Origin of the sequence: Nonomuraea sp. NPDC001831 (assembly GCF_042892035.1) — a bacterium.
In the GTDB taxonomy this organism is placed as follows: domain Bacteria; phylum Actinomycetota; class Actinomycetes; order Streptosporangiales; family Streptosporangiaceae; genus Nonomuraea.
The window spans coordinates 945,327-1,000,173 of the sequence record NZ_JBIATU010000002.1; the positions used below are offsets into that span (position 1 = coordinate 945,327).

The window sequence follows — 54,847 nt, forward strand, 5'->3', positions numbered from 1 at the left end:
AGCGTGCTCGCCGGGCATCCCGCGGTCCTGTCCGCGGCCCTGGTGCCCATCCCCGACGACCTCTTCGGCGAGCTGCCCAAGGCGTTCCTCCAGCTCCGCCCCGGTCACGCCGCCGACGCCCGCACAGCCGCCGCCGTCATCGCCCACGCCAGGGAACGCCTGGCCCGCTTCAAGGTCCCGGCGTACGTGGAGTTCGTGGAGTCGTTCACGCTCACCCCGTCCGCCCGCATCGAGAAGCGTCACCTGCTCCGCCCCGGCCGCGACCAGCGCGCTGCCCCCGCCATCCCCACGGAGGACCCGGCATGATCGACGTGACCGTACGCGACGAGGTGGCCCTGATCACCCTCGCCCGCCCCGAGAAGCTGAACGCCCTGACCGCGGGCATGCGCAAGGACCTGGCCGCGGCCGTCCGCGAGCACGGCCGCACCGCCAGGGGCGTCGTGGTGACCGGCGCCGGCCGGGCGTTCTCGGCGGGCGAGGACATCGCCGAGGCGGCGGGCCGGCCGCTGGAGGCGGAGGTCGAGCTGTTCCACGACATGACCAGGGCCGTGCTGGAGACCCGGGTGCCGGTGGTGGCCGCGGTCAACGGCCTGGCCGTCGGCGGCGCCGCCGAGTGGACGCTCTGCTTCGACACCCGCATCGGCACGCCGGCCGCCGAGTACTTCTTCCCCGAGAACCACCTCGGCCTGTCGATCTCGAACGCCGCGAGCCACCTGCTGCTCGGGCTGGCCGGCGGCCGGGCGCTGCGGCTGGTGCTGGACTCGGCCCGGCTGAGCGCCGCCGACGCGCTGGCGGCCGGGCTGCTGGACGAGCTCGTGCCCGCCGAGGAGCTGGTGGAGGCGGCGATCGCGCGGGTGCGCCACTGGACCCGGCCGGGCACTGCCACCGCCGTGCACCTGGAGCTGCTGCGCCCGCCGCTGGCCGAGGTCGAGCGCGCCTTCGAGGCCGAGACCGTGGCCGCCCGGCAGGTGGAGCAGGCGGGCCTGGCCCAGGCCGGCATGACCCGCTTCCTGACCCGCCGAACCCCCTGACCCGCCGGCTCTGTCGTCTGCCGGCCCCTGCCCGCGGCCCTCGCCTTCGGGCCGGGGGGCGGTCAGGCGATGACGATGGCGGCGATGATCAGGGCGATCGCGACCACGAGGACGGCGATCGAGTCGTAGGACCAGGTGACCTTGACCGGTGCCGCCGGGGCCGCCGGGTCCGCGCGGCGGTGGGCGGCCTCGGCGCGGTCGCGGATCTGGTCGCCCACGAAGTCGGCGTGGGTCTTGCCGGTGAACGCCTCGGCGGCGGCCTGCTCGGCCTTGCTGACCGTGGCCTCGACCCGGAACCGGCCACCCCGCTGGGGCTTGGGCACCCCGCGCCGCTGCGCCTTGGACCGCTCTCTGGCGCTGCTCATGGGTGTCCACAACCGCAGCACCCGCTCGTCGCCGCCCTCGCCGCCGTAACGGACGGCGATGGAGTGGGTGACCGTCACCTCGCCCACGGACGCCCACGGCAGGAACGTCGTGCGCAGCGGGTTGCGGGCCAGCAGCCCCTCCTCGCCGACCACGGTGGCGGGCCGGACCGCGATGGCGTAGACGAGCGCCGTCATCGCCCCGAGCACGGCCAGCGCCACCATGGACGGCTTGCCGTTGTAGTGGGCCGTCAGGTCCCACACGTTGAACGCCACGAAGACCAGCCAGGCGCAGCCCAGCACGAACCCGGTCTTGGACCGGTAGGTGTGTTTCACGGCTGCCACTTGATCTGCGCGAACCCCGGCTTGATCACGCCGTTGATCAGCGCCAGCCGCTCGTCGAACGGGAGGAAGGCCGACTTCATCGCGTTGACCGTGAACCACTGCAGGTCGTCCCAGCCGTAGCCGAACGCCTCGACCAGCTTGGCGAACTCGGCGGACACGCTCGTCGAGCTCATCAGCCGGTTGTCGGTGTTGACGGTGACCCGGAAGTGCAGCCTGCGCAGCAGCCCGATGGGGTGCTCGGCGATCGAGTCGGCGGCCCCGGTCTGGAGGTTGGACGTGGGGCACATCTCCAGCGGGATGCGCTTGTCGCGCACGTACGCCGCCAGCCGCCCCAGCTTGGCCGACCCGTCGCCGGCCACGGTGATGTCGTCGATGATCCGGACGCCGTGGCCCAGCCGGTCGGCGCCGCACCACTGGATGGCCTGCCAGATCGACGGCAGCCCGAACGCCTCGCCGGCGTGGATCGTGAAGTGCGCGTTCTCCCGCTGGAGGTATTCGAAGGCGTCGAGGTGCCGGGTGGGCGGGTAGCCGGCCTCGGCCCCGGCGATGTCGAACCCCACGACGCCGACGTCGCGGTAGCGCACGGCCAGCTCGGCGATCTCCATCGAGCGCGCCATGTGGCGCATCGCGGTCAGCAGCGTGCCGACCCGGATGCCGCGCCCCTGCGAACCCAGCGTGAACCCTTCGAGCACCGCCTCCACCACCTGGTCGAGGCTCAGCCCCATGGTGGTGTGCTGCTCGGGCGCGAAGCGCACCTCGGCGTAGACCACGCCGTCGTCGGCGAGGTCGCGGGCGCACTCGGCGGCCACCCGGACCAGGGACTCGCGGGTCTGCATGACCGCGACCGTGTGGTCGAAGGTCTCCAGGTAGCGCTCCAGCGAGCCGGAGTCGGCGGCCTCCTCGAACCAGAGGCGCAGATTGTCGGGGTCGGTGGAGGGCAGCCGCCCGTAGTCGATCTCCCGTGCCAGCTCGACGATCGTCTCGGCGCGCAGCCCGCCGTCGAGGTGATCGTGCAGCAACACCTTGGGAGCCTGCCGGATCTTGTCAAGCGTGGGGCTCATCTGGCCATGATATGAGCACACTCCTCCGCCGCCGCACACGTCGCGCCCGCCTGTGGACAACCCTCCCGGCACACCCGTGAGGCGCGGCAGTGAGGCGCGCCCAGTCAGTCGCGCCCGGCCGGTCGCGGCCGGTCAGTCGCGGCCGGCGCTCTCCGGCGTGAAGGCGGGCAGGCACACGGCGACGTACTCGGCGCCGTCGGGGCCCACGCTGTAGCGCACCTTCTCCCCCGGCGACGTCACCACCGACTGGCCGGCGCCGACCTCGACCGTGCCGCCGTCGTGCTCGACGAGCAGGCTGCCGCGCAGGACCACGGTGTACTCGGTGAACGACGGGGTCTGGGCGGGCTCGGCCCAGCCGGGCGGGGCGGTCATGTGGGCGATCGAGACCTGCTCGTCGCCGCTGTTGACGCGCCCCACGTGCTCATCGATGATCTTGCCGCCGGGGACGGGGATGCGGGTCGGGCCCTCGATCTTTCTCACCACGGGCTTCAGTGTGCCACGTCGAGCACCAGCCGGCTCGGCGCGGACTGCTCCTTCACCCGGAAGCCGGCCCGGCGGGCCAGCGCCAGGCCGACGCCCACGCGCCCCTCGAAGTCGCCGGTCCTGACGACGTGGGAGACGTTCCTGAGCCCGGCCCGGTAGACGGGCCCGCCCTTCCAGGTGGGGTAGCCGTCGTCGTCGTGGGCGTTGGCGGGGAAGAGGGTGAGCTGCAGATACGCGCCGCCCTGGACGCCCATGGGCTCGCCGGAGCCGTCCTGGAGGAATTCGTCGACCCATTTCACCTTGTATCCGGGGATGTCGCCCTTGAGGTCGATCACCACCCGGTCGTAGCCGTCGTGGGTCGCGTACCGGACGCCGGTCACCACGGCCGGGTCGAGGCCGTCGCGCTCGACGTCCACCTCGGCGGTGCTGGTGGGGACGTCCGAGGGGGCGCTGCGCGGCGTGGCGGTGCCGGGACCGGTGTCCGCGGGGGTGTCCAGCCGGGCGGTCTGCGAGGAGGTGCCGCACGCGGTCAGGACGGCGAGGCAGGCGAGCGGGACGGCGAGCCGAAGGCGCGACGACCGGTCGCCGGCCGGGGATGACGGGCGCATGCCCGGTAGATGCCCAGCCCACGGGCCTGCAAGCGGCTCGGCGGCGGATCGGCCCGGGTTTCCCCGGCACTTCCGCGGAGCCGGGACTGCCTCTACGCTGATCAACCTCCAAGGAGTCATACAAGTGAGCAAATCCCACGACTTATCGGCATTTCTGGCGTCTTATGGGCCTTCTTTCGCTCGCACGGCCTACCTGCTGACGGGCGATGCGGACAAGGCGCGCGAGCTGGCCACCGCGGCCCTCGTCGCGTCCTGCCGCCGGTGGTCCGCGATCCACTACCACCGCCCGGCCGACGCGGTGCTGCGCGACCTCTACGGGCGGTTCCTGGGCGCGACGGGCGCGCCCTGGCCGCTCCCGGAGGGCCATCTCCTCGCCGGGCTCGCCCCGCGGACCCGCGCGGCCGTCGTCGTCACCTTCCACGACGGGCTCAGCCTGCCGCACGCGGCCCAGGTCACCGGCCTGTGGACCGGCGCGCTGGACGACGAGCTGCGACGGGCCCGCACCCAGCTCCGCGCCACCCACCCAACCCTGTTCGAGAACCCGGCAAACCCGCCCGAGGACCCCACGGCCCCGCCCGAGAACCGCACGGACCCGCCCGCGGACCCGGCGGACCCGTCCCAGGACCCGGCGGACCCGACCAGGGGTCAGGCGGAGCCGGCCGGGGGCCGCCGGGGCGACCGGCCGGGGAACGGCGCGACGTCCGCCTCTCCCTGGACGCTCGGCCCCGCTCCCGAACCCACCTCCCCCTGGACACTCGGCCCCGCTGCCGAGCCGCCCGCCCCGACGGCGGGCATCCACGACGCCGCCCCCGGGGATCCGGCCCTGCGGGCCGCCCTGCTCGGGCTGGCCGCCGGGATGCCGCGCGCCGACGTCGCCGGCCTCGCCGAGACCGTCCTGCGCCGGGTCACGGCGCGGCGCAGGGTCCGGGCGTCGGTGTGGACGCTCGCCTCCCTCGGCCTGGTCGCCGCGATGGTCACGGCGATCGTCGCGGGGCTGTCCGCGGTGGCCGACCGCATGGACGAGGCGACGGACCGCTCCCCCTTCGCTCCCGGGACGCGGGCCCCCGCCCAGGAGATCCGCGACCCGCTGCCCGCCGCGCTCCCCGACCCGGTCCGCTTCGCCTACACGGGTTACTGCCGCGACGCCGAGGCCGACGTCCACGACCCGCAACCCTGTGGCCAATGGGTGCTGACGACCAGGTCGGGCGCGGAGTGGCGGCTGCCGGACGCGCGGGCCGGCTACGACCCGGCCACCGGCGAGTCCATGCCGCTGGCCCTCAGCCAGGACGGACACCGGCTCGTCTACCAGAACCCGCAGGGCCGTTACCTGGTCCACGACCTGCCCACGGGCGTGGTCAAGCGCATCGACGCCACGGCCGGGGACGGCGAGGCGCACATCAGCTCGTCCCGGGACGGCCGCTACTTCGCGTTGTCCTTCGGCGACGCGGACGACAGCGCGGTGCTCGACTTCCGCACGGGCGCGACCCGCACGGTACGCGGCGCGGACGTCGAGATCCTGGCCGTCCACGACGACGGCACCCGCGTGGTCGCCGAACGCCGGGACACCGGCAGCGTCCCCGGCCACGCCTCCGTGAGCACGCTGCGGCTGGACGGGGCAGGCACCCGTACGAAGGGCTTCCGGATCGACCCCGCCCTCATCGAGCACGGCGCCGCGCTCGCCCCGGACGGCCGCTCCCTGGCCCTGGTGACGGCCGACGACCGGCTGGTCACCATGGACGCCCGCACCGGCCGCGTCACCGGCCCCCGCCCCCGCCTGGACGCCGACGGCCTCGAAGTGATCAGGGTGGAGCGCTGGCTGAGCCGCGACAAGGTCCTCGTGCGCCTGTGGGACGAGGAGGACGTCTACCTGGTCCAGGTGGACGTCCGCACCGGCGAGAGCGCCGACCTCGGCGACTCGGCGACGGAGTGGATCGACTACTCCGACCCGCTCGGCGCCCTGGAGAAATGAGGAACCTGGAGAAACGAGGAAGAGGGCCCCGCCCCCCGGCGGAACCCTCTTCCCGATCACAGGCGGGTCAGACGGCCTCGAAGACCTTCGCGTCCGCCGCCTCGACCGCGGCGGCCTTGCGCGAGCGCAGCCCGGTGGCCGAGATCACCAGCCCGACCAGGGCCAGCACCAGCGCGACCACGATCGCCGAGCGCAACGCGCCGATCGACAGCGTCTCGCCGCCGGAGGTCAGCACGGCGGTCACCACGGCCAGCACGATCGCGCCGCCGACCTGGCCGGAGGTGTTGAGCAGCCCGGAGGCCAGGCCCTGCTCGTCGTCGTCCACGCCGTTGGTGGCCTGGATGTTCAGCGAGGGGAAGGACAGGGCGAACGCGATGCCCAGCAGGACCATGCCGGGGAGCACCATGCCGCCCAGGCTCGGCGTCTCGTCGATGCCCAGGAAGATCGCGTAACCGCCGGCCAGGGCCGCGGCGCCGATGACGATCAGCTTGCCGGTGCCGAACCTGTCGGCGAAGTCGCCCATCTTGGTCGAGCTGACCGCGACGAGCAGGCCGGCGGGCAGGAACGCCAGGGCGGTGCCGAGCGCCGACCAGTGGAGCAGGTTCTGGAAGTACTGCATGGCCACGAACTGGAAGGCCACGTACGAGCCCATCAGGATGAGCAGCCCCAGGTTGGCCCGGACGATGTGCCCCGAGCGCAGGATGCCGAGCCGCACCAGCGGGTGCTTCATCCGCAGCTCGGTGAAGACGAACAGGCCGAGCAGCACCGCGACGGCCACCAGCGAGCCGATCGTCTGGAACGAGGCCCAACCGGCCTCGGGAGCCTGCACGACGGTGAAGACCAGCAGCAGCATCGAGGCGGTGATCAGCACGGCGCCGACGAGGTCGTGGCCGCCCTCGGCCCGCTCCTCCCGGCCCTTCGGCAGCACCGCCAACGCGGCGACCAGCGCGATGACCGCGACCGGCACCGGCATGAGGAGCGTCCACCGCCAGCCGATCTCGGTCAGCAGGCCGGAGAGCACGAGGCCGAGCGAGTAGCCGCTCGCGCCGCAGGCGGTGAAGATGCTCAACGCCTTGTTGCGCTCCGGGCCCTCGGGAAACGTGGTGGTGATGATCGACAAAGCGGCGGGCGCGGTGAACGCGGCGGCCACACCCTTGACGAACCGGGCGGCGATCAGCAGGCCCCCGTCGTCCACGACACCACCCAGCAACGACGCGACGGCGAAGACGCCCAGAGCGACCAGGAAAACCCTGCGCCGCCCGAGCAGGTCGGCGGTCCTGCCCCCGAGCAACAGAAGACCGCCGTAGCCGAGCACGTAGCCGCTGACCACCCACTGCAGGGAAGACGTGCTGAGGCCCAGATCGTGCTGGATGGCCGGCAGGGCGACACCGACCATGGAGACGTCAAGGGCGTCAAGGAAGATCACTGCACAGAGCACGGCGAGCGCGCCCCAACGGGATGAGGAAGAGGACATGGGTCAGAACAATACATGCACCAGCATCTAATGCAAGCGCATTTAATGCCGTTGCATGAATCTTCTCGAGATGGTAACCTCCGCGACATGGACGAGGAGTTCGTGGTCGAGACCTGGCATTACGTCCTGGCCAAACACGCGAAGGCCATGTGCGCGCTGGAACGGGAGCTGGGCGAGCGGCACGGGCTCGGGCCCAGCGAGTTCGAGGTGCTCGACCGGATCGTCCACCACGACAGGAAGCTGCGCATCCAGGAGCTCTGCGAAGAGGTCCACCTGAGCCAGAGCGCCCTGTCCAGGGTCGTGGCCAGGCTGGAGAAGAGCGGGCTCGTCACCCGCGGCACGTGCGACTCCGACCGCCGGGGCGTGTTCGTCTGCATCACCGACGAGGGGCGCGCCCGCTACACCGAGGCGCTGCCCACGCAGCGCGCCGTGCTCGCGGGCGTCTTCACCGACGTGCCCGAGGTCCCCGCCGTCACCACCTAGCCGGTACGCGGCCGGGGAGAAGCGGCGGCGGCCGTCCCCGGGCAGGGGTCCGGCCGCCGCGCAGAAGTGCTTCCGGTGGTCAGCCGATGCGGTCGATGACCAGGGGCAGCAGCTCGCGCCCCGACTCGGCGACCTCGTAGCCGCCGTCCAGCGCGTCCAGCGCCCGCTCGAACCTGGCCGTCTCGTCGGCGTGCAGCGTCAGCAGCGGCTGGCCCTCGCGCACCAGGTCGCCGGGCTTGGCGTGCAGCACGATCCCGGCCCCGAACGACACCGGGTCCTCCTTGCGCGCCCGTCCGGCGCCGAGCCGCCAGGCGGCCAGCCCCACGGCGTACGCGTCGAGGTGGGCCAGCACGCCGGACGACGGCGCCGCCACCGTCATGCTCTCGGCCGCCCGCGGCAGGACCGCGTCGGGGTTGCCGCCCTGGGCGGAGATCATCCGCCGCCACGCGTCCATGGCCGAACCGTCGCGCAGCGCGTCGGCCGGGTCCTTGCCGGAGACCCCAGCCGCCGCCAGCATCTCGCGCGCCAGCCGTACGGTCAGCTCGACCACGTCGGACGGCCCGCCGCCGGCCAGCACCTCGATCGACTCCTCGACCTCCAGCGCGTTGCCCACCGCCCGGCCGAGCGGCCGGTCCATGGCCGTCAGCAGGGCGACCGTGCGCACGCCCGCGTCGCTCCCGAGCGCGACCATGGTCTCGGCCAGCTCGCGGGCGCTCTCGGTCGTCTTCATGAACGCCCCGGAGCCCACCTTCACGTCGAGCACCAGCGAGCCGGTGCCCTCGGCGATCTTCTTCGACATGATCGACGAGGCGATCAGCGGGATCGACTCGACCGTGCCGGTGACGTCGCGCAGCGCGTAGAGCTTCTTGTCGGCCGGGGCCAGCCCGGAGCCCGCCGCGCAGACCACCGCGCCCGCCGTGCGCAGGACGTGGAGCATCTGGTCGTTGGAGAGCGAGGCCAGCCAGCCCGGGATGGACTCCAGCTTGTCCAGGGTGCCGCCGGTGTGCCCGAGCCCGCGCCCGGACAGCTGCGGCACGTACGCCCCGCACGCGGCCACCAGGGGCGCCAGCGGCAGCGTGATCTTGTCGCCGACGCCGCCCGTGGAGTGCTTGTCGGCCGTGGGCCGGTCGAGCATCGACCAGTCCATGCGCTCGCCCGACCGGATCATGGCCTGCGTCCAGTCGGCGATCTCGCGCCGGTTCATGCCGTTGAGCAGGATGGCCATGGCCAGGGCGGACATCTGCTCGTCGGCCACGTCACCGCGGGTGTAGGCGGCGATCACCCAGTCGATCTGGGCGGTGGTGAGCTCGCCGCCGTCGCGCTTGGCGCGGATGACCTCGATGGCGTCCATGGTCACGAGCTCCTGCTGAGGTCGTCGGGGCCGAACGCGTACGGCAGGATCTGCGCCATGCGCTTGGGGCCGTCGACGGTCTCGACCAGCAGGTTCTCCCCGCCGAACTCGTACAGGAGCTGACGGCAGCGCCCGCACGGCATGAGCAGCTCGCCGTGGCCGTCCACGCAGGTGAAGGCCACCAGCCGGCCGCCGCCCGACATCTGCAGCGCCGACACCAGGCCGCACTCGGCGCACAGGCCGAGCCCGTACGAGGCGTTCTCGACGTTGCAGCCGGTGACGATCCGGCCGTCGTCGACGACCGCCGCCGCCCCCACCGGGAACTTGGAGTACGGCGCGTAGGCGTTGCGCATGGCCGTCGCGGCCTCGGCGCGCAGGCCGTCCCAATCGATGTTCAATGTTGATCCCCCCGACGGAAGCGTACGCCGTCGGCCTTCGGCATCCGCAGACGCTGCGAGGCGACCAGGAGCACGAGCAGCGTGAGCACGTGTGGCGTGATGAAGACGAACTCGCCCGGCAGCGTCTCCACGGTCCGCCAGAGCCAGAACAGCAGGAGCGCGCCCACCGCCGCGGCGGCGATCACGGTGTAGTCCTTGACGCCCCTGGCCACGATCTCGGCCGGCTGGCTCGGCGCGACCAGCCTGCGGATCTGCAGCGCGAGGTAGACCACCAGCAGCAGCGCGCCGAACAGGAAGAACGTGGTGACCGCGTTGGTCTCGCCGGAGCTGCGCAGCTGCAGGCCGCTGGCGTAGCCGAACAGGGACGAGCCGGCCGCGAGCCCGCCGGGCCGCCAGTTGCCGAAGATCATGGCCGCCAGGCCGATGAAGCCGCGTCCCTGGGTCTGGCCCTCGACGTACTTGTTGGAGACGAACACCAGGAACACGCCGCCGAGCCCGGCGAACGCGCCGGAGATGACGACCGCCAGGTACTTGATCCGGTAGACGTTCACGCCCAGCGACTCGGCCGCCCACGGGTTCTCCCCCGCCGACCGCAGCCGCAGCCCGAACGACGTGCGCCAGAGCACCAGGTACGTCACCGGCAGCAGCAGCACGGCCAGGATGACCAGCGCGTTCACGTCGTGGGTGAGCCCGCGCAGGATGCCGGCCAGGTCGGAGAGCAGGAACCAGTGGGTGCTCTCCAGCTTGCCGAGCAGGTCGGGACCGGACGACAACACGGGCAGGCTCACCTCGGGCGCACCCGAGCTGATCGCCGGCGAGGTGGTGATGCCGGCGCCCTTCGCGCTGGCCGAGGTGCCCTCGCCGTAGAGGACCTCGGACAGGAAGCGGGTGATGCCGGGGCCGAGCAGGTTGATGGCGACGCCGCTGATGATGTGGTCGACGCCGAACGTGACGGTCGCGATCGCGTGGATCAGCCCGCCGAGCGCGCCGCCGAGCAGCCCGGCGACCAGCGCGGCCACGGCGCCCCACTGGTATCCGGCCCAGCCGGCGAACCAGGTGCCGAGCACCATCATGCCTTCGAGGCCGATGTTGACCACGCCGGCCCGCTCGGCCCACAGGCCGCCCAGACCGGCCAGGCCGATCGGCACCGCGAGCAGCAGCGCCGCGTTGAACGTGCCGGAGGAGGTCAGGTCGTCCTGGCCGGAGATGATCCGCACCAGCGACAGCAGCAGGATGAGCGCGGCGACGCCGAGCAGCGCCAGATGGTATTTGCCGACCCTGCTCATGCTGCCACCTCAACCGGTCTGTTCGTGTCGAGCTGCCGGGCGGCCCGCTGCTCCTCGAGCCGCATGGCGATGCGGTTGGTCACCTCGTTCGCGATGACCACCAGCAGGACGATGACGCCCTGGATGATCGTGATGACCGACGACGGCACGTCCGCGATCTGCAGCGCGCCCTGCGCCCGGTCGAGGAAGGCGAACAGCAGCGCGGCGATCGCGATGCCGACGGGCTTGTTCCTGCCCAGCAGCGCCACCGCGATGCCGAGGAAGCCGAGACCGGCGGTGAAGTTGGAGTTGAAGGCGCCCTTGTCGCCGAGGATCTCGGGCAGGCCGATGAGCCCCGCGATCGCGCCGGACAGCACCATGGCCGCGATGACCATCTTCTTCGGGTTGACGCCCGAGGCGAAGGCGGCCGGGCCGTTGAGCCCGCTGGCCTTGACGTTGAAGCCGAAGCGGGTGCGCTCCAGCACGACCCAGACCACCACGCCGAGCACGGCGGCCACGAGCAGGAAGCCCCACACGCCGCCGCCGCGGGTGGGCGCCGGCAGCCCGAACCAGTCGAAGACGAAGTTCAGGTTGGGGAACATGGCCGACTCGGGCAGCTGCGGCGTGGTCGTGGTGAGCTGGCCGGCGGCCCGCTCACCCGTGAACGGGCCGCGGACCAGGTAGGAGGAGAGGGCGATCGCGATGTAGTTGAGCATGATCGTGGAGATGACCTCGTTGACGCCGCGGGTCACCTTCATGATCGCGGGGATCAGCGCGTACGCGCCGCCCACGACCGCCGCGACGACGATGATCACCAGGATCTGGATCGGCTTCGGCGCGGTGAACGTCGAGCCGATGAAGGCCGCGCAGATGGCCGCGATCCGGTACTGGCCCTCGACGCCGATGTTGAAGAGGTTCATGCGGAAGCCGACCGCCACCGCGAGACCCGCGATGAACAGCGGCACCGCCCTGTTGAGGAAGGTCGCGATGCTGTTGGACACCACGCGCTCGGTCGACCCGAAGTCGAAGAAGGCGGCGAACGCGTCGATCGGGCTGGCGCCCGCCGCGATGATCGCCACGCTGGAGATCGCGATCGCCAGGACGATGGCGACGACGGCGCCTGCGACGGTGAGCAGCGCCCGGTTGAGCCCGGCGGGCATCACGTCTCCTCAGTGCCGGCGATGGCGCCGGTCATGTAACCGCCAAGCCGCTCGGGCGTGACGTCGGAAGGATCGAGTTCGGCCACGAGCCGGCCGCGCAGGATGACCCTGAGCGTGTCGGACAGGCCGATCAGCTCGTCGAGGTCGGCCGAGATCAGCAGCACGGCCAGGCCGGCGGCCCGCGCGTTGCGCAGGTGGTCCCAGATGGCGGCCTGGGCGCCGACGTCCACGCCGCGGGTGGGGTGGGCGGCGATGAGGAACGAGGGCTCGCCGCTCATCTCGCGTCCGACGATCAGCTTCTGCTGGTTGCCGCCGGACAGGGCCAGGGCCAGGGTGTCCACGCTGGGGGTGCGCACGTCGTACTCCTTGACGATGCGCTCGGTGTCGGCCTTGGAGGCGCGGCGGTCGACCCAGATGCCGCGGCGCGCCGGGGGTCTGGTCTGGTGGCCGAGCACCCGGTTCTCCCACAGGGACGCCTCCAGCAGCAGGCCCTGCCGGTGGCGGTCCTCGGGGATGTAGCCGATGCCGGCCTCCCTGCGCTTCAGCGTGGACCAGGCGCTGACGTCCACGCCGCCGAGGGTGATCGTGCCGTGGGCGGGACGCATGCCCATGATCGCCTCGATCAGCTCCGACTGCCCGTTGCCCTCGACGCCGGCGACGCCCAGGATCTGGCCCGCGTGGATGTCGAAGGAGACGTCGTCGAGGATCAGGCGCTTGCCCTCTTCGCGCAGCTTGTCGACGTACAGGTCGGCGGAGGTGCCCCGGGGGACGGGACGGAAGCCGTCGGCCTCCATCGTCAGCCGCGACACGCTCAGCGTGACGCTCTCGCGCACGGTGGACTCGCGGGTCTCCGGTGTGGGCAGCTCGCTGCCGACCATCAGCTCGGCGAGCCGGCGGGCGGTCACCTCGGCGGGGTTGACGCTGGCGACGGTGGTGCCGCGGCGGATCACGGTGATCGCGTCGGCGATGTTCAGCACCTCGTCGAGCTTGTGCGAGATGAAGATGACGGTCAGGCCCTCGGCCTTGAGCTCGCGCAGGTTCTCGAACAGCTCCTCGACCTCCTGCGGCACGAGGACCGCCGTCGGCTCGTCGAGGATGAGGATGCGGGCGCCGCGGTAGAGGACCTTGAGGATCTCCACCCGCTGGCGGTCGCCGACGCCGAGGTCCTCCACCAGCGCGTCGGGGTCGACGCGCAGGCCGTGGCTGCTGGCCAGCTCGGCGATGCGGGCCCGCGCCCTGCCGCTGTCGAGCAGGCCGGCCCTGGTGGGCTCGGCGCCGAGGACGATGTTCTCCAGCACGGTGAAGTTGTCGGCCAGCATGAAGTGCTGGTGGACCATGCCGATGCCGACGTCGATGGCGTCGCTGGGGGTGCGGAAGCTGACCTCCCGGCCGTTGACCCTGATCGTGCCCTCGTCCGGCTTCTGCATGCCGTAGAGGATCTTCATCAGGGTCGACTTGCCCGCGCCGTTCTCCCCGACGATCGCGTGGACCGTGCCGGGTTCGACGGTGATGCGGATGTCGTGGTTGGCGACGACGCCGGGGAAACGCTTGGTGATGCCCTCCAGCTCTACGGCGGGTTGCACCGCGGCGAGGGTGTCCGAGCTCATTTCGCCTCTCCTAGAGCATGGGGGGCGGACGGGGCGGATAGCCAGAAGGCCCGAAGTGGGGACTCCGGGCCCTCGGTCGTCCGTTCCTACCCAGATTACGGCTTGGACGGAACCGTGATTTTGCCGTCGACGATGTCCTTCTTGGCAGCGTCGAGCTTGTCCTTGATGTCGTCGATCTCGCCACCGGTGGTGGACAGGCCCACACCGTCGACCTTGAGGTCGTAGACGGTGTTGCTGCCGCCCTTGGCGCCGCCCTGGAAGGCCTTGACGAACTCGAAGACGCCGACGTCGACGCGCTTGAGCATCGAGGTCATGATGACCGACTGGAGGTCGGTCTCCTTGACCGTCTGGCGCTGGTCGGAGTCGACGCCGATGGCCTTCTTCTTGGCCGCGGCCGCCGCCTGGAACACGCCGAGGCCGGAGTCGCCGGCGGCGTGGTAGACGATGTCCGCGCCGTCCTGGTACATCTTCTCGGCCGCGACCTTGCCCTTGTCGGGGGCCTTGAAGCCGGAGAAGTCACCGTCGGGGGTGAGGTACTTGATGTCGATCTTGATGTCCGGCTTGACCGACTTGGCGCCCATCACGAAGCCCGCCTGGAACTTCTTGATCAGGTCGTTCTCGACGCCGCCCACGAAGCCGACGTGGCCGGCCTTCGACTTGGTCGCCGCGGCGACGCCCGCCAGGTAGGAGCCCTGCTCCTCGGCGAACAGCAGGCCGGTGACGTTCGGGGCGTTGGAGGCCGAGTCGACGATGGCGAACTGCACGTCGGGGTACTCGGCGGCGGTCTTCTTGACGTCGTCGCCGTAGGCGAAGCCGACGGCGACGATCGGGTTGTAGCCCGCGTCCGCGAGCTGGCGCAGCAGGTCGCCGCGGTTGGAGCCGTCGGCCGCCGGGCTGAGCTCCTTGATGTCGGCGTTCAGCTCCGTCTTGGCCTTCTCCAGGCCGGCGTAGGCGGCGTCGTTGAACGACTTGTCGCCGCGGCCGCCGACGTCGAACGTCAGGCCGACCTTCAGGCCGCCCTTGGGGGCCTCGCTGCCCGCGCCGGAGCTCGGCTGCGTGCTCGCCGAGGTGCCGCCACCATCGCCGCCGCCGCAGGCCGCGGCCGCCATGAGCATGACGCCGGCTACCGAGCCGACGGCAATCCTGCTGAATCGCTTGCCGAGCAAGGCGACTCCTTCCATTTCCTCCGCCGTCGAACTTCATCGCAGGCGCGAAGAAACGTACGGCACCTGCACGGAAGATAGTTGCTTGACCAGGGCAGACCAAACCGGCACACAGGGTCGCAACCGCTCCGTTATCGACATCAAGCGCGTCCGTGACCTGAATCTGGGTTCAGGCACTTGGGACGGCCTTCGGAAAGTTTTGCCCAAGTTTGGTATGGAAGGGGCCCTTGCCGAGCGGTCGATCATGGCAGAGATTCCGATCAACGGTGGAAATTTCGTATCGGAGCCCCGTATGCAGCCTTGGAAGACACTGGCCGTCCCGCTGGTCGCGATCCTCGCCGTGACCTTGGGCGGGCCCGCCCCGGCGACGGCCGCCACCCCTACCCTCAAGATCGAGAACCACGCCACCCAGCCCGTCTTCTCCCGCGCCGACGCCGTCAAGCAGACGGTCTTCGTCGAGGTGGCCGGGACCGACAGCGACGACGACGGGCAGCCCGACCGCGTCGCCATGGACATCCTGCGCCCCAAGGAGACCGACCAGGGCCTCAAGGTCCCGGTGATCATGGAGGCCAGCCCCTACTACGCCCCCGGCAACGACGTGCCCAACCACCCGGTGGACGTCGACGCGAACGGCAACCCGCTGCCCACCCTGAAGTCCCTGTCCAACAAGCTCGCCGGCGAGCCCTTCGACGGCTACTACGACAACTACTTCGTGCCCCGCGGCTACGCCATCGCCCTGGTCGAGAACGTCGGCAGCGCCCGCGCCACCGGCTGCCCGTCCATCGGCGACCGCAACGAGACCGCCGGCCCGAAGGCCGCCATCGACTGGCTGAACGGCCGCGCCCGCGGCTTCGACGCCGACGGCAACGAGGTCAGCGCCACCTGGTCAACCGGCAAGGTCGGCATGATCGGCGTCTCCTACAACGGCACCCTGCCCAACGCCGTCGCCTCGACCGGCGTCGAGGGCCTGAGGACGATCGTGCCGATCGCCGCCATCTCCAGCTGGTACGACTACTACCGGGCCAACGGCGGCGTCCTGGCCCCCGGCGGCTACCAGGGCGAGGACCTGGACGTCCTGGCCAAGTTCGTGCTGACCAGGGACCGCGGCTTCGAGGTCTGCGGCGCCAAGATGGACGCGCTGACCGCCGGCCAGGACCGGATCACCGGCGACTACGGCCCCCTCTGGGACGCCCGCAACTACCTCAACGACGTGGACAAGGTGAAGGCCAGCGTCTTCCTCGTGCACGGCCTCAACGACTGGAACGTCAAGACCAAGCAGTTCGCCCAATGGTGGTACGCCCTGGCCAAGCGGCACGTGCCGCGCAAGATCTGGCTGCACCAGGGCACCCACATGAACCCCTTCAACCTGCGCACCGCCGAGTGGCTGCGCCAGTTGCACGGCTGGTTCGACTACTGGCTGCAGGGCATCGACTCGGGCATCATGCGCGAGCCGCAGGCCGACGTGGAGATCGGCGTCGGCGAGTGGCAGCAGCACGCCTCCTGGCCGCTGCCCGGGGCCACCACGGTCGCGCTGCACCCGGCCGCCGGCGAACGGCTCGGCCTGCTGCCCCGGCCGCTGTCGCCCGCGGAGTCCTTCGTGGACCAGAGCGCGCGGACGGCCGAGCAACTGGTGGAGGCGACCGGGCCGGACCCGAACCGGCTGGCGTACCGGACCGGCGAGCTGCCCGCCGACGTGCGCATCTCCGGCACGCCGACGGTCTCCGTGCGGGCCTCGTTCAAGGACGGCGCCTCGCCGTACCTGACGGCCTTGCTGGTGGACTACGGCACCGACGTGCGCCCGGACGGCACCCTGCTGTCGACCGGCCAGAGCTACTGCTACGGCGAGGGCGTCCCGGGTGACACCGGCTGCACGACGCTCAGGCGGCTCGGCACGGCGACGACCGCGTACAAGATCGTCTCCAGGGGGTGGCTCGACGTGCGCAACCGCCACCGCGCCGACCGCACCGAACCGTTGCGCCCCGGCAAGGAGTACACCTTCACCTGGGACTTCCAGCCCAAGGACTACCTGTTCAAGAAGGGCCACCGGCTGGGCCTGGTGATCATCTCGACCGACCGCGACTACACCCTGCGTTATCCGGCGGGCACCCGGGTCACCGTGTCGCCGGGGCACTCGTCCCTGCGGCTGCCGGTGGTGTTCGGCAGGCTCGGCTGACGTGCCGACGGCCCGCCGCGCGACGCGGCGGGCCGTCGGAGCGGCGCTCAGGCCATGGCGTTGCTGATGGAGTCGATCGGGCCGACGTCCCACAGCGCGGTCAGCGCGGTGGCGGCCATCACCCGCACGCCCATCGCGATCGCCTTCTCGTCGACGTCGAAGGTGCCCTGGTGGATGTCGTACGTGACGCCGTCGGGCGAGCGCGTGCCGAGCCGGGCGAAGGCGCCGGGGATCGACTCCAGGTACCAGGCGAAGTCCTCGCCGCCGAGCGACTGCTGGGTGGGCACCACCGCGCCGGCCCCGAGGGCCCGCTCGGCCGCCTCGGCCAGCATCTCGACGCTGACCTCGTCGTTGACGACCGGCGGCACGCCGCGGGTGTAGTCCATGACGGCCTCGACGCCGTACGCGCCGGCGACGGACTCCAGCAGGGCCTTGATCAGATCGGGGGCGGCGTGCCAGGCGTTCTCGTCGAGGCAGCGGATCGTGCCCTCGGCGATGCCGTCGTCGGGGATGGCGTTGGCCGCCGAGCCCGCCTCGACCCGGCCCCAGACGAGGCTGAGCGAGGAGCGCGGGTCGATCCGGCGGGAGAGCGCGGCGGGCAGCTCGGTGAGGATCTTGGCCAGGGCGAAGACCAGGTCGGCCGTCAGGTGGGGACGGGCGGTGTGGCCGCCGGGCCCGGAGACCCTGACCACGATCTTGTCGCAGGCCGAGGTGATCGGGCCGCTCCGCAGACCGAGCTGGCCGACGTCGACGCGCGGGTCGCAGTGGAGGCCGAAGATGCGGTCGACGCCGCTGATGCCGCCGTGGGCCATGACCTCAAGGGCGCCGCCGGGCAGTTCCTCGGCGGGCTGGAAGATCAGCCGCACCCGGCCGGGCAGCAGCCCGGCCGCGGCCTGCTGGGCCAGGAAGAGCGAGGTGCCGAGCAGAACGGTGGTGTGCACGTCGTGCCCGCAGGCGTGGCACGCGCCGGGGACGGTGGAGCGGTAGGGCACGTCCTTCTCGTCCTGGAGCGGCAGCGCGTCGATGTCGGCCCGCAGCGCGATGGTCGGCCCGTCGCCGCTGCCCACGTCGCAGATCAGACCGGTGCCGCGTGGCAGCACCGAGGGCGTCAGCCCCGCGGCGGTCAGCCGGTCGGCGATGCGCTGGGTCGTGCGGTATTCGGCGAAGGCCAGCTCAGGATGCATGTGAAGGTCGCGACGGAACGCCACCAGCTCCTGCTCGATCTCCGCCAGGAACGCGTCCAGCTCTCCCCGCAGCTCACGTCCCCGCATATGTCACCATCCATCCCGTCGAGGCCGCGCGTCCCACGCACGGACGGCGGCTCATGACGCTCTCGAAAAAGTCCATCCTGCGGCAGCCACCTGGTTGAGGCGGCCGTTCGGCGAAACAAAAGCCACACCCGTAGGTTTCGGTGCGAGATCGTCAGCACGGGCTTCGCGTTCATCGGTCGCAGCAGCCCGGGTGCACGACGGTAAGCCGCGAGCCCGGTGGCGATGCTTCTGACTTTATCGCTCCCGTGCGCCCTCGCGCCGACAGATACACCAAAAGTTGGCCGACGGCATGCCCGTAACCGCAGGTGGTCACGTTCCGCACATGCCTACCTGATCCGGAAAATAGTCACAAGGGATCATTAGATGGTGACCCGATGTCGCCACTTCCAAACGTGCTCACCGATTTCGAATCCTGTCACCTTCTGTCATGGTCATGACACTTTGGCGCTTGCTGCATTTGTGAAGAATGCGTGTTTCACTCGCTATATGATCACTAATATCCCGTTCGGGGAGAAGTATGCCGGGTTGAGCATCTTCGAGCCGAGCGAGGGGACCCTGGTGGTCGTACCCTCGCTCTCCCTGCCGCAGGACGAGCTGCGCCGCATCACGGCAGCCCGATCGTACGAGGAGCGCCTGCTCTTCCTCCTCCTGACGCTCCGGGAACCCGGGGTCAAGGTGATCTACCTCTCCTCCGCTCCGATCGATCCCGACATCATCGACTACTACCTCGGCTTCCTCCCTGACCCGGACGACGCCGCCAAGCGCCTGGAGCTCATCAGCCTCGACGAGCCCTGGTCGCAACCCCTCACCCGGACGCTGCTGCGCCGACCCGACGTCCTCGACCGGTTACGGTCGGCGATCGACGCCGACACCTGGCTGGTGCCGTTCGTCCTCAGCGAGACCGAGGAGGAGCTGGCCGCGTCACTCAACGTCCCCATCTACGGACCCGCCACCGCGCTGGCCTACTACGGCTCCAAGAGCGGCGCCCGCGAGGTCGGGCACGAGGCCGGCGTGCCCATGGCGCGCGGTTTCGGCGACGTGCACAGCATCATCGCGATCGACGAGGCCATCGACTCGCTCCCCGGCGAACGGGTGATCGTCAAGCTCAACGACGGCTACTCGGGCCTGGGCAACGCCATCGTCGACAAGGCCGACCGCTCGCTGACCCGATTTTCGGCGGCCGGGGAGACCTGGACGAGCTTCACGACGAAGATCAGGGAACGCGGCGCGGTGGTGGAGGAGTTCATCGAACATCGCCCGCTCTACTACCCGAGCGCCCTGGCCCGAATCACGCCCGGCGGGCACGCGGCCGTGCTGGCCACGCACGACCAGGTGCTCGGCGGCCCCAACAACGACGTCTACCAGGGCTGCACGTTCCCCGCCGCCCCCGAGTACCGGCACGAGGTGGGCGAGTCGGCCGAGCGCATCGCCGCCATCCTGGCCGAGCGGGGCGTGGTCGGCCTGTTCGGCATGGACTTCTTCGCCCTCAAGGCCGACGCCGGGTACGCCGCGCTGCTGTGCGAGATCAACCTGCGGATCGGCGGCACGACGCACCCGTACGGCGCGGTGGTGCTGACGACCGGGGCCAGGTACGACCCGGCCACCGGCCTCCTCATGGCCGGGGACCAGCCCAAGTACTACACCGCGACCGACAACTGCTCCTCCTCCTGCCTGCGTGGCCGCACGCCGGGCGAGGTCATGCGCACCGCCCGGCGGCTCGGCATCGGCTTCGACGCCGACCGGCGCACGGGCAACGTCTTCCACCTGCTCGGCGCCATCCCCGAGTACGGCAAGCTGGGCTTCACCTCCATCGGCGACTCACGCGAGGAGGCCGACGAGCTGCACGCGCTCACCCGCCGCCTTCTCTGCGACGCCTGATCCCCGCCTCACGCAGTCCGCGCCACCCGATCACCGCCAGCACCGCACCGAGGATCACGTTGACCCCGATCAGGATCCCGTGCACGACGTAGAAGCCGGTGGGATGTCCGTCGGCCAAGTTAAACCCGAGGTTGATCCACTCGACGATCATGAACACGCCGAGGATGACGAGGAAACCGGCGATCTTTGGTGACATGGTCATCTCTCCAGTATCGAAGGCGGATCATCCGGGGAATGTGTCGCCACATGGGCATTCACACGGAGCTACGCTGAGACCGCCATGTGGACGAAATTTGTGCCGGTTACGGCACTTCTCGCCGCGGTCACGCTCACGAGCGGGACCGCATCCGCCGCCCCGGCGACACCCGTCGGCGGTGACGCGCTGGGAAGCCGTGGGCTGGTGCAACCCAAGGGCGTCAAGGCGCCCCCTGAGAGCAAGGCTACTTCCTACGTCATCGCGGACGTGGAGACGGGTCAGGTGCTCGCCGCGAAGGACGCGCACGGCCGCTACCTGCCGGCGAGCACCCTCAAGACGCTCACGGCGCTGACGCTGCTGCCGAAGCTCGACAAGAACCGCAGGGTCCGGCCGAGCCAGAACGCCTGCAACCAGGAGGGCACGGCGGTCGGGCTGACGCCCAAGATGACGTACAAGGTCGACGACCTGTTCCGGGCGCTGATGATGTCCTCCGGCAACGACGCGGCCATGGCCCTGGCCGAGACGAACGGCGGCGTGGCCCAGACCATGCGCGACATGAACGCCGAGGCCAAGCGGCTGCAGGCGTACGACACGGTGGCCAAGACCCCGAGCGGCCTGGACAAACCCGGGCAGAGCAGCTCGGCGTACGACTTGGCCCTCATCGCCCGCGCCGGCCTCGCAAACCCCGATTTCCGGCGATATATCAGTACAAAGGTTGCCAAGTTTCCGGCGCCCAAGGACTACTACGAGATCAGCAACCACAACAAGCTGCTCTGGCGCTACCAGGGCATGATCGGCGTCAAGAACGGCTGGACGTCCAAGGCGCAGGGCAGCTTCGTCGGCGCGGCCACCCGCGGCGGCCACACGATCCTCGTCACGATCATGCGGCACGAGGGCTACTTCTGGGACGAGGTGGCCAAGCTGCTCGACTGGGGCTTCACGGTCAGGGGGAAGGCGACCCCCGTCGGGCAGCTCGTCGAGCCGGTGCCCGACCAGGTGCGGGCCGCGCCGCAGGCGTCGGGGCCGGTGTCGCGGGTGACGCCGGCCGCTCAGCCGCCGCTGCTGGACACGGCGGCCTCCAAGCAGACCGACTCCACCCGGACGGTCGGCTCGGCCGTCATCGGCGGCGGCCTGCTGTTCGGGCTGGTCTGGCTCGGCTTCGGCATCCGCCGCAAGCGCAACAGGTCCCGCCTCTGACCCAACGGGTGGCGGGTCAGGGCTCCGACGTCGGGTGCGGGGTCGTGCCCCGGCACTCGGGGCCGGCCGCCTGGCCCGGATCGGACGCCGGCACCTCCAGCGGGTCGCCGAGCGACGGGATCGGCGACGGGGACGGCGGCGGGCACAACCCCGTGGTTGACGTCCACGCGGCGGCCAGCAGCACGAGCCTGGCCGAGAAGTTCATCCACACCAGCAACCCCACGATGGCGGCGAACGCGCCGTAGACGGGGTTGCTGAGCGTGGTGCTGAGCAGCAGGCTCGCCACCTGCTTGAGCAGCCCGAACCCGATCGCGCCGAGCAGCGCGCCCCTGACGATGACCTTGAACGGCTCGGCCGGCTTGGCGACCCAGCCGAGCAGGATCACGAACAGCACCCAGTCGGCCACGACGCTCGCCACCACCACGAAGATCCGGAACGCCTCGGTGCTGAGCGGCGAGTTGTCGCCGAAGACGTGGTCGAGCACCTTGTCCGTGACCGTGGTCGCGGCCCCGGACACCAGCGTGGACACGACCAGCGTCGCCCCGAGCAGGATGACCGAGACCAGGTCGCGCAGTTTGCCGAGGAAGTAGTTCGGGGGCGGCACGGTGGTCATCGACATCTCGCGCAGCGCCGCGCGCAGCGCGTCCATCGCGCCGAGCCCGGCGTACAGGAGGCCGAGGAGGCCGATGATGCCCGCCGTCGTGCGGGCGCCGGCGATCTGCTCCAGGTTGAGGTCGGTCGCCATGCCGGGCAGCCGTTCGTTGATGGCGGTCTCCAGCGCCTCCCTGGTCGCGCTGCTGGCGTCGAGGGTGTAGCCGAGCACCGCGTACCCGAGCGCGAGCAGCGGGAAGAAGGACAGGAACGAGAAGTAGGTGACCGACCCGGCCAGCCGGTCGCCTCCCTGGAGCTGGTAGCGGCGCACGGCCCGGACCAGGTGGTCGATCCACAGCCTGCGCACCCGCCAGTGGTCGAGCGTCGTCCGGCCCCAGGCGCGCAGCGACGCGATCCGCTCGTTCAGACTCGCCATCACGCCCTCACCCCGCCCGCCGGAGGCGAACGATCACCTCGTCACGGCGTCGGCCGATTCTGCCAGTGACGCGAGGACCGCCGCCAGATCCTGATGGAGCATCTGCCCATCCCGCTTGACGACACGCCCGCCGACCAGCACGGTTTCCACGACACTCGGGTCGGCGTTGAGCACGACGGCGCCGATCGGGTCGTGCGCCGCCGCCATGCCGAGGGTGTCGGTGCGCAGCAGTTGCAGGTCGGCCTGCTTGCCCGGCCGCAACGAGCCGACGACGTCGCCCAGCCCCACCACCTCGGCCCCCTCGACGGTGGCCATGCGCAGCACGTCGCGGGTGGTGAAGCCCATGCCGCCGCCGTCCGGCCGGCCGCGCTCCAGCAGGTACGCCGCCCGCATCAGGCTGAACATGTCACCCGGCGCGCAGCTCACCGTGTCGATGCCGAGACCGGTCGGGGCGCCCGCCGCCCTGGCCCGCCCGCTGACCGGGTAACCGAGGCCGAGCGTCATCTCGTCCACCGGCGAGACCGACACGTTGCCGCCACTGGCCGCGACGCGCTTGAGGTCGTCGTCGGTGTAGCTGTTGGCGTGCACGTACGTGGTCCGCGGCCCGAGCAGGCCGTTCGCCTCCAGGAACGCCAGGCCGCGGGCGGCGCTGTCCGGGCCGCCGACGCCCATGTGCACGGTGACCGGCAGGTCGAGCTCGCGGGCCAGCCGCCATTCCGCCAGCGCGTGCTCCTCCGCCACGATCTCCGGCCCGAGCGCGGCGACGACCATGGTGACCAGGCCGCCGCCCGTGCCGAAGTGCTCCTCGTGCACCCGCAGCCCCTCGCGGACGAGATCGCCCGGCCGGCCCCCGTGGCACCAGCCGAGGACGGCCCTGATCCCCGACTCGCGCAGCGCCCGCACGGTGGCCTCGGTGTGGGCGGGCGAGAGCTGGATGTGGGACCAGTCGAGCAGCGTGGTGATGCCGGTGTCGAGGCACTCCAGCGCGCCGGCGAGGTTGGCCGCATGGACGTCGGCCGGGCGGTGGGCGGGGGCCAGTTCGCCGAGCACGCGGCTCAGGTAGCCGTCGAAGGCGACGTCGGGGGCGACCGCCCTGATGCCGGCCTGCCAGGTGTGCCGGTGGGTGTCGACGAACCCGGGCAGCACGATCCGCCCGGTCGCGTCGATCACCTCGGCGCCGGGGACGTCGGGCAGGCCGGGGCCCACCTCGGCGAGCACGCCGTCCTCGACGCGCACGTCCACCTGGCCGAGCACCACGGGCTCGGGCTCGGTGTCGATCACGGTGCCGTTCTTGATCAGCAGAGTCTTTGCCATGGCGAAAAGCTTAATGAATAGCTTTCGAGAAAGCAATCTGCCGATGGGTATCCTCGATGGCGTGAAACCGGATGAGATCGACGCGATGGTGCCGCGCTGGGTGGAGTCCGGGCTGTCGTCGTCGTTGATCGCCGGTCTGGAGCTGAGCAAGCGCCTGTCCCGGCTGCACCTGGTCTTCGAGCAGGCGATCAAGGCGGAGCTGGCCGAGCTGGGGCTGACCTACGCCGAGTTCGACGTGCTGGCCGCGCTCGCCCGTACGCCGGCGCCGCACCGGATGAAGCCGAGCGAGCTGTCCAAGGCGCTGCTGCTCACCTCGGGGGGCACCAGCAACGTGCTCCAGCGCCTGACGGCGGCGGGTTACGTCGAGCGGGAGGCCAACGCGGGCGACGCGCGCAGCCGGTGGGTGCAGCTCACGGCCGAGGGGCGCCGGGTGGCCCTGGCGGCCCTCGACGCCTCCTCGCGGGCCCACGAGGAGGTGCTGGCCGGGGTGCCGGAGCCGGACGTCAGAGCCGCCGCCGACGCCCTGCGCGAGGTGCTCACCCTCGTCGGCCGCCGCCGCTTCCGCTAGCCAGCCGTCTCCGCCGGTCCGCCGCTTGCGCCGGCCGGCGCGCAGATCCGCCCGCCGGGCCGCCGGACGCACCCGTCAGTTCGCGCGCAGGGCGTAGCGGTCGGCCCAGGAGCGGATCGCCGCGGCGATGGCCTCCGGCTGGTCCTCCGGGGCGTGGTGACCCGCCGGGCCCAGGTGCTCGATCTCCAGGGCCGAGATGGTGCGGGCGCACCAGTCGAGCACTTCGCCCTGGATCAGCAAGGTCGGCGAGGAGTCGAAGGTGAGCAGCAGCTTGGGCACGTCGGCGCTGTTCGCCAGCCACTTGTCGTAGTGCTCGACGGCCTGCGCCACGTCGGCCGGGTCGCCGTCGAGCGGGATCGAGCGCGCCCACTGCAGCAGCGGCCGGCGGCTCTCCCTGGTCGCGTACGCCTCCAGGTACGGCCGCAGCTCCTCCTCGCCCAGCGGGTTCAGCACCCCGCCCGTGTACGCCGTCCGCACCAGGAAGTCGTCGTCGAGCACCAGCCGCTCCCCCGCCTCGCTCCTGATCAGCTCGCTGCGGGCGCGCGGCCCCTCGCCCAGCTCGCTCCAGCTCATCGGCCGCACGATGGTCTCGAAGAAGGCCACCCCGCGCACCCGGCCCGGATGCCGCGCCGCCCAGTCGAAGGCCAGCGCGCCGCCCCAGTCGTGGCCGACCAGCACGACGTCCTCCAGGCCGAGCTCGTCGAACCAGGCGTCGAGGTAGCGGGCGTGGTCGGTGAAGCTGTAGTCGAGGTCGGGCCGCCCCGAGCGGCCCATGCCGATCAGGTCGGGCGCGAGCAACCGGCCGGCCCCCACCCCGGGCAGCACGTTGCGCCACAGGTGGGAGGAGTTGGGGTTGCCGTGCAGGAAGACGATCGGCACGCCCTCCCCCCGGTCCTCGTAGTACATGGTCGAGTTCAGCACCTGGGCAACAGGCATGACACGCCTCTTTCGTTCGTCGCACTAACGTTTATAACACTAACGAAGGTACACCGTTAGTGCGACTAACGCAACGGGATAGGATCACCGGCATGAGCCACGACATGTCCGACGCCGCCGACCGGGCCGCCCCCGACCGCCTGCGCGGCCTGCCGAGCCGGCTGCTGGCCCACGTCGCGATGCAGGCCGACCGGCTGGTCAGCGACCGGCTCGCGGGCGCCGACGCGCGCAAGTGGCACTACGCGGTGCTCGTCGCGCTGCGCGAGTCCGGCCCGGCCAGCCAGGCCGAGCTGAGCCGGCTCACCGGCATCTACCGCAGCGACATGGTGGCGCTGCTCAACGAGCTGGCCGACCGCGGCCTCGTCGAGCGCGCGCCCGACCCCGCCGACCGCCGGCGCAACGTCATCTCCATGACCGAGCGCGGCCGCGACCGGCTCACCCGGCTCGACGGGCTGGTGGACGACGTCCAGGACGAGCTGCTGGCGCCCCTGACCGGCCCCGAGCGCGACCAGCTCGTCGGGCTGCTCGGACGGCTGCGCGACCATCACTCCGGATCACCCCAATAGTGGGCAAACCCTAGTGAAAGCCAAGGCGCGGGAGCTTGCCGACATACCTCCTGACCAGGGGGAACGCATGGCAGGGCCGCTCCGCTGACCCTAGCCTGTGCTGTGTTGGGACCAAGCCAGGAGGCGTCACGCCCATGACCGAAATCAGCACCGGGCAGATGGTGCGACTCCAGCGCGAACGAAGGGGCATGAGCACGACCGCGCTGGCGACCCAGTCCGGCTGCACCACCCGGCACATCGAACTGATCGAACACGGAAAACGCACCCCCTCGCTGCCCCTTCTCCGCGAGATCGCCAAGGTGCTCGGCGTACGCACCGCCGTGCTCCTGGGCGAGACCCCCCGCGACTCCCACGAGCCCAGCAGGCCGCAGATCCGCGACATCGAGCGCGCCCTGTTCGCCTGCCGCGCCGGCGAGCCCGACCTCGAACCGCCCGACGCCGAGCAGCTGACCGAACGCGTGGCGGCGGCGCGCAACGCCTGGTTCACCTCGGCCCGCCGGTACTCGATCCTGATGGCCGCGCTGCCCTCGCTGGTCTCCGACGCCGAGAGCCTGGCGGCCGAGCGCACCCCCGCGGCCTACCGGACGGCGACCGACGCGTACATGCTGGCCAGAGGGGTGCTCAAGCACCTCCAGCGGGTGGATCTCGCGCACCTGGCGGCCGACCGGGCCATGCGTTACGCCGAGGAGTCGGCCGACCCGCTGATGCTCGCCTGGGCCCACTGGAACCTCGGCCAGTCGATGCTCTCCGACGACATGCACCAGATCGCCCACGACGTGGCCCGGCGCGGCATCGAGATCCTCGAACCCCATGTGGCCGGCGGCGACGTACGGCACATCAAGGCGCTCGGCGCGCTGCACCTGCTGGCCGCCATCAGCGCGGCCAGGGGCGGCGACGACGAGCAGGCCAGGGAGACCGTGCGCGGCACCGCCGCCCGGCTCGCCGACCGCGCCGACGACCACTCCGACGCCTACGACCTGGCCTTCTTCGGCCCGACCAACGTCGCCATCCACATGGCCAGCATCGAGAACGACACCGGTCACCCCGAAGCCGTGCTGCGCCTGGCCGACGACATCGACATCCGCAGGACGCCGTCCATCGAGCGGCGCACCACGCACCTGTGCCACGTCGCCCGCGCCTGCGAAGACCTGGGCGACGACGCCGCGAGCCTGGTCTACCTGCTGCGGATCGAGCGCGAGAGCCCCGAGGAGCTCGACCACAAGCTGCTGCTGCGGGAGATGGTGCGCTCGCTGGTGCGCCGCGCGCGGCCGTCGTGGGCGCCGGAGGTGCGATTCCTCGCCGAACGCCACAACATCGACGTGTGAGGCCGCCCACCGAACTCCGAGTTCGCTCCGGCCGAACGGGGAGATCTGTCGCCGCGGTTCGTCACCGAGCGGGTCCGGGGTGGCACTGTGCGTCCATGACCACAACGCCGAGTGCCGACGTCGTCATGGAACGCCTGCTGGAAGAGGCCATGCGCGAGTTCCCCGGCTGGGCGTTCAGCCGGGGACGGTCGGGGTGGACCGCCGTGTCGGGCGGTGTGCGGCTGACCGGCCGGAGCCTGGCCGCGCTCCGCGCCCGCCTGCGCGTACGCCCGCTCGACCGGCGCCCGTGACGACCGGAAGAAGGGCGGCAGGCCAGCCGCCCTTCTCGCGTCACAGCTTGGGCAGGAAGCCCACCCGGTCGCGGACCTCGGCCATCGTCCGCCGGGCCACGGCGGCGGCGCGCTCGGCGCCGACGGCCAGCAGGCGGTCGAGCTCGGCCTCGTCGGCCAGCAGCTTCTCGGTGCGCTCGCGGATCGGCGTGAACGTCTCCACGACCGCCTCGGCGACGTCCTTCTTGAACGTGCCGTAGCCCTGGCCCGCGTAACGGGCGACCAGGTCGGGGATGGGCGTGCCGGTCAGCGCCGACTGGATGCGCAGCAGGTTGGAGATGCCCGGCTTGTTCTCCTCGTCGAACAGCACCTCCGAGCCCGTGTCGGTCACCGCGCGCATGACCTTCTTGCGCAGCGGCCCCGGCTGCTCCAGGACGTCGAGGATGCCCGCCGGGCTGGAGGACGACTTCGACATCTTCGCCGTCGGGTCCTGGAGGTCGGTGATCTTCTCGACCTCCTTGAGGATGTACGGGTCGGGCAGCGTGAACGTGTCGCCGAAGCGGTGGTTGAAGCGCTGGCCCAGGTCGCGGGTGAGCTCCAGGTGCTGCTTCTGGTCGGCCCCCACCGGGACGGCGTTGGCCTGGTAGAGCAGGATGTCGGCGGCCTGCAGAATCGGGTAGGTGAACAGCCCGACGCTGGCCGCGCTCTCGCCGAACTTGGCCGACTTGTCCTTGAACTGCGTCATCCGGGCGGCCTCGCCCATGCCGGTGAGGCAGATCAGGATCCAGGCGAGCTCGGTGTGCTCGCGCACGTGCGACTGCACGAAGACGGTCGAGCGCTCGGCGTCGAGGCCGGCGGCGAAGAGCTGCGCGGCGGCCACCCGGCTGCGCCTGCGCAGGGCGGCGGGCTCGGTCGGCACGGTGATCGCGTGCAGATCGACCACGCAGTAGAAGGCGTCGTGGGTCTCCTGCATGGTGACCCACTGACGGACCGCACCCAGGTAGTTGCCCAGGTGGAATGAGTCCGCGGTGGGCTGGATGCCGGAGAGAACACGAGGTCTGGCCATAGCAGGCAATTGTGTCAGGAATCCTGGTCGGGGGGCGACTCAGCGGCGGCCCGGCGTTTCACCCTGACCCGCGCGATCCGGCGGCCGTCCAGCTCGGTGACGGTCAGCTCGAAGCCCTGGATCTCCACCTGCTCACCGACCGCGGGCAGGTGCCCCAGCATGGCCATCACGAACCCGCCCAGCGTCTCGTACGGGCCGTCGGGCAGCCGTACGCCGGTCTCGGTGGCGAAGTCGTTGAGGTTGGTCAGGCCGTCGATCTCGATCTCGCCGGCGGGCAGGACGACGACGTCCTCCTCGACGTCGTACTCGTCCCTGATGTCGCCGATCAGCTCCTCGACCAGGTCCTCCATGGTGACGATGCCGGCGGTGCCGCCGTACTCGTCGACCACGATGGCCAGGTGCTGGCCCTCGTCGCGCATCTCGTTCAGGGTGCTCAGCAGGCGCTTGGAGGCGGGCACGAACTTGGCGGGCCGGATCGGCACGACCGCGCTGATGGGCTCCGTACGCCCGATCAGCTGGGGGTCGAGCAGGTCGCGCACGTGCACGAAACCGATGACCTCGTCGTATGAGTCGCGGTACACGGGGAAGCGGGAGTGCGGGAGCGCGGCGGCCAGGTTCGCGGCCTCGGCCAGCGGCGTCTCGGCGTCCATGAACTCGACCTCGGTGCGGGGCAGCATGACCTCGCGGAGCTGGCGCTTGCCGGCGGCGAACACCTCGGCGATGAGCGTGCGCTCGTCGGCGGTGAGCTCGGCGTGCCCGACGACCATGTCGCGCAGCTCCTCGGTGGTGACCTCCTCCCGGTCGGCCTCCGGGTTGCCGCCGAGCAGCCGGACGACCAGATCGGTCGACTTCGACAACATCCAGATGATCGGGCGCGACAGGGCGGCGATCCGGTCGAGGAAGGGCGCGACGAACAACGACAGCCCCTCGGTGCGCTGCAGGGCCAGCCGCTTGGGGGCCAGCTCGCCGAGCACCAGCGAGACGTACGAGATGGCCAGCGTCACCAGCACGAGCCCGAGCACGGGCGCGACCGCGTGCGGCACCCCCCAGCGTTCGAGCACCGGGACGAGCTCCATCCCGAGCCGGTCGGCGCCGAAGGCGGCCGAGAGCATCGTGGCGACGGTCACCCCGATCTGCACCGCCGACAGGAACCGGTTGGGGTCGCGGGCGAGCTTGGCCACGCGCTCGCCCCTCCGGCCGCGCTCGGCCAGCTTGCGGACCTGGCTCTCACGCAGGGAGACCATCGCGATCTCCGCGCCCGCGAAGAACCCGCCGACCAGGATGAAGAGCAGGACCAGGGCGATGTTCGCCGCGAGGGTGTCAAACATGGTGGTTGGCAGCGTACTCGGCGGGTTTCCCGCGTATGCTGAACGGCAAGCCGTACAAAATCAAACATATGTAAACAGGAGTACACATGAGGCTGTTGGTCACCGGAGGCGCCGGGTACGTCGGCAGCGTCGTCGCCGCGCAGCTCGTGGAGGCGGGGCACGAGGTGACCGTGCTCGACGACCTGTCCACGGGCCACGAGGACGCGGTGCCCGAGGGCGCCGCATTCGTGCGCGAGTCGATCACGAACGCCCACGACGCGCTCGACGGCATGGACGCCGTGCTGCACTTCGCGGCCAAGTCCCTGGTGGGCGAGTCGGTGCAGCAGCCCGGCCGCTACTGGGCGAGCAACCTGGGCGGCACGCTGGCCCTGCTCGACGCGATGCGCGACAAGGGCGTGCGCCGGATCGTCTTCTCCTCCACGGCGGCCACGTACGGCGAGCCCGAGCGCTCCCCCATCGAGGAGGACGACCCGACGCGCCCGACCAACCCCTACGGCGCCTCGAAGCTGGCCGTGGACACCGCCCTGAGCGCCTACGCGGGCGTCCGCGGGCTCGGCGCGGTGAGCCTGCGCTACTTCAACGTGGCCGGCGCCTACGGCCGCTTCCGCGAGCGCCACACGGTCGAGACCCATCTCATCCCGAACGTGCTCAAGGTGGCCACCGGCGAGCGCGACTCGGTGAGCGTCTTCGGCACCGACTACCCCACCGCCGACGGCACCTGCGTGCGCGACTACATCCACGTCGGCGACCTGGCGCGGGCGCACCTGCTGGCGCTGGAGGCGGTCGCCGAGGGCGAGCACAAGATCTACAACCTGGGCAGCGGCACCGGGTTCAGCGTGCAGGAGGTGATCTCGGTCTGCCGCGAGGTCACCGGCCACGAGATCCCGGTCGTCGTCGGCGACCGGCGGCCCGGGGACCCGGCCGTCCTGGTGGCCTCGTCCGCGCGCATCCAGCGCGACCTGGGGTGGAAGGCGGAGCGGGCGGCGCTGCGCGACATCGTCTCGGACGCGTGGACGGCACTTTCCGCGAACGCCTGATGGGGGCGCCGTTTATATGCTGTGATACCGAAATGTGAGGAGCTTTTCACCAAGGGTCACGAAGCTGCTCTTTGGTGCCCTCATCCTGCTGGGCAGCCTCGCCGCGGCGGCCGGGGTGCTCTACGCGACCTCCCAGCCCGCGCCGGCCGCCCAGCCCGTCCCCTCCTGTCCGGGGGCGGACGGGAAGGACGTCTCCCGGCACCAGTAGCCTGATCCGCCGTGTCACTCCTCCCCGAGAGCGGGCCCGTGCGCGCGCTCACGTACGCCACCCTCCTGCGTTCCCTCGGCCGCGGCCTGTTCGTCACGGTGAGCGTGCTGTTCTTCAAGCTGTCGGTCGGACTGTCGGACGGCGAGATCGGGCTGGGGATGACGATCGCCGCGGCCGTCGGGCTCGCCGCCGGGCTGCCCGCCGGGCGGCTGTCCGACGTGGTCGGCCCGCGCGGGGTGGCGATGGCCTTCGCCGCCGCGGGCGGGCTGCTCGTGCCGGTGTACGCGCTGGTGTCGGGGTTCGCCGGGTTCGTCGTGGTGGCCACCCTGGTGACGTTCGCCGAGGCCGGCGAGGGCACCGCGCGGGCGGCGCTGGTCGGGGGCGCGGTGCCGGCGTCCGACCGGGTGCGGGTGCGCGCGTACCTGCGGGCCGTGACCAACGTCGGCTGGTCGGTCGGCGGGCTCGGGGCGGGCGCGGCGCTGCACTTCGACAGCCGTCCCGTGTACCTGGGGATGATCTTCGGGTGCGCGCTGTGCTACCTCGGCAGCGCGGCGCTGACGTTCCGCGTGCCGCCCGTCGCGCCGGTCCGGCGCGAGGCGGGCGAGCCGGTCTGGATCGTGCTGCGCGACCGGCCGTACGCGGTGCTGGCGCTGCTCAACGCGGTGCTGTTCATGCAGAACGGGCTGCTCACCATCGCGATCCCGCTCTGGGTGGCCGGCCGGACCGCGGCGCCCACGTGGACGGTGGCCGCCGTCGCCATGATCAACACGGTCACCGTCACGATCCTTCAGGTGCGGCTCAGCCGCGGCACCGACGACGCGGCCGGCGCGGCCCGCGCCCAGCGCCGCTCGGGCGTGTTCCTGCTGCTGGCCTGCGTGCTGCTGGCCCTGGCCGCCGGCCAGCCGGCCTGGGTCGCGGTCGTCGCCCTGTTCGGCGGCGCGCTGCTGCACGTCTTCGGGGAGCTGCTGCAGGCCGCCGGCTCCTGGGGGTTGTCGTACGAGCTGGCCCCGCCGCACGCCATCGGCCAGTACCAGGGCCTGTACGGGATGGGCCAGCAGGTGTCCAACATCGTCGTGCCCGCCGTCATGACCACGGTCATCGTGGGCTGGGGGCTGCCGGGCTGGCTGCTGTTCGGCGGGGTCTTCCTGGCGGCCGGGCTCGCCGTGCCGCCGGTGACCCGCTGGGCCGAGCGCACCCGCGGGGCCACGCTGCCCCGCACGACGGCGGACGCGCGCCCCCGCTGAGCCGGGGACGCGCGTCCGGAGTGTCGTGCCTGGGTTCTCAGATGAGGCCGAGCTCGCGGACGGCGTCGCGCTCCTCGGTCAGCTCGCGCACGCTGGCGTCGATGCGCTCGCGGGAGAAGGAGTCGATCTCCAGGCCCTGGATGATCTCGTACCGGCCGCCGACCGAACGCACCGGGAAGGACGAGATGAGCCCCTCGGGCACGCCGTACGAGCCGTCGGAGACGACGGCGGCCGAGGTCCACTCGGTGCCGTTGACCCAGTCGTGGACGTGGTCGATCGCGGCGTTGGCGGCCGAGGCGGCCGAGGAGGCGCCACGGGCCTCGATGATGGCGGCGCCGCGCTTGGCGACCGTCGGGATGAACGTCTCGCGCAGCCACTCGCCCTCGACCTGCTCGGCCGCGATCTTGCCGCCGACCTCGGCGTGGAACAGGTCGGGGTACTGGGTGGCGGAGTGGTTGCCCCAGATGGTCATCTTCTTGATCTCGGTGACCGGGACCTGGAGCTTGGCGGCGAGCTGGGACAGCGCGCGGTTGTGGTCGAGGCGGGTCATCGCGGTGAAACGCTCGGCCGGGACGTCGGGCGCGTGCTGCTGGGCGATGAGCGCGTTGGTGTTGGCCGGGTTGCCCACGACCAGGACGCGGATGTCGTCGGCGGCGTGCTCGTTGATCGCCTTGCCCTGGGGGCCGAAGATGCCGCCGTTGGCGCCGAGCAGGTCGCCGCGCTCCATGCCGGCCTTGCGCGGCATGGCGCCGACCAGCAGGGCGACGTTGGCGCCGGCGAAGGCCACGTTGGCGTCGTCGGTGATCTCGATGCCGGACAGCAGCGGGAACGCGCAGTCGTCGAGCTCCATGGCGGTGCCCTCGGCCGCCTTCACCGCCTGGGGGATCTCCAGCAGGCTCAGCTTGACCGGGACGTCAGCGCCGAGCAGCTGCCCCGACGCGATGCGGAACAGCAGTGCGTAGCCGATCTGACCGGCGGCCCCGGTGACGGTTACCTTGACGGGCGTGGCCATGGCCTTCCCCTAACTCACTGGATGAATTCGTTGGACTTTCGGATGTTACCGCTCGTCATCCGCAGGGCTCCATCGCGGGCACCTTCAGCTCGGGCTGGAAGTCGACCTTCTCGAAGTGGCTGTCCAGGAGCTTCTTGATGGTGCCCTTGCGATAGAGGTCGGCGATGACCCCCTTGACCGCGGCGCAGGTCTTGGTGTCGCCCCCGCGGATGCCGACCGCGTACCGCTCGTTGTCCAGCTTGGCGCCGATGATCTTGTAGCGCATGTTCTCCCGGCTGGCGAACCCGGCCAGGATCAGGTCCTCGCCGGGCACCGCGTCGACCTTGCCGTCCCTGAGCAGGTCCATGCAGGCCGCGTAGTTGCCGGCGGTCACGGGCTCGACCTTCACCCTGTCCTGCACCTCGCCGACCGTCGGGGTGTCGAGCGCGCAGATCTTCTTGCCCTTGAGGTCGTCCAGCGAGTCGATGCCGGTGCCGGCGCGTACCAGCACGTCGCGGTGGGCCACGTAGTACGGCCCGGCGAACCTGGTCTCGCTCTTGTCCACCGAGTACGTGGCGACGACCAGGTCGACCCTGCCGTCGGCCAGCGCGGCCGCCCGGTCGTTCCGGCCGACCCGGGCGAACCTGGTCTCCTCCGCCCCGAGCGCCGCGGCCACCAGCTTGGCCACCTCGACGTCGAACCCGGTGAAGTCGTCGCCGTTCTGCAGGCCGACGCCCGGCAGGTCGCCCTTGACGCCGACGACGATCTTTCCGGTCTGGGCGACCTTGTCCACCACCGAGGCGAACGTGGGGGGCCGCGAGTTCTTCTTCCCCGTCGGCGCGGGGGTCACGACCTCGCCCTTGAACGCCAGCGGCGACCAGCCGTTCGCCATCGCCGCGACGGCCACGACCGCCAGCATGACGAGCGCGGCGGCCAGCGCCAGCCACACCTTGAGCCGCCGCCGGCCGCCGGACGGCACGGGCTCGCCGAGGGGCCTGGCCGCCGGGCCCCGGCCTTGGTCCTGGCCCTGATCCTGGCCCTGGCCCTGGCCCCGGTTCTGGCCGGACTGCACGGTCTCCGCACGCCCGGAGACACCGGTCCCGGTGCCGGTCGTGTGCGAGGTGCCCGTCGTGTGCGGGGTGCCGGTCGGATGCGCGGTGCCGGTCGGATGCGCGGTGCCGGTCGGATGCGCGGTGCCGGACGCGGTCGTGTGCGGCGTCCCGGTGCCGGTCGGGTGCGCGGATCCGGTGCCGGTCGTGGCCGGGTGGGCGGGGGCCGTGCCGGACGGGGGGCGGGTGGGGTGGCCGGTGGCCTGCGTGGCGGGACGTTCGGTGATGGACGTGGCCGACACCCGCGTGAACGGCGTCGTGTCGTCGCCGGCCACCTGCACGCCCCTGGTGAGCACCGCCGTCGAGGCCCCGGCCGCCGTGCCGGTCTGCCCGAGCAGGCGCAGCAGGAGCTGGTCGGCCGAGGGACGCTCGTCGGGCGACTTGGCCAGCGCCGACCGCACCACGCCCCGCAGCGGCTCGTGCATCACGTCGACGTCGACCTCGTGGTTCAGGATGCGGTTGAGCACCACGGCGATCGACTTGCCCTCGAAGGCCGCCTTCCCGGTGGCGGCGAAGGCCATGGTCGCGCCCCAGGCGAACACGTCCGTGAAGGGCCCGATGTCGTCGCCGGCGATCTGCTCGGGCGCCATGTAGGCGGGCGTGCCGATCGCGCGGCTGGTGATCGTGCCGGTCGAGTCGATGATGCGGGCGATGCCGAAGTCGACCACGCGCGGCCCGTCGGCGGCGATGAGCACGTTGTCGGGCTTGAAGTCCCGGTGGACGATCGAGGCGTGGTGGATGGCGGTGAGCGCGGTGGCCGTGCCGATGGCCAGCCGGTCGAGCACCGTGCCGCTGAGCGGGCCGTCGGTCTCGACGATGTCGCGCAGCGCCCGCCCGTCGATGTACTCGCTGGCGATGTACGGCGTGTCGCCGTCGAGGTCGGCCTCCATCACCCGCGCGGTGCAGAAGGAGGCCACCCGCTGGGCCGCCTTGAGCTCCCTGGCGAAGCGCGACCTGGCGATCGTGTCACCGCTGAACTTCACGTGCAGCAGCTTGATCGCGGCCCGCTCGCCCTGCTCGTTGACGCCCAGGTAGACGATCCCCTGGCCGCCCTCGCCGATCCGTCCGGACAGCCGGAACGATCCCAGCAGCGCTGGATCGCCGGCCACCAGCGGCGCGATCTGCGGCATTCGTCTTTCCCCACGTTCACTGAACCCCAACCACGCAAACTTTACGACGCTCAGCAACTTCCCAGGGATCCGTTAACCGTTCGTGACTCACCGGTTTTTGCACAAAGCCCGTACACAGCGTCCATTCGGACCCTGTAACAGCGGTCTTGACTGGTTGGTCGCCGTCCACGGACCGGATCTTCGACGACCTCCTCGCACGTCGCGGACATCAGGCTGCAATCAGGAAATCCCGCTTCCAACCTGGCGTCCCAACTCTGCCGATCGCTCACCCCTCCCCCAGGCGGCTGCCCGGCATCGGCCGCGTGATCGGCGTCGTGCCCGGCAAGGTGGTGGGCACCACCGGCCGGCGGGCCCGGCGGCCGGGTGCGGGCGTGGACCTGGAGACAGGGAAGAGGCGCCAGGTGAAGGGCGTCCCCCCATACCTCCGCGAGGTCGTCGTCGGCAGGCTGGCGTGACGCGCCGTCGCAGGCTCCCCTGGTGGGCGGGGGCCGCCGTTCTCGTCGTCGCCCTGGCCGCCGCGTGGGTCGCCGCGTCCCTGCCGGCGCAGCCCGGCGTACGGTTCGTCCGCTCCCAGCCGGTCACCACCGGCAAGGCGGCCAAGAAGCCGGCCAAGCCCGCCAAGCGCACGAAGTACGCCACCCCGATCCGCTACGCGTACGTGCCGAGCTGCGGCGACGCCGGCGTGTGCGGGAACATGATCCTCGTCGGGGACGGCGGGGAGCGCGGCCGGCTGCCGTACAGCTTTGACGAGACGATGTTCGCCCTCAGCCGGGACGGCCGGCGTGCCGCCTTCCTGCGGGACAGCGACAACACCTACGTCGTGGCCGACCTGCGGACGGGAGCCGTCGAACGCCTCCCCGTCAGGCAGCCGCGCGGGACCGTCACGGCGTTCTTCGGAGCTCAGCCGCCGCTGTTCTCCCTGGACGGCCGCCACGTGCTCGTCCAGCCCGACCATCTGACCAAGGACACCGAGGTGATGCTGGAGCCGCCCGTGATCGTGGACGTCGCCCGCGGCACGGCCGTCCGCCTCCCGGACCGCGGGCAGGTCGCCGGATGGACGACGGAAGGTCTCGTCATGAGGAGCGGCGAGCCCTCCCGCCGCTCCCCGGGCCACCTCAGATCGGTGTGGTACGCCGTCTACTCCCCCAAGGGCGACCTGTTGCGCAGCTACACCATGCCGGGCAACGTGGAGTGGGCATCGAGCCGTCCCCCTCCGGCCGCCCGATCGACGTCACCGGCGAGGTGGCCGACTTCATGCTGCAGCCCGCCGAGCTGAGCGTGGTGCTCGGGCGCGTCCGTCAGTAGGGCAGGCTCCAGGTGGTGAAGGACTTGCGCAGGTACGGGTTCTTGAACTTCGGGTACGCGACCGTGCTGACGTCACCGTCCGAGGTGTAGCGCATGTCCGGGTTGTTCTTGAGCCAGTCGAGCCAGGCCGCCGAGCAGAACTGCGCGCAGTCGCCCTTCTTCTCCATGACCCGGATGCGCGGGATGCCGCCCGGGTCGAACGCCTTGCTGAACGGCGACGGCGCGGGCGTGTACCCGGCCAGGAACGCGCCGGCGTGGTTGTAGAGCTTGCCGTGCAGCGCCCACTCCTTCTTGCGCGGCTGGTTGCCGTACGGCAGGGCGATGGAGTTGGGCTTGACCTTGGTCAGGTCGTCGATCTGCTTGGCGATGCCGCCGATCTGGTCCTCCACCTCCTTCTCCGAGCGTCCGTGCAGGTTGACGTGGTCACGGGTGTGGTTGCCGATGTCGAAGCCGTTGTCCTTGAGCCAGCCCAGCGTCTGGGCCTGCTCCTCGCGCACGGTCTTGCCGAACATGTCGCGGGTGACGTAGAAGGTGGCGGCCGGCCGGAAGCCCGGGTGCTTGGCGGCCACCTCGCGCAGGATCGCCACGGCGGTGTCCGGCTGCGGGACGCCCATCTCGTTCAGGGTGAGCTGCGAGGGCGAGGAGTCGTCGAACGTCAGGACCACGGGATGCTTGCCCGCCGGGACGTTGATCTTCCCGGTCACCATCTCCGACGCGCTGATCGGGACGTAGTCCTCCTTGACCAGCCGTTCGAGGTCCGCGCGGAACTGCTGCGGCGTCCTGTCGTCGGTGGTGGCCGGGTTCTTGATGACCCGGTGGAACATCAGCACCGGGATCTGGCCCAGCTCGTTCGCCTTCACCTTGCGCGCAAGCGCGATCTTGGCCGCCTTGCTCTGCTTCAGCTTGGCCGCGGCCTCGGCCTTGCTGTCGGTGATCTTGGCAGTGTCGGGCGGCGAGTCGCACCCGGTCAGGACGACGGCGGCCGCGAGCAGCCCCGCTCCTGTCAAAATACCCAGTCGCATCCGAACCCCCCGAGACGCGTACGACTGTTACAGGTTGGGCCTTACCCAGGTGATCAACTGCGCCACGCCGCGACCTCGTCAAAGAAGGGTCAGGGATTACGAAAAGCGTCATCTGCCGCCGAGGCCGAACCGGCGGGCGACCCGGGCCATCAGCTGCGACATCCGGGACGGGAACGCGTCCGGCTCCGGGACGGTGACCGGCCGGACCCGGCCGTTGTGGATGGCGCCGATGCGCCAGCCATCGCCCGTCCGCACCACGACGACGGTCTGCCGGGACAGCCGCCGCCTGGGCAGCGTGGACCGCCAGGGCATCAGGACGGAGGCCGTGCCGTGCGCCACCGCCACGTCGGGGGTGAGGAAGCGCACCGACTCCAGGTCGCCGACGAGTGCCGAGCCGGCCAGGACGCCGCGGAAGAGCTTGTCGTGGTTGAGCTCGTGCGCCGGGCGGCCGCGGGCGATCGTGCCGTCGTAGGAGACGTAGTCGGAGTCGTCGGTGAACAGGGCGCCGAACGCGCGGGCGTCCCCGGCGGTCCAGGCCGCCATGAAGTCGGCGAACAGGCGCTGGATCGCGGCGGTGTCGGCGGTGTCGGGCGAGGCGAGGGTGGTCGAACGCATGGCGGTGCCTCCGGAGGTGATATCGTCATTTCGATTGACGAAAAGTACGATACCAGAAAGGTTCGAATGTCGAAACGTGCCGTCATCGGAGAGATCGCCATGGAGCTCCGGCAGCTGCAGCAGAGCTTCGACGCCTTCGACGAGGCCGCCGCGGCCCGGCTCGGCCTCAATCGCACCGACCTGCGCTGCCTCGACGTCGTCCTGGCCGAGGGCCCGGTCGCCGCGGGCGCGCTCAGCCTCGCGCTGAAGCTCAGCCCGGCGGCCGTCACCACCGTCATCGACCGGCTGGAACGCGCGGGCATGGTGGCCCGTGCGCCCGATCCGGGCAACCGCCGCCGCGTCCTGGTCGCCGCCACCGACGCCGCCCGCGCCGCCGAGGCCGAGATCTTCGTCCCGGTCGGCCAGGCGGGCGCGCAGGCGCTGGCGGGCTACGGGCAAGACGAGCTGGCCGTGATCCTGGACTTCCTGCGCACCGCCCGCAGGGTCCAGGAGGAACAGGCGGCCCGGGTCAGAGATTCGTCCTGAGTTCCGGAAAACACGACACAGGGTGTCGGGTTTCCGGGCGAGCATGGTCCCACCGGCCGGCGCCGACCGCGGGCCGGTACGCACGTACAGACAAGGACCTCAATGCGCGAAACCCCGCAGGAGCTCGAAGAGCTGCAGGCGCTCCTCGACGCCTCGCTCTCCCGCTCCAACTCGCACCTGCGCTCGATCGTCACCGAGCGCACCCTGAACGCCGAGCAGCTCACCGGGCTTCTGACCGGCATGCGCGTGCTCGCCGTGTCCACCGTGACGGCGAAGGGCGAGCCCCGGATCAGCGGCGTCGACGGCCACTTCCTGCACGGCAAGTGGCTCTTCGGCACGGCCCGCGGCGCCGCCAAGGCGCGCCACCTCGCCGCCCGCCCGGCGGCCAGCGTCGCCCACATGCGCGGGGAGGACCTGGGCGTGTTCACCCACGGCACGGTGGAGATCCTCAACCCGCAGGACGGCGAGCCGGCCGCCGACTGGCCGGCCCTGCTCGCCTACCTCAAGGACTTCTACGGCGCGGACGCCTTCGACTGGGAGAACGACGTGGTCTACTTCCGGCTGCACCCGAGCTGGATGACCGCCTACGCCCCCGACCCGGCCAAGCTCACGCCCTGACCGCCCACGCCCCGACCCGGCCAAGGCTCACGCCCTGACCGCCGGCGCGGGTTCGCGGCCGCGTCACAGGTAGAGCCGCAGCAGGTCCTCCTCGCTCTCGCGGCGGACGATGACCCGCGCCTGCCCGTCGCGCACCGCGACGACCGGCGGCCTGGGCACGTGGTTGTAGTTGCTGGCCATCGAGCGCTGGTAGGCGCCCGACACCGGGACGGCGAGCAGGTCGCCGGGCCGCACGTCGCCGGGCAGCGCGATGTCCCTGACCAGCACGTCCCCGCTCTCGCAGTGCTTGCCGACCACGGTGAACACGCCGGCGGGGGCGTCGGAGGCGCGGTTGGCCAGGGTTGCGGTGTAGGCGGCGCCGTACATGCCGGGGCGGGGGTTGTCGCTCATGCCGCCGTTCACGCTCACGTACCGGCCCTTGATCGTGCCGATCTCGTACAGGGCGACCGTGGACGGCCCGGCGATCGACCTGCCGGGCTCGACGGCCAGGTGCAGGCCCGCGGTCTCCTTCCTGAGCACGGCGAGCAGCTCGGCGGGCGTGGGCGGGGTGGGGTCGTCCGGCGTGTAGCCGATGCCGAGGCCGCCGCCCAGGTCGAGCCTGGTGACGCCGGTCTCGGCGGCGAAGGCGGCCATCCTGGCGGCGGCGGTGCCGAAGCCGTCCAGCTCGAAGATCTGCGAGCCGATGTGGGAGTGCAGGCCGTACAGCTCCAGCGCGGGCTCGGCGGTCACCTGCGCCACCGCGAGCGCGGCGGCGCCGGCGCTCAGCGAGAAGCCGAACTTGGAGTCCTCGCCGCCGGTGGCGATGAAGGCGTGGGTGTGCGGGTCCACGCCCGGCGTCACCCTGATCATCACCCGCTGCCGGACGCCCAGGGAGGCGGCGATCCCGGCGAGCCTGGCGATCTCGGCGAAGGAGTCGACGACCACGCACCCGATGCCCCAGGCCACGGCCCGGCGCAGCTCGTCGGCCGACTTGTTGTTGCCGTGGAAGACGACCCGCTCCGGCGGCATCCCGCCGGCCATGGCCACCGCCAGCTCGCCGCCCGTGCAGACGTCGAGGGACAGGCCCAGCCGGTCCAGCCAGCGCACCACCTCGGGGCAGAGGAACGCCTTGCCGCCGTAGTGCACGTCGCCGTCGGGCAGCGCGTCCAGCCAGGCGCGGGCGCGGGCGGTGAAGTCGGCCTCGTCCAGCACGTACGCGGGCGTGCCGTGCACCCGGGCCAGTTCGACCGCGCCGATCCCGCCGAGCCGCAGCTCCCCGTCGTGCCATGTGGCGGTCTGGGGCCAGATGTCCAAACTCATGAGGGGCGAGCGTAAACAACCGCGAGGGCGCGGAGGGTCGAGCATCGACGGATTCGTTGCTCAGGGTCGCATGCCTTCACGAGGCTTGGTGCCGCCTGACGGCCTGGCCACGATGACATGCCATGCGAACACACCTGGTCATCGCCCTGGTGGCGGCCTGCGCGCTCGGCGCGGGATGCGGGAGGTCCACCTCGGGTACGGCGGCGGCCCCCACGCCGCCCTCCTCGGCCGGCAAGAGCGCCAAGGACCTCGTCCCGGAATCCGTACGGAAGTCCGGCGAGCTGCGCATGGCGACCTCGGAAGGCTATCCCCCGATGGAGATGTACAAGCCGGGCACCCAGGAGATGACCGGCGTCGACGCCGACCTGGCCGTGGCGGTCGGAGAGCGGCTCGGGCTGAAGACCCGGATCATCAACGCCTCCTTCGACGGTCTCATCCCCGGCCTGCAGGGCGGCCGGTGGGACATCGCCATGGCCGCGCTCAGCGACCTCGAACAGCGCCGCAAGGCCGTCGACTTCGTCGACTACTTCAACGCCGGCGGCTCGATCATGGTCAAGAAGGGCAACCCCGAGGGCATCAAGACCCTCGAGGACCTGTGCGGCAAGAAGGTCGTCCTGGCCAAGGGCAGCTCCAACCTGGAGATCGGCAAGCGCCAGAACGAGAAGTGCGCCCAGAAGATGGAGATCATGCAGAGCGAGGACGCCCCCACCGGCCTGCTCACCATCGACTCCGGCCGTACCGTCGCCACGATCGTCGACTCCCCCGTGGCCGCCATGTACGCCAAGGAGACCGGCAAGTACGAGGTCCTGGCCGAGCAGTACGACGCCGGCCCCTGGGGCATCGCGATCGACAAGAAGCAGACCGGCCTGCGCGACGCCGTCGCCAAGGCGCTCCAGGAGCTGATCGACAGCGGCGAGTACGGCAAGATCCTGGAGAAGTACGGCACGACGGCCAACGCCGTGCCCAAGGTCACGATCAACACCGGCGCATGATGGAACTCCCGATCGATGCGGTGAAGCCGCCCAGGCCCGGGCGGCTCGTCGCGGCGGTGGTCGCGGCCCTGGTGATGGCGTGGCTGGCCTACACCGTCATCGTCAACCCCAACCTCCACTGGGACGTCATCGCCGAGTTCCTGCTGGACGGCCGCGTGCTCGGCGGCCTGTGGATCACGATCGCGCTCACCGCGCTGTCCATGGTCATCGGCGTCGCCCTCGGCGTGGTCGCCGCCGTCATGCAGCTGTCGGACAGCCCGGTGCTGCGCGGCGCGGCCGGCCTCTACACCTGGTTCTTCCGGGGCACGCCGCTGCTGGTGCAGCTCATCTTCTGGTTCAACATCGGCCTGGTCTTCCCCGAGATCGGGCTCGGCGTGCCGTTCGGCGGCCCGATGTTCCTCCAGTGGCCGGCCAACGAGCTGATCACGCCGTTCACGGCGGCGCTGCTCGGGCTGACCATCAACGAGGGCGCGTACATGGCCGAGATCGTCCGCGCGGGCATCCGTTCGGTGGATCCCGGGCAGCGGGAGGCGGCCGAGTCGCTGGGCATGACGCACCGGCAGATCCTGCGCAGGGTCGTGCTGCCGCAGGCGATGCGGGTGATCATCCCGCCGACCGGCAACCAGTTCATCTCCATGCTGAAGACCACCTCGATGGTCTCGGTCATCTCCGGCGCGGAGCTGCTGACCGTCTCCCAGCGCATCTACCTGGACAACTTCGAGGTGATCGCGCTGCTGGTGGTCGCCTCCACCTGGTACCTGCTGCTCACCACCGTGGCCACCTTCGGCCAGCGCTCCCTGGAGAGGAGGTTCAGCCGTGGCCACTAGCATGGTGAAGATCGAATCGGTCAGGAAGCGCTTCGGCCAGCTGGAGGTGCTGAAGGGCGTCAGCCTCGACGTGCCGGCCGGCGCGGTGGTCTGCGTGGTGGGCCCGTCCGGGTCCGGCAAGTCGACGCTGTTGCGCTGCGTCAACCGGCTGGAGACGATCGACGCGGGCCGGGTGTGGGTCGACGGCGAGCTCATGGGCTTCAGCGAGCAGGGCGGCAAGCTGCACCTGCTGCGGCCCGACGAGCTGTGCCGCCAGCGCCAGGAGATCGGCATGGTCTTCCAGCGCTTCCACCTGTTCCCGCACATGACCGCGCTGGAGAACGTCATGGAGGGCCCGTGCACGGTCAAGCGCCTGTCGAAGGCGAAGGCGGCCGAGCGCGCGAGGACGCTGCTCGACCGGGTGGGGCTGGCCGACCGGGCCGGCCACTACCCCAGGCAGCTGTCCGGCGGCCAGCAGCAGCGGGTCGCGATCGCGCGCAGCCTGGCCATGGACCCCAAGCTCATGCTGTTCGACGAGCCGACCAGCGCGCTCGACCCCGAGCTGGTGCAGGAGGTGCTGCAGGTCATGCGCGACCTGGCGGCCAGCGGGATGACGATGATCGTGGTGACCCACGAGATGGGCTTCGCCAGAGAGGCGGGCGACCACCTGGTGTTCATCGACGACGGCGTGATCGTGGAGGAGGGGCCGCCGCGCGAGGTGCTGTCCGCGCCGCGTCACGAGCGCACCCGCGCCTTCCTCGGGCAGGTGCTGTGAACGGCTCGCTTCTCAGGGAGGGTTCGGCCACGTGAGCCTCGACATGCTGATCAGCGGCGGCCTCGTGGCCGACGGGACGGGCGCGCCGCTGCGCCGGGCCGACGTCGGCGTCCGCGGTGACCGCCTCGTCCTGCTGCCCGGGGGCGGCCCGTCCGACGGCGGCGGGGGGCGGGTGATCGACGCCGCCGGGCTGGTGGTCGCGCCCGGGTTCATCGACGTGCACACCCACTCCGACGCGGTCACCCTGCTCGGGGAGGCGGGCCGGGAGCTGGCCGCGGCGCCCGTGCTCATGGGCGTCACGGTGGAGATCTGCGGCAACTGCGGGTCGAGCCTGTTCCCGGCGCTGCCCGAGCGGGTGCCGGCGCTGCGCCGGTCGAGCCGGGCCGGCTTCGGCGGCGACATCCCGATTTTTGAGGACTACGACGGGTTCGTCGCGGCGCACGAGCGGGCCCCCCGGTCGAACCACCTGACCTCCCTCGTCGGCCACGGCACCCTGCGGGCCGGCGTGCTCGGCTACGAGGACCGCCCGGCCACCCCAGCCGAGCTCGCCGCCATGTGCGGGCTGCTCGACGACGCGCTGGCCGCCGGCGCCGCCGGGCTGTCCACCGGCCTCATCTACACCCCCGGCACGTACGGCGACACCGCCGAGGTGGTCGCGCTGGCCCGCGTCGCGGCCAAGCACGGCAAGCCGTACGTCACCCACCTGCGGGACGAGATGTCCCGCGTCGAGGAGGCGCTGGAGGAGGCCGTCGAGATCGCCCGCACGAGCGGGGCCGCGCTGCACGTCAGCCACCACAAGACGGCCGGCAGGCACGCGTGGGGCAAGACCCTGCGCACGCTCCCCCGCATCGCCGCGCTGCGCGCCCAGGGCATGGACCTCACCTGCGACGTCTACCCCTACACCGAGGGCAGCACGTCGCTGTCGGCGATGTTCCCCCCGTGGGCCAACGACGGCGGCACCGAGGCGCTGCTCGACCGGCTGCGCGACCCCGGCCAGCGCGACCGCATGCGCGCGGCCATCGAGGACGGCGTGCCGGGCTGGGAGAACACGGTCGGCAACGGCGGCTGGGACCGCATCTCGGTCGCCTGCGCCACCCGTCACCCCGAGGCCGAGGGCCGCACGATCGCCGAGCTGGGCGGCGACCCGGTGGACGCGGCGGCCGAGCTGCTGCTCGCCGAGGACGGCGAGGTGACCATCATCAGCCACTCCATGCGCGAGGACGACGTCCAGCGGGTCCTGGCCAGCGAGTACGCCATGATCGGCTCGGACGGCGTGCCCAAGCCGGGCCATCCGCACCCCCGGCTGGCCGGCACCTTCCCCAGGGTGCTCGGCCGCTACTCCCGCGACCAGGGCCTGTTCCCGGTGGAGACCGCCGTCCACAAGATGACCGGCATGGCGGCCGACCGGTTCGGGCTGGCGAACCGGGGCGTCGTGCGCGACGGAGCGCACGCCGACCTGGTGCTCTTCGACCCCGCGACGGTGGCCGACGGCGCGACCTACGCCGACCCGCTGCTGCCCCCCGTCGGCATCAGGGCCGTCGTCGTGGCCGGACGGCTCGCCGTGGAGGACAACAGGCTCACCGAGGACAGACCAGGAAGGATCATCGGGCGGTGAACGACATCACGCTCGCCGTCGCGACGCGGGATCTGGTGACGGGCGAGTTCCACGGCGTCAACGAGGACGCCGAGCTGCCGCTGGCCAGCGTCGGCAAGCTGCTGCTGCTGGCCGAGGTGGCGATGAGCGTCGAGGGCGGCATCCTGGCCCCCGACACGCCCGTGACGCTGCACGACGACGACTACTGCGGCGGCTCCGGGCTGCTCACGTCGTTGTCCGCGCGCGTCTGGACGATCGGCGACCTGGCCCTGCTGACCGCCGCCGTCAGCGACAACACCGCCACGAACGCGCTGCTGCGCACGATCGGCCTGGACCGGGTCAACGCCGCCGCCGCGGCCCTCGGGCTGTCGCGGACCAGGCTGCTCGACCGCATCAGAGAACCGCGCACCCCGCAGGACCCGCCCACGTTCGCGATCGGCACCGCGGCCGAGCTGTCCGGCCTGGCCGCGCTGCTCGCCGGTGAGGGCGGCTGGCAGGCGCTCATGCGCGGCTGGATGCGGCAGAACACCGACCACGGGCTCGTCCCCGCCCTGGTCAGGCACGATCCCGAGGGCGACTGGCTGGCGAACAAGACCGGCACCGACGAGGGCGTCCGGTCCGACGTCGGCATCATGGACGGCCGCATCGCCTACGCCGTCCTCGCCCACGGCCCCGTGGGCAGCGAGCACGACCTGACCTCCGCCGTACGGCGGGCCGGCCTGGACGTCGCCGCCCGCCTCAGCGCAGCGACGGCTCCAGCGAGTTCCTGAGCTGGGCCGAGGCCGTACGCAGGTAGGCCAGGAACGACCGGGCGGCCGGGTTGGGATTGGTCGGCCGCCTGGCCACGCCGATCCTGCGGAACAGGTTCGGCGTGGTCAGCCGGCAGGTGTGCAGCCCGGTCGCGCCCTGCAGGCCGAGGCTCGGCACCAGCGCGACGCCGAGCCCGGCCCGTACCAGGCCGATCGTCACCTCGTAGTGGTCGCTGCGGCAGCGGATCTGCGGCGAGAAGCCCTCCAGCATGCTGGCCCGCTCAAGGATCGACACCGGGTGCTCGGCGCCGAACGTGGTGATCCACGGCTCCTCGGCCAGGTCCGCCAGCCGCACCTTGGGCCGCTGGGCGGCGACGTGGCCGGTGGGCAGGACCAGCAGCTGCGGCTCGTCGAACAGGTGGACGACCTCCACCCCTTCCGGGCACTGCCACGGGTCCAGCGCGTGCTCGAAGACCACCAGCACGTCGAGCGCGCCGCGCTCCAGATCGGGCAGCAGCTCGTACGGCTGGCCCTCCACCAGGTCGAGCGCCACCTTGGGATAGCGGGAGGCGAAGCGCGACAGCGCCAGCGGCAGCAGCCGGTAGCCGGCGGAGGCGAAGAAGCCGATGCGCAGCTCGCCGGCGTCCACCCTGGCCTGGGCGAGCAGGTCCTTCTCGGCCGCCTCGATGATGTCGACGACCTCCTGGGCGCGGATGGCCAGGCGGCGTCCCGCCTCGGTCAGCCGCAGGCTCTGGGCGTTGCGCTCGACCAGCCCGACCCCCGCCTCCTGCTCCAGCCGGGACAGCTGGTGGGACACGGCGGACGGCGACAACTTCAGCACCCTGGCCGCACCGGCGATACTGCCCGTCCTGAACACCTCAAGCAGGACACGCAGCCGGTTACTACTCAACACGGGACCAAGAGTACGAGCTCCCCCACCTCGCCCCGTGCATAAGATGTTCCCGGTGATCGACTCCACGCACCTGCCGCCGGTCGAGCTGCGTACCGAGCGCCTCCTGCTGCGGCCCTGGCGCCCCTCCGACCGCGAACCCTTCGCGGAGCTCAACGCCGATCCCGAGGTCATGGAACACTTCCCCGCCACGCTCAGCCGCGAGCAGAGCGACGCGCTCGCCGACACCAGCGACGAGCTGATCGCCCGGCAGGGCTGGGGACGCTGGGCGCTGGAGCGGCTGGACACCGGCGAGTTCATCGGCTTCACCGGCCTGCACCAGCCGTCGTTCGAGGCCCCCTTCATGCCGGCGACGGAGATCGCCTGGCGGCTCAACCGCAGGTCGTGGGGGCACGGCTACGCGAGCGAGGCGGCCACCGCGGCGCTCGGCTTCGCCTTCGACCGGCTCGGCCTGGCGGAGGTGGTCTCCTTCACGGCCACGGTCAACACCCGCTCCAGCGCCGTCATGCGCCGCCTCGGGATGATCCATGACCCCGCGGGGGATTTCGACCATCCCGTCCTCCCGCCCGGCCACCGGCTGCGCCGCCACGTCCTGTACCGCCTCACCGCGAGCGACTGGCGCGGGGCGAACGGGTGAGCGGGTGAGTGAGCAGACGAGCAGGTGAGCCGGCGGGCGAACGGGTGAGCAGGGTCGCGGCGCCCCGGCCGAGACGGCCCGCGGACGGCCCCGGGCATGCGAAACGGCCCCTACCGTACGACGAAGCCGCAGGTAGAGGCCGCTTTTGCTCAAGCAGACATCTTCTTCTTGAGGTTCTCGTCCAGGGCGGCCAGGAAGTCCTGGGTGGTGAGCCACTTGGCGTCGCCGCCGACCAGCAGGGCGAGGTCCTTGGTCATCTGACCGCCCTCGACGGTCTCGATGCAGACCTGCTCCAGCTTGTCGGCGAACTCCGTCACGGCGGGGGTGTTGTCCAGCTTGCCGCGGTGGGCCAGGCCACGCGTCCACGCGAAGATCGAGGCGATCGGGTTCGTGGAGGTGGGGTTGCCCTTCTGGTGCTCGCGGTAGTGGCGGGTCACGGTGCCGTGGGCGGCCTCGGCCTCGACGGTCCGGCCGTCGGGGGTCATGAGGACGGAGGTCATCAGGCCGAGCGAGCCGAAGCCCTGCGCGACGGTGTCGGACTGCACGTCGCCGTCGTAGTTCTTGGCGGCCCAGACGTAGCCGCCCTCCCACTTGAGCGCCGCAGCGACCATGTCGTCGATGAGGCGGTGCTCGTAGGTGAGCCCGGCCTTCTCGAAGTCGGCCTTGAACTCGGTCTCGAAGACCTCGGCGAAGATGTCCTTGAAGCGGCCGTCGTACGCCTTGAGGATGGTGTTCTTCGTCGACAGGTAGACCGGGTAGTTGCGGGCCAGGCCGTAGCGCATGGAGGCGCGGGCGAAGTCGCGGATCGACTCGTCGAGGTTGTACATCGCCATGGCGACGCCGCCGCCCGGGAAGTCGTACACGTCGAGCTCGATGGGCTCGGAGCCGTCCTTCGGCGTGTACGTGAGGGTCAGGGTGCCCTCGCCGGGGATGACCAGGTCGGTGGCGCGGTACTGGTCGCCGAAGGCGTGACGGCCGACGACGATCGGCTTGGTCCAGCCGGGCACGAGCCGCGGCACGTTCGACATGATGATCGGCTCACGGAAGATCACGCCGCCGAGGATGTTGCGGATGGTCCCGTTCGGGGACTTCCACATCTTCTTGAGCCCGAACTCCTCGACCCGCGCCTCGTCGGGGGTGATCGTGGCGCACTTCACACCGACGCCGTACTTCTTGATGGCGTTGGCGGCGTCGATGGTGACCTGGTCGTCCGTCGAGTCCCGGTACTCGATCCCCAGGTCGTAGTACTTCAGGTCGACGTCGAGGTAGGGAAGGATCAGCTGGTCCTTGATGAACTGCCAGATGATCCGGGTCATCTCGTCGCCGTCGAGCTCGACGACCGGACCCTCCACCTTGATCTTGGGCATGCGAATGGTTCCCCTTCAATGAATGGATGCGTTGAGGCTATCGGACCGTCCCGTCAACCGGCCAAAAGGGACAGGAGCCAGGCCTTGAACGCGTTGTTGTACAGCGCGAGCGAGGTCAGGGCCATGAGGAAGCCGAACGCGATCAGCGTGATGACGTCCGTCTTCTTGTCGCGGACGGCCAGTTGCCCGTCGAATCCGGCGAACCGGAGCGCGGCGGCGACCATCAGCACGCCGCCCAGCGCGAACCCGCCCCAGCGCGGGTCCACCAACAGGATCACGAGCACGGCGGCGACCGCTCCCGCCACGATCAGCGGGAACGGTCCCCAGCGTTCACGTTCGTTCTCTCGGCTCAACGCTCTTCTATTGGCTTCCACTTCTGATCGCGCTCGCCAATGTATTCACTGTCGGGCCGGATCAGCCTGTTGTCGGCATGCTGCTCGATCACGTGCGCGGTCCAGCCGGACATGCGGCTGATCGAGAAGACGGGGGTGAACAGGTCCGTCGGAATGCCAAGGTAGTGGTAGACCGACGCCGCGTAGAAATCGACGTTCGGATAGAGGCCCTTCGTCTCGAAGACGACCTCCTCCATCTCCTTCGACATCCGGTAGTAGGTGTCGTCGCCGGCGGCCTCGGCCAGCTCGGCGGACATGCGGCGCAGGTGCGTCGCGCGCGGGTCCTCGGTCTTGTAGACGCGGTGGCCGAAGCCCATGATCTTCTCGCCCGCGGCGAGCTTGTCGCGCACGGCCTGGGCCACCCCGCCCGGCGGGATCGACTCCAGGGTCTTCATGACCTGCTCGTTCGCGCCGCCGTGCAGCGGGCCCTTGAGCGTGCCGATGGCCGCGACGATGGCCGAGTGCATGTCCGACAGGGTCGCGGCGCAGACGCGGGCGGCGAACGTCGAGGCGTTCATCGTGTGGTCGGCGTGCAGCACCAGGCACTCATCGAAGATCTCGACCGCACGCCGCTCGGGGGCGCGGCCGGTGACCTGGAGCAGGAAGTTGCCGGCGATGCTGAGCTCGGGGTCGGCCTCGGGGACCGCGCCGCCGGTGCGCGCGGCGTGGTAGCGGGCGACCAGCACGGGCTGCTGCGCGGTCAGGCGGGCCGCCTTGCGCAGGTTCGCGTCGGGGGCGGTGGAGTCCTTGTCGGGGTCGTCGGCGCCGGACAGTGAGACGAGGGAGCGGAGCGCCTCCATGGGTTTCTGCTTCTCGGCGATCTCCGCCACGTTGGCGGCGACCAGCGCGCCCAGCTCCCTGCCCTGGGCCAGGTCGGCGCCGTACGCCTCCAGCTGGGCCCGGTCGGGCAGCCTGCCGTGCTGCAGCAGGTACGCGGTCTCCTCGAACGTCGCTCGGCCGGCCAGGTCGTGGATGTCGTATCCACGGTAGAAGAGGCGACCGGCCTTGCCGTCGATGTCGCTCAGCGCTGTGGACGCGGCGACGACATCGGCCAGGCCTTTCGTGGGCTTGTCCGCCATGAGTGTTTCCTCCGCTTATCTTCCTCCGAAGTCTACCCGTGAGCAGGTAAAACCGTTCGCAGAGGTCCAGACCAATTTCACAGGGGATTCTCCTTTCGGCAAAGGAGATTCCGCATCCCCTCGGTTGGGTAAGCCGGAGCTGTAGTAATAGTTACGGCGGGCTACCTGGGGAGGAACTGCCGTGGAGGGGCCGTTCATACGCATCGAGGACACCGGCGACGTGGTCCCGTTGCGCCCCGAGATCACGACGGTCGGGAGAGGCCGGGGTGTGGACATCCGGCTCACCGACCCCAGTGTGTCTCGACTCCATGCCGAGTTCGTCAGACGAGGACCCTACCTGTACGTCGTTGACCTGGGCCTGTCCCGCAACGGCACACGGGTGAACGGCAGGCCGATCGCCCGGAGGGTCCTTGACGACGGAGACGTCGTCTCGTTCGGCGCGGCGCGGGGTCGCATCGGTGGAGTCCCCCGTGAGGACTTCACCCCCGAGGTCGAGCTGCGCAGGGCGGCGGCGCCCGAGCTGACCAGGCGCGAGGTCGATGTGCTGACCTCGCTCTGCAGGCCGGCGCTGTCCGACGAGGCGTTCGTCGCTCCGGCGACGGCGCGCGAGATCGCCGACGACCTGGTCGTGACCGAAGCCGCGGTCAAGCAGCACCTGCTGCGGCTGTACCAGAAGTTCAGGATTCCTGAGGGCACCAACCGCCGCACGCGCCTCGCCAACGAGGTCGTCGCGCTCGGGCTGGTGCGCCCGACCCCTGTGGTGCCACCACAGCGGTCGGCGGGCGCCACGGCTGAGCAGCAGCCGTCGGCGGCCGGTAGGAGGGCTTCCTAGAGGGAGCCAGATCGCGACCGGGGCTTCGGCGAGGGGTTCCGGCAGCGTCGGACCCATCGAGAGATCACCGCGTTCATCCCTGCTGGGCGCGGAACGGGCGACGGCGGGCGACCGCGGGCCGACAGGCCGGTGGCGCGCGCCGTGCTCGACGCCGGTCAGGGAACGTGCCGGCGACGCGCGCTGGTGAGCCATGCGCTCGTCGCCGGAGGTCAGCGTTCCTTCACCGGTGTCGTTCAGATCACCCGGAAACCGTGGCTGGGCTTGCTGGTCCTGTTGGCCCGGTCGACGGCGACCGCGTAGTAGTGGTCGCCGCGCTTGCCGTCGGGGTCCGTCCAGCGGATCTGGCGGTCGGCGGGCACGACGGCGACCAGGTTGCGCGCGTCGGCGAAGGCGTTCTGGCCGGCCTCGTCCGGGAAGCGGAAGATGGCGAACTGGAACGGCTCGTCCCGGCCGGTGGCGACCACGCGCACCTCGACGCCGCCGGTGCGGCGCAGCGCGTACGCCACCACCGGGCGGCGCGGCGGCTCGCCGTTCGCCAGGCGGGGCAGCACGGGCGCGAGCGCGGGCCGCTGGTAGTGGTCGTTGACGGCGGTCGTGATGGAGGCCAGCCGGTCCACCTTGACGTCGTTGGCGTTGTACCAGATGTCGCCGCTGATCTCGGGGTGGGCGCGGTTGAGCGTCAGGTGCCTGGACAGCTCGTCCGGCTTCTGCCACTCGGCGGCCTGGGCCGGGTCGCCCGCCTTGTAGGCCGCCTGCCCGATCCACAGCAGCGTGTTCGTGCCCGCGGCCACGTCCGACCACCACGGGACGAGCTTGGAGTAGTCGGCCGGCGGCTGCCCGATGTACCAGTAGAGCTGCGGCGCGATGTAGTCCAGCCAGCCCTTCTTGACCCAGCCGCGGGTGTCGGCGTGCAGGTTGTCGTAGGACTGGCCGCCGTTGGTCTCGGAACCGAGCGGGTCGGTGCCCTTGTTGCGCCAGATGCCCGACGGGCTGATGCCCCAGGCGATCTCCGGCTTGGCCTGCAGGACGCGCTGCTGCATCTCGCTGACCATGAGGTCGACGTTGTTGCGCCGCCAGGAGGCCAGGTCGGGGAAGCCGGCGCCGTACTTGGCGAACGCGGCGCTGTCGTCGAAGGCAGTGGTGTTGGTCGGGTAGAAGTAGTCGTCGAAGTGCAGGCCGTCGATGTCGTAGCGGGTGATCGCGTCCATCATCGCGTCCTGGCAGAACTTGCGGACCTCGGGCATGCCCGGGTTGTAGTAGAGCTTGCCGCCGAACGGCAGGATCCAGTCGGGGTGCTTGCGGCCGGGGTGATCGGGGTGCAGCTTGCTCGGGTCGGGCTGCATCGACACGCGGTAGGGGTTGAACCAGGCGTGGAAGGCCAGGCCGCGCTTGTGGGTCTCCTCCACGGCGAACCCGAGGGGGTCGTAGCCGGGGTCCTGGCCCTGGGTGCCGGTCAGGTACTGCGACCAGGGCTCGAACGGCGACGGCCAGAACGCGTCGGCGGTCGGCCTGATCTGCACGAACACGGAGTTGAGCTTGCGCTGCACGGCCACGTCGAGCCAGGCGAGGTATTCGGCCTTCTGCTCGTCGGCGCTCAGCCCCGGCTTCGAGGGCCAGTTGATGTTGACGACGGAAGCGATCCACATGCCGCGCATCTGACGCAGCGGGGGGACGTAGTCTGCCTGGGCGAAGGCCGGCAGCGGCACGGCGGACGCGGCGGCGGCGAGAGCGAGACCCTTCAGGAGAGTCCTTCTGCTGGGCATGGGGGGTGGCCTCTCGACAATGGTTGTGTCGAGGGCGACGATGACAGAAAATTACCTTCAGATCAACAACCGTGAAGGAAAATGCCGCATGAGCGCAGAGCTGGTCCGACTTGCGATGACGGTGCTCCAGCCGGGGTTCGAAGGGACGTCGCCTCCCGACTGGCTGCGCCGCGCGCTGGGCGAGGGCCTGGGCGGCGTCATCCTGTTCGCCCGCAACTCCATCGGCGAGCAGCTCGTCCGTTCGGTGCGCGCCGAGAACCCCGGCGCGATCGTCGCGATCGACGAGGAGGGCGGCGCGGTCACCCGGCTCGAAGTGCTCGCCGGCAGCTCCTTCCCCGGCAACCGGGCGCTGGGCGTGGCCGACGACGTCGAGCTGACCGAACGGGTCGGCCGGCAGATCGGCCGGATGCTCGCCGAACTCGACATCTCCCTCGACTACGCGCCCTCCGCCGACGTGAACGCCAACCCGGAGAACCCGGTCATCGGCGTGCGCTCGTTCGGGCCCGACCCCGAGCTGGTCGCCCGGCACACCGTCGCGTACGTGGCCGGGGTGCAGGGCGCGGGCGTGGCCGCCTGCGCCAAGCACTTCCCGGGGCACGGCGACACGACCACCGACTCCCACCTGGCGCTGCCCACCGTGCACGCCTCGCGGGCGGTGCTCGACGAGCGCGACCTGCCGCCGTTCCGGGCCGCCATCGCGCACGGGGTGCGCTCGATCATGTCCGGCCACCTGCTCGTGCCCGCGCTCGACCCGTCGATGCCGGCCACGCTCAGCCACAGCGCCCTGACCGACCTGCTCAGGGGCGAGCTCGGCTTCGACGGCGTGGTGGTCACCGACGCGATCGAGATGCAGGCCGTGGCCGCCATGTTCGGCCCCGGCGAGATCGCGGTGCGCGCGCTGGCCGCCGGCGCCGACACCATCTGCGCCGGCCGGGCCGACGAGCGCAGCCTGCACGAGATGCGCGACGCCGTCGTCGAGGCGGTGCGCACGGGCCGGCTGGCGGAGGAGCGGCTGGCCGAGGCGGCCGGCCGGGTGCTCGCCCTGTCCACCTGGTACGCCGAGCGGTCCGAGCTGCGCGAGAAGGCCCGCGCCGACATCGACGAGGGCGTCGGACTGGAGGCCGCCAGGGCCGCGCTGACCACCACGGGCACCGCCGTGCTCGACCGGGGGCCGCTGGTCGTGGAGGTCAACACCCGGCTCAACCAGGCGGTCGATCCCGCCACGCCGACCGGCATCGCGGCGGCGCTGGCCGCCCGGCTGCCGAACACCGCCAGGGTGCGCCTCGACCGCGACGGCGAGCTGCCCGCCTTCGACGACCGTCCCGTGGTGCTCGTGGTGCACGACGCGGCCCGGCACCCGTGGGTGCGCGAGGCGCTGGCGCGGGCGCTGGCCGTCCGGCCCGACGCGATCGTGGTGGACACCGGCATCAGCGACGCGCCCGTCGGCGCCGCCCACCTCGCCACGCACGGCATCTCCCGCGTCTCCGCGCAGGCCGCGGCCGAATGGCTGACCCGTTGAACACCGAGCCCGCGAACCCGGTCGCCACCGTGCGGGCGGTGCTGCCGTCGCTGACCCCGGCGGCGCAGGCCATCGGGCGCATCATCCTGGACGACCCGGGGCTGGTCGTGCGGAGCACGATCACCGAGTTCAGCGCGGTGTCGGGCACCAGCGAGGCCACGATCGTGCGCACCGCGCGGGCGCTTGGCTTCGCCGGTTACTCGCAGATGCGCTTCGCGCTGGCCGCCGCCGTGGCCAAGCAGCCCGAACGCCTGGTGCCCGGCGACCTGGCCCCCGACGACCCGCTGACCGACGTGATCGCCAAGGTGGCGCGGGCGGAGTCCGACGCCCTGGCGGACACGGCGGCGCAGCTCGACCCCGACCAGCTCGGCGAGGTCGTCCAGGCCATCGCGGTGGCCCGGCGGGTGGACGTCTACGGCGTGGCGGCCTCGGGGCTGGTGGCCGCCGACATGTCG

General features: G+C 71.2%; 54 protein-coding genes (2 of these 54 only partly in view). 26 read left to right on the plus strand and 28 right to left on the minus strand.

The window, feature by feature from the left end; genetic code table 11:
• Together ACFYYW_RS09900 and ACFYYW_RS09905 are read left to right on the plus strand one after the other, a co-directional pair.
• Positions 1-306: the final stretch of an AMP-binding protein gene (locus ACFYYW_RS09900; RefSeq protein WP_387646991.1), read on the plus strand. 1,182 nt of this gene lie to the left of the window's left edge; only the last 306 of its 1,488 coding nucleotides appear in the window; the start codon falls outside the window, past its left edge; its stop codon occupies positions 304-306.
• A complete protein-coding gene (locus tag ACFYYW_RS09905) occupies positions 303-1,031 on the plus strand; it encodes an enoyl-CoA hydratase/isomerase family protein (RefSeq protein ID WP_387646994.1) in 729 nt (242 codons plus the stop codon). The genes ACFYYW_RS09900 and ACFYYW_RS09905 overlap by 4 nt, the downstream gene beginning before the upstream one ends.
• 62 nt (positions 1,032-1,093) lie before the next feature.
• On the opposite strand, the gene ACFYYW_RS09910 is transcribed toward ACFYYW_RS09905, so the two are convergent.
• From ACFYYW_RS09910 to ACFYYW_RS09925, 4 genes are all read right to left on the minus strand, one after another.
• A complete protein-coding gene (locus ACFYYW_RS09910) occupies positions 1,094-1,729 on the minus strand; it encodes a PH domain-containing protein (protein WP_387646997.1) in 636 nt (211 codons plus the stop codon).
• Positions 1,726-2,799, minus strand: a complete 1,074-nt coding sequence (locus ACFYYW_RS09915; RefSeq protein WP_352324872.1) for an adenosine deaminase — start codon at positions 2,797-2,799, stop codon at positions 1,726-1,728. Before ACFYYW_RS09915 ends, ACFYYW_RS09910 begins: the two co-directional genes overlap by 4 nt.
• A gap of 132 nt (positions 2,800-2,931) precedes the next feature.
• Positions 2,932-3,282: a cupin domain-containing protein gene (locus tag ACFYYW_RS09920; protein ID WP_352324870.1), complete on the minus strand. Its 351-nt coding sequence runs from the start codon at positions 3,280-3,282 to the stop codon at positions 2,932-2,934.
• 5 nt (positions 3,283-3,287) lie between these two features.
• Positions 3,288-3,890, minus strand: coding sequence for a hypothetical protein (locus ACFYYW_RS09925; protein WP_352324869.1), 603 nt, complete (start codon positions 3,888-3,890; stop codon positions 3,288-3,290).
• A gap of 124 nt (positions 3,891-4,014) precedes the next feature.
• On the opposite strand from ACFYYW_RS09925, the gene ACFYYW_RS09930 reads away from it, so the two are divergent.
• Positions 4,015-5,859, plus strand: a complete 1,845-nt coding sequence (locus ACFYYW_RS09930; protein WP_387647002.1) for a hypothetical protein — start codon at positions 4,015-4,017, stop codon at positions 5,857-5,859.
• A gap of 67 nt (positions 5,860-5,926) precedes the next feature.
• Here ACFYYW_RS09930 and ACFYYW_RS09935 read toward each other — a convergent pair whose 3' ends face one another.
• Entirely contained in the window at positions 5,927-7,285 is a 1,359-nt protein-coding gene (locus ACFYYW_RS09935; RefSeq protein ID WP_387647005.1) for an MFS transporter, read from the minus strand.
• Positions 7,286-7,420: 135 nt separating this feature from the next.
• On the opposite strand from ACFYYW_RS09935, the gene ACFYYW_RS09940 reads away from it, so the two are divergent.
• Entirely contained in the window at positions 7,421-7,816 is a 396-nt protein-coding gene (locus ACFYYW_RS09940) for a MarR family transcriptional regulator (RefSeq protein WP_357969820.1), read from the plus strand.
• Between the two features lie 79 nt (positions 7,817-7,895).
• Here the strand turns inward: ACFYYW_RS09940 and ACFYYW_RS09945 are convergent, their stop codons facing one another.
• The 6 genes from ACFYYW_RS09945 to ACFYYW_RS09970 all read right to left on the minus strand — a co-directional run bounded on the left by ACFYYW_RS09945 (position 7,896) and on the right by ACFYYW_RS09970 (position 14,763).
• Complete coding sequence (locus ACFYYW_RS09945; RefSeq protein ID WP_364338263.1) at positions 7,896-9,167, minus strand: thymidine phosphorylase; 1,272 nt, start codon at positions 9,165-9,167, stop codon at positions 7,896-7,898.
• A 2-nt stretch (positions 9,168-9,169) separates the two neighbouring features.
• Positions 9,170-9,565 (minus strand): cytidine deaminase, encoded by a 396-nt coding sequence (locus ACFYYW_RS09950; RefSeq protein ID WP_352324863.1) that lies wholly within the window; start codon positions 9,563-9,565, stop codon positions 9,170-9,172.
• A complete protein-coding gene (locus ACFYYW_RS09955) occupies positions 9,562-10,851 on the minus strand; it encodes an ABC transporter permease (protein WP_352324862.1) in 1,290 nt (429 codons plus the stop codon). The genes ACFYYW_RS09950 and ACFYYW_RS09955 overlap by 4 nt, the downstream gene beginning before the upstream one ends.
• Positions 10,848-11,990 carry an ABC transporter permease gene (locus tag ACFYYW_RS09960; protein WP_352324861.1) on the minus strand — a complete coding sequence of 381 codons (1,143 nt, stop codon included), beginning with the start codon at positions 11,988-11,990 and terminating at the stop codon, positions 10,848-10,850. Before ACFYYW_RS09960 ends, ACFYYW_RS09955 begins: the two co-directional genes overlap by 4 nt.
• Positions 11,990-13,597, minus strand: coding sequence for an ABC transporter ATP-binding protein (locus ACFYYW_RS09965; RefSeq protein ID WP_387647011.1), 1,608 nt, complete (start codon positions 13,595-13,597; stop codon positions 11,990-11,992). Before ACFYYW_RS09965 ends, ACFYYW_RS09960 begins: the two co-directional genes overlap by 1 nt.
• Before the next feature lie 95 nt (positions 13,598-13,692).
• A complete protein-coding gene (locus ACFYYW_RS09970; RefSeq protein WP_352324858.1) occupies positions 13,693-14,763 on the minus strand; it encodes a BMP family ABC transporter substrate-binding protein in 1,071 nt (356 codons plus the stop codon).
• 289 nt (positions 14,764-15,052) lie between these two features.
• Between ACFYYW_RS09970 and ACFYYW_RS09975 the strand changes: the two genes are divergently transcribed.
• Positions 15,053-16,933: a Xaa-Pro dipeptidyl-peptidase gene (locus ACFYYW_RS09975; protein WP_387647015.1), complete on the plus strand. Its 1,881-nt coding sequence runs from the start codon at positions 15,053-15,055 to the stop codon at positions 16,931-16,933.
• 47 nt (positions 16,934-16,980) lie between these two features.
• On the opposite strand, the gene ACFYYW_RS09980 is transcribed toward ACFYYW_RS09975, so the two are convergent.
• Complete coding sequence (locus ACFYYW_RS09980; protein WP_364389280.1) at positions 16,981-18,204, minus strand: M20 family metallopeptidase; 1,224 nt, start codon at positions 18,202-18,204, stop codon at positions 16,981-16,983.
• Positions 18,205-18,690: 486 nt separating this feature from the next.
• On the opposite strand from ACFYYW_RS09980, the gene ACFYYW_RS09985 reads away from it, so the two are divergent.
• The gene (locus ACFYYW_RS09985) at positions 18,691-20,082 is read left to right on the plus strand and encodes a peptide ligase PGM1-related protein (RefSeq protein WP_364338258.1); all 1,392 of its coding nucleotides are present in this window, start codon (positions 18,691-18,693) and stop codon (positions 20,080-20,082) included.
• Here ACFYYW_RS09985 and ACFYYW_RS09990 read toward each other — a convergent pair.
• Entirely contained in the window at positions 20,054-20,284 is a 231-nt protein-coding gene (locus tag ACFYYW_RS09990) for an SCO4848 family membrane protein (protein WP_352326812.1), read from the minus strand. The two genes, ACFYYW_RS09985 and ACFYYW_RS09990, sit on opposite strands and share 29 nt — an antisense overlap.
• 198 nt (positions 20,285-20,482) lie before the next feature.
• Between ACFYYW_RS09990 and ACFYYW_RS09995 the strand changes: the two genes are divergently transcribed.
• Positions 20,483-21,475, plus strand: coding sequence for a D-alanyl-D-alanine carboxypeptidase (locus ACFYYW_RS09995; RefSeq protein WP_352326813.1), 993 nt, complete (start codon positions 20,483-20,485; stop codon positions 21,473-21,475).
• Positions 21,476-21,491: 16 nt separating this feature from the next.
• Here ACFYYW_RS09995 and ACFYYW_RS10000 read toward each other — a convergent pair whose 3' ends face one another.
• Entirely contained in the window at positions 21,492-22,502 is a 1,011-nt protein-coding gene (locus ACFYYW_RS10000) for a YihY/virulence factor BrkB family protein (protein ID WP_387647020.1), read from the minus strand.
• Between the two features lie 33 nt (positions 22,503-22,535).
• A complete protein-coding gene (locus ACFYYW_RS10005; protein ID WP_387647022.1) occupies positions 22,536-23,816 on the minus strand; it encodes an amidohydrolase family protein in 1,281 nt (426 codons plus the stop codon).
• A gap of 61 nt (positions 23,817-23,877) precedes the next feature.
• Between ACFYYW_RS10005 and ACFYYW_RS10010 the strand changes: the two genes are divergently transcribed.
• Positions 23,878-24,384 (plus strand): MarR family winged helix-turn-helix transcriptional regulator, encoded by a 507-nt coding sequence (locus tag ACFYYW_RS10010; RefSeq protein WP_387647025.1) that lies wholly within the window; start codon positions 23,878-23,880, stop codon positions 24,382-24,384.
• A gap of 75 nt (positions 24,385-24,459) precedes the next feature.
• On the opposite strand, the gene ACFYYW_RS10015 is transcribed toward ACFYYW_RS10010, so the two are convergent.
• Complete coding sequence (locus ACFYYW_RS10015) at positions 24,460-25,320, minus strand: haloalkane dehalogenase (RefSeq protein ID WP_387647027.1); 861 nt, start codon at positions 25,318-25,320, stop codon at positions 24,460-24,462.
• A gap of 92 nt (positions 25,321-25,412) precedes the next feature.
• On the opposite strand from ACFYYW_RS10015, the gene ACFYYW_RS10020 reads away from it, so the two are divergent.
• The 3 genes from ACFYYW_RS10020 to ACFYYW_RS10030 all read left to right on the plus strand — a co-directional run bounded on the left by ACFYYW_RS10020 (position 25,413) and on the right by ACFYYW_RS10030 (position 27,501).
• Positions 25,413-25,886, plus strand: a complete 474-nt coding sequence (locus ACFYYW_RS10020; protein WP_352326818.1) for a MarR family transcriptional regulator — start codon at positions 25,413-25,415, stop codon at positions 25,884-25,886.
• 134 nt (positions 25,887-26,020) lie between these two features.
• Positions 26,021-27,211 carry a helix-turn-helix transcriptional regulator gene (locus ACFYYW_RS10025; protein WP_352326819.1) on the plus strand — a complete coding sequence of 397 codons (1,191 nt, stop codon included), beginning with the start codon at positions 26,021-26,023 and terminating at the stop codon, positions 27,209-27,211.
• Between the two features lie 95 nt (positions 27,212-27,306).
• Positions 27,307-27,501 carry a hypothetical protein gene (locus ACFYYW_RS10030; protein ID WP_352326820.1) on the plus strand — a complete coding sequence of 65 codons (195 nt, stop codon included), beginning with the start codon at positions 27,307-27,309 and terminating at the stop codon, positions 27,499-27,501.
• 40 nt (positions 27,502-27,541) lie between these two features.
• Here the strand turns inward: ACFYYW_RS10030 and trpS are convergent, their stop codons facing one another.
• Both trpS and ACFYYW_RS10040 read right to left on the minus strand, forming a co-directional pair.
• Positions 27,542-28,546 carry a tryptophan--tRNA ligase gene (gene trpS, locus ACFYYW_RS10035; protein ID WP_364415102.1) on the minus strand — a complete coding sequence of 335 codons (1,005 nt, stop codon included), beginning with the start codon at positions 28,544-28,546 and terminating at the stop codon, positions 27,542-27,544.
• Positions 28,547-28,560: 14 nt separating this feature from the next.
• A complete protein-coding gene (locus tag ACFYYW_RS10040; RefSeq protein WP_387647032.1) occupies positions 28,561-29,874 on the minus strand; it encodes a hemolysin family protein in 1,314 nt (437 codons plus the stop codon).
• 86 nt (positions 29,875-29,960) lie between these two features.
• Between ACFYYW_RS10040 and galE the strand changes: the two genes are divergently transcribed.
• Positions 29,961-30,911, plus strand: a complete 951-nt coding sequence (galE, locus tag ACFYYW_RS10045; protein ID WP_364415104.1) for a UDP-glucose 4-epimerase GalE — start codon at positions 29,961-29,963, stop codon at positions 30,909-30,911.
• A 219-nt stretch (positions 30,912-31,130) separates the two neighbouring features.
• Positions 31,131-32,363, plus strand: a complete 1,233-nt coding sequence (locus ACFYYW_RS10050) for an MFS transporter (protein WP_387647035.1) — start codon at positions 31,131-31,133, stop codon at positions 32,361-32,363.
• A 37-nt stretch (positions 32,364-32,400) separates the two neighbouring features.
• Here the strand turns inward: ACFYYW_RS10050 and ACFYYW_RS10055 are convergent, their stop codons facing one another.
• The gene (locus tag ACFYYW_RS10055; protein ID WP_352325491.1) at positions 32,401-33,375 is read right to left on the minus strand and encodes a malate dehydrogenase; all 975 of its coding nucleotides are present in this window, start codon (positions 33,373-33,375) and stop codon (positions 32,401-32,403) included.
• Positions 33,376-33,430: 55 nt separating this feature from the next.
• Positions 33,431-35,593, minus strand: coding sequence for a serine/threonine-protein kinase (locus ACFYYW_RS10060; RefSeq protein WP_387647038.1), 2,163 nt, complete (start codon positions 35,591-35,593; stop codon positions 33,431-33,433).
• 302 nt (positions 35,594-35,895) lie between these two features.
• On the opposite strand from ACFYYW_RS10060, the gene ACFYYW_RS10065 reads away from it, so the two are divergent.
• Both ACFYYW_RS10065 and ACFYYW_RS10070 read left to right on the plus strand, forming a co-directional pair.
• A complete protein-coding gene (locus ACFYYW_RS10065; protein ID WP_387647041.1) occupies positions 35,896-36,048 on the plus strand; it encodes a hypothetical protein in 153 nt (50 codons plus the stop codon).
• Positions 36,045-36,869 carry a hypothetical protein gene (locus ACFYYW_RS10070; RefSeq protein WP_387647043.1) on the plus strand — a complete coding sequence of 275 codons (825 nt, stop codon included), beginning with the start codon at positions 36,045-36,047 and terminating at the stop codon, positions 36,867-36,869. Before ACFYYW_RS10065 ends, ACFYYW_RS10070 begins: the two co-directional genes overlap by 4 nt.
• A 22-nt stretch (positions 36,870-36,891) precedes the next feature.
• On the opposite strand, the gene ACFYYW_RS10075 is transcribed toward ACFYYW_RS10070, so the two are convergent.
• Both ACFYYW_RS10075 and ACFYYW_RS10080 read right to left on the minus strand, forming a co-directional pair.
• Positions 36,892-37,920, minus strand: a complete 1,029-nt coding sequence (locus ACFYYW_RS10075; RefSeq protein WP_387647046.1) for a polysaccharide deacetylase family protein — start codon at positions 37,918-37,920, stop codon at positions 36,892-36,894.
• 108 nt (positions 37,921-38,028) lie between these two features.
• Positions 38,029-38,535: an SgcJ/EcaC family oxidoreductase gene (locus ACFYYW_RS10080; RefSeq protein ID WP_364415112.1), complete on the minus strand. Its 507-nt coding sequence runs from the start codon at positions 38,533-38,535 to the stop codon at positions 38,029-38,031.
• Positions 38,536-38,601: 66 nt separating this feature from the next.
• On the opposite strand from ACFYYW_RS10080, the gene ACFYYW_RS10085 reads away from it, so the two are divergent.
• Complete coding sequence (locus ACFYYW_RS10085; RefSeq protein WP_387647049.1) at positions 38,602-39,060, plus strand: MarR family winged helix-turn-helix transcriptional regulator; 459 nt, start codon at positions 38,602-38,604, stop codon at positions 39,058-39,060.
• A gap of 102 nt (positions 39,061-39,162) precedes the next feature.
• Positions 39,163-39,678, plus strand: a complete 516-nt coding sequence (locus tag ACFYYW_RS10090; RefSeq protein WP_352325502.1) for a pyridoxamine 5'-phosphate oxidase family protein — start codon at positions 39,163-39,165, stop codon at positions 39,676-39,678.
• Between the two features lie 63 nt (positions 39,679-39,741).
• On the opposite strand, the gene lysA is transcribed toward ACFYYW_RS10090, so the two are convergent.
• Positions 39,742-40,977 carry a diaminopimelate decarboxylase gene (lysA, locus tag ACFYYW_RS10095; RefSeq protein WP_352325503.1) on the minus strand — a complete coding sequence of 412 codons (1,236 nt, stop codon included), beginning with the start codon at positions 40,975-40,977 and terminating at the stop codon, positions 39,742-39,744.
• A gap of 122 nt (positions 40,978-41,099) precedes the next feature.
• On the opposite strand from lysA, the gene ACFYYW_RS10100 reads away from it, so the two are divergent.
• The 5 genes from ACFYYW_RS10100 to ACFYYW_RS10120 are packed head-to-tail and all read left to right on the plus strand — an operon-like array spanning position 41,100 to position 45,914.
• Positions 41,100-41,969: an ABC transporter substrate-binding protein gene (locus ACFYYW_RS10100; RefSeq protein WP_352325504.1), complete on the plus strand. Its 870-nt coding sequence runs from the start codon at positions 41,100-41,102 to the stop codon at positions 41,967-41,969.
• A complete protein-coding gene (locus ACFYYW_RS10105) occupies positions 41,966-42,796 on the plus strand; it encodes an amino acid ABC transporter permease (protein ID WP_352325505.1) in 831 nt (276 codons plus the stop codon). Before ACFYYW_RS10100 ends, ACFYYW_RS10105 begins: the two co-directional genes overlap by 4 nt.
• 1 nt (position 42,797) lies before the next feature.
• Entirely contained in the window at positions 42,798-43,550 is a 753-nt protein-coding gene (locus ACFYYW_RS10110) for an amino acid ABC transporter ATP-binding protein (RefSeq protein WP_387647300.1), read from the plus strand.
• 31 nt (positions 43,551-43,581) lie between these two features.
• Entirely contained in the window at positions 43,582-45,165 is a 1,584-nt protein-coding gene (locus ACFYYW_RS10115) for an amidohydrolase family protein (RefSeq protein WP_387647053.1), read from the plus strand.
• Positions 45,162-45,914, plus strand: coding sequence for a serine hydrolase (locus ACFYYW_RS10120; protein ID WP_387647055.1), 753 nt, complete (start codon positions 45,162-45,164; stop codon positions 45,912-45,914). The genes ACFYYW_RS10115 and ACFYYW_RS10120 overlap by 4 nt, the downstream gene beginning before the upstream one ends.
• Here ACFYYW_RS10120 and ACFYYW_RS10125 read toward each other — a convergent pair.
• A complete protein-coding gene (locus ACFYYW_RS10125) occupies positions 45,883-46,806 on the minus strand; it encodes a LysR substrate-binding domain-containing protein (protein WP_364415122.1) in 924 nt (307 codons plus the stop codon). The genes ACFYYW_RS10120 and ACFYYW_RS10125 overlap by 32 nt on opposite strands.
• A gap of 52 nt (positions 46,807-46,858) precedes the next feature.
• On the opposite strand from ACFYYW_RS10125, the gene ACFYYW_RS10130 reads away from it, so the two are divergent.
• A complete protein-coding gene (locus tag ACFYYW_RS10130; protein WP_387647058.1) occupies positions 46,859-47,440 on the plus strand; it encodes a GNAT family N-acetyltransferase in 582 nt (193 codons plus the stop codon).
• Positions 47,441-47,589: 149 nt separating this feature from the next.
• On the opposite strand, the gene ACFYYW_RS10135 is transcribed toward ACFYYW_RS10130, so the two are convergent.
• Genes ACFYYW_RS10135 through ACFYYW_RS10145 form a run of 3 tightly spaced genes read right to left on the minus strand, consistent with a single transcriptional unit; the run spans position 47,590 to position 50,278 of the window.
• Complete coding sequence (locus ACFYYW_RS10135; protein WP_364389291.1) at positions 47,590-48,807, minus strand: NADP-dependent isocitrate dehydrogenase; 1,218 nt, start codon at positions 48,805-48,807, stop codon at positions 47,590-47,592.
• 53 nt (positions 48,808-48,860) lie between these two features.
• Positions 48,861-49,160, minus strand: coding sequence for a DUF3017 domain-containing protein (locus tag ACFYYW_RS10140; RefSeq protein ID WP_352328566.1), 300 nt, complete (start codon positions 49,158-49,160; stop codon positions 48,861-48,863).
• Complete coding sequence (locus ACFYYW_RS10145) at positions 49,157-50,278, minus strand: citrate/2-methylcitrate synthase (protein WP_358282320.1); 1,122 nt, start codon at positions 50,276-50,278, stop codon at positions 49,157-49,159. The genes ACFYYW_RS10140 and ACFYYW_RS10145 overlap by 4 nt, the downstream gene beginning before the upstream one ends.
• Positions 50,279-50,459: 181 nt before the next feature.
• Between ACFYYW_RS10145 and ACFYYW_RS10150 the strand changes: the two genes are divergently transcribed.
• A complete protein-coding gene (locus ACFYYW_RS10150) occupies positions 50,460-51,110 on the plus strand; it encodes an FHA domain-containing protein (protein ID WP_352328563.1) in 651 nt (216 codons plus the stop codon).
• A 233-nt stretch (positions 51,111-51,343) separates the two neighbouring features.
• Here the strand turns inward: ACFYYW_RS10150 and ACFYYW_RS10155 are convergent, their stop codons facing one another.
• Positions 51,344-52,873, minus strand: a complete 1,530-nt coding sequence (locus ACFYYW_RS10155; protein WP_387647064.1) for a glycoside hydrolase family 10 protein — start codon at positions 52,871-52,873, stop codon at positions 51,344-51,346.
• Positions 52,874-52,961: 88 nt separating this feature from the next.
• Here ACFYYW_RS10155 and ACFYYW_RS10160 point away from each other — a divergent pair, with 88 nt between their 5' ends.
• Both ACFYYW_RS10160 and ACFYYW_RS10165 read left to right on the plus strand, forming a co-directional pair.
• Positions 52,962-54,392, plus strand: coding sequence for a glycoside hydrolase family 3 protein (locus ACFYYW_RS10160; protein WP_364415145.1), 1,431 nt, complete (start codon positions 52,962-52,964; stop codon positions 54,390-54,392).
• Positions 54,377-54,847, plus strand: partial view of a MurR/RpiR family transcriptional regulator gene (locus ACFYYW_RS10165; RefSeq protein ID WP_352328557.1) — the 5' portion only. 402 nt of this gene lie beyond the right edge of the window; the window shows 471 of its 873 coding nt (coding positions 1-471); it begins with the start codon at positions 54,377-54,379; its stop codon lies beyond the right edge, outside the window. Before ACFYYW_RS10160 ends, ACFYYW_RS10165 begins: the two co-directional genes overlap by 16 nt.

Excerpts from the sequence above, each read along its gene's own strand:
- ACFYYW_RS09905 (WP_387646994.1), top strand. The coding sequence starts at position 303 with ATGATCGACGTGACCGTACGCGACGAGGTGGCCCTGATCACCCTCGCC.
- ACFYYW_RS09915 (WP_352324872.1), bottom strand. The coding sequence starts at position 2,799 with ATGAGCCCCACGCTTGACAAGATCCGGCAGGCTCCCAAGGTGTTGCTG.
- ACFYYW_RS09925 (WP_352324869.1), bottom strand. The coding sequence starts at position 3,890 with ATGCGCCCGTCATCCCCGGCCGGCGACCGGTCGTCGCGCCTTCGGCTC.
- ACFYYW_RS09940 (WP_357969820.1), top strand. The coding sequence starts at position 7,421 with ATGGACGAGGAGTTCGTGGTCGAGACCTGGCATTACGTCCTGGCCAAA.
- ACFYYW_RS09945 (WP_364338263.1), bottom strand. The coding sequence starts at position 9,167 with ATGGACGCCATCGAGGTCATCCGCGCCAAGCGCGACGGCGGCGAGCTC.
- ACFYYW_RS09955 (WP_352324862.1), bottom strand. The coding sequence starts at position 10,851 with ATGAGCAGGGTCGGCAAATACCATCTGGCGCTGCTCGGCGTCGCCGCG.
- ACFYYW_RS09960 (WP_352324861.1), bottom strand. The coding sequence starts at position 11,990 with ATGCCCGCCGGGCTCAACCGGGCGCTGCTCACCGTCGCAGGCGCCGTC.
- ACFYYW_RS09965 (WP_387647011.1), bottom strand. The coding sequence starts at position 13,597 with ATGAGCTCGGACACCCTCGCCGCGGTGCAACCCGCCGTAGAGCTGGAG.
- ACFYYW_RS09975 (WP_387647015.1), top strand. The coding sequence starts at position 15,053 with ATGCAGCCTTGGAAGACACTGGCCGTCCCGCTGGTCGCGATCCTCGCC.
- ACFYYW_RS09980 (WP_364389280.1), bottom strand. The coding sequence starts at position 18,204 with ATGCGGGGACGTGAGCTGCGGGGAGAGCTGGACGCGTTCCTGGCGGAG.
- ACFYYW_RS09985 (WP_364338258.1), top strand. The coding sequence starts at position 18,691 with ATGATCACTAATATCCCGTTCGGGGAGAAGTATGCCGGGTTGAGCATC.
- ACFYYW_RS09990 (WP_352326812.1), bottom strand. The coding sequence starts at position 20,284 with ATGACCATGTCACCAAAGATCGCCGGTTTCCTCGTCATCCTCGGCGTG.
- ACFYYW_RS10000 (WP_387647020.1), bottom strand. The coding sequence starts at position 22,502 with ATGGCGAGTCTGAACGAGCGGATCGCGTCGCTGCGCGCCTGGGGCCGG.
- ACFYYW_RS10005 (WP_387647022.1), bottom strand. The coding sequence starts at position 23,816 with ATGGCAAAGACTCTGCTGATCAAGAACGGCACCGTGATCGACACCGAG.
- ACFYYW_RS10015 (WP_387647027.1), bottom strand. The coding sequence starts at position 25,320 with ATGCCTGTTGCCCAGGTGCTGAACTCGACCATGTACTACGAGGACCGG.
- ACFYYW_RS10020 (WP_352326818.1), top strand. The coding sequence starts at position 25,413 with ATGAGCCACGACATGTCCGACGCCGCCGACCGGGCCGCCCCCGACCGC.
- ACFYYW_RS10025 (WP_352326819.1), top strand. The coding sequence starts at position 26,021 with ATGACCGAAATCAGCACCGGGCAGATGGTGCGACTCCAGCGCGAACGA.
- ACFYYW_RS10030 (WP_352326820.1), top strand. The coding sequence starts at position 27,307 with ATGACCACAACGCCGAGTGCCGACGTCGTCATGGAACGCCTGCTGGAA.
- trpS (WP_364415102.1), bottom strand. The coding sequence starts at position 28,546 with ATGGCCAGACCTCGTGTTCTCTCCGGCATCCAGCCCACCGCGGACTCA.
- ACFYYW_RS10040 (WP_387647032.1), bottom strand. The coding sequence starts at position 29,874 with ATGTTTGACACCCTCGCGGCGAACATCGCCCTGGTCCTGCTCTTCATC.
- galE (WP_364415104.1), top strand. The coding sequence starts at position 29,961 with ATGAGGCTGTTGGTCACCGGAGGCGCCGGGTACGTCGGCAGCGTCGTC.
- ACFYYW_RS10055 (WP_352325491.1), bottom strand. The coding sequence starts at position 33,375 with ATGGCCACGCCCGTCAAGGTAACCGTCACCGGGGCCGCCGGTCAGATC.
- ACFYYW_RS10060 (WP_387647038.1), bottom strand. The coding sequence starts at position 35,593 with ATGCCGCAGATCGCGCCGCTGGTGGCCGGCGATCCAGCGCTGCTGGGA.
- ACFYYW_RS10075 (WP_387647046.1), bottom strand. The coding sequence starts at position 37,920 with ATGCGACTGGGTATTTTGACAGGAGCGGGGCTGCTCGCGGCCGCCGTC.
- ACFYYW_RS10080 (WP_364415112.1), bottom strand. The coding sequence starts at position 38,535 with ATGCGTTCGACCACCCTCGCCTCGCCCGACACCGCCGACACCGCCGCG.
- ACFYYW_RS10085 (WP_387647049.1), top strand. The coding sequence starts at position 38,602 with ATGTCGAAACGTGCCGTCATCGGAGAGATCGCCATGGAGCTCCGGCAG.
- ACFYYW_RS10090 (WP_352325502.1), top strand. The coding sequence starts at position 39,163 with ATGCGCGAAACCCCGCAGGAGCTCGAAGAGCTGCAGGCGCTCCTCGAC.
- lysA (WP_352325503.1), bottom strand. The coding sequence starts at position 40,977 with ATGAGTTTGGACATCTGGCCCCAGACCGCCACATGGCACGACGGGGAG.
- ACFYYW_RS10100 (WP_352325504.1), top strand. The coding sequence starts at position 41,100 with ATGCGAACACACCTGGTCATCGCCCTGGTGGCGGCCTGCGCGCTCGGC.
- ACFYYW_RS10105 (WP_352325505.1), top strand. The coding sequence starts at position 41,966 with ATGATGGAACTCCCGATCGATGCGGTGAAGCCGCCCAGGCCCGGGCGG.
- ACFYYW_RS10110 (WP_387647300.1), top strand. The coding sequence starts at position 42,798 with ATGGTGAAGATCGAATCGGTCAGGAAGCGCTTCGGCCAGCTGGAGGTG.
- ACFYYW_RS10135 (WP_364389291.1), bottom strand. The coding sequence starts at position 48,807 with ATGCCCAAGATCAAGGTGGAGGGTCCGGTCGTCGAGCTCGACGGCGAC.
- ACFYYW_RS10145 (WP_358282320.1), bottom strand. The coding sequence starts at position 50,278 with ATGGCGGACAAGCCCACGAAAGGCCTGGCCGATGTCGTCGCCGCGTCC.
- ACFYYW_RS10155 (WP_387647064.1), bottom strand. The coding sequence starts at position 52,873 with ATGCCCAGCAGAAGGACTCTCCTGAAGGGTCTCGCTCTCGCCGCCGCC.
- ACFYYW_RS10160 (WP_364415145.1), top strand. The coding sequence starts at position 52,962 with ATGAGCGCAGAGCTGGTCCGACTTGCGATGACGGTGCTCCAGCCGGGG.